The organism is Aquimarina gracilis (assembly GCF_035285365.1).
Taxonomy (GTDB): domain Bacteria; phylum Bacteroidota; class Bacteroidia; order Flavobacteriales; family Flavobacteriaceae; genus Aquimarina; species Aquimarina gracilis.
On the sequence record NZ_JAYKLX010000011.1, the window covers coordinates 1 to 57,671 of the forward strand.

Annotated in this window: 58 protein-coding genes, 1 rRNA gene and 1 other RNA gene (1 of these 60 running past the window's edge); 30 read left to right on the top strand and 30 right to left on the bottom strand. The window is 34.3% G+C overall.

The genetic code is table 11. The annotated features are described in order from the left end of the window. Positions 1 to 86 (top strand): 5S ribosomal RNA (gene rrf / locus U6A24_RS20755); the annotation flags it as partial. 87 nt (positions 87 to 173) lie between these two features. On the opposite strand, the gene U6A24_RS20760 is transcribed toward rrf, so the two are convergent. Beyond that, positions 174 to 338 carry a hypothetical protein gene (locus tag U6A24_RS20760; RefSeq protein WP_324181940.1) on the bottom strand — a complete coding sequence of 55 codons (165 nt, stop codon included), beginning with the start codon at positions 336 to 338 and terminating at the stop codon, positions 174 to 176. Positions 339 to 798: 460 nt separating this feature from the next. Between U6A24_RS20760 and trhA the strand changes: the two genes are divergently transcribed. Beyond that, entirely contained in the window at positions 799 to 1,425 is a 627-nt protein-coding gene (gene trhA, locus U6A24_RS20765) for a PAQR family membrane homeostasis protein TrhA (RefSeq protein WP_324181941.1), read from the top strand. 23 nt (positions 1,426 to 1,448) lie between these two features. Here trhA and U6A24_RS20770 read toward each other — a convergent pair whose 3' ends face one another. The 3 genes from U6A24_RS20770 to U6A24_RS20780 are packed head-to-tail and all read right to left on the bottom strand — an operon-like array spanning position 1,449 to position 3,287. Beyond that, entirely contained in the window at positions 1,449 to 1,877 is a 429-nt protein-coding gene (locus U6A24_RS20770) for a DUF4268 domain-containing protein (protein ID WP_324181942.1), read from the bottom strand. A 1-nt stretch (position 1,878) separates the two neighbouring features. Continuing rightward, a complete protein-coding gene (locus U6A24_RS20775; protein WP_324181943.1) occupies positions 1,879 to 2,556 on the bottom strand; it encodes a ZIP family metal transporter in 678 nt (225 codons plus the stop codon). Further along, positions 2,556 to 3,287: a class I SAM-dependent methyltransferase gene (locus U6A24_RS20780; protein WP_324181944.1), complete on the bottom strand. Its 732-nt coding sequence runs from the start codon at positions 3,285 to 3,287 to the stop codon at positions 2,556 to 2,558. The genes U6A24_RS20775 and U6A24_RS20780 overlap by 1 nt, the downstream gene beginning before the upstream one ends. Positions 3,288 to 3,384: 97 nt before the next feature. Here U6A24_RS20780 and U6A24_RS20785 point away from each other — a divergent pair, with 97 nt between their 5' ends. The 4 genes from U6A24_RS20785 to U6A24_RS20800 all read left to right on the top strand — a co-directional run bounded on the left by U6A24_RS20785 (position 3,385) and on the right by U6A24_RS20800 (position 9,037). Then, entirely contained in the window at positions 3,385 to 4,554 is a 1,170-nt protein-coding gene (locus tag U6A24_RS20785; RefSeq protein ID WP_324181945.1) for a THUMP domain-containing class I SAM-dependent RNA methyltransferase, read from the top strand. A 272-nt stretch (positions 4,555 to 4,826) separates the two neighbouring features. After that, positions 4,827 to 8,099 (top strand): VPS10 domain-containing protein, encoded by a 3,273-nt coding sequence (locus U6A24_RS20790; protein WP_324181946.1) that lies wholly within the window; start codon positions 4,827 to 4,829, stop codon positions 8,097 to 8,099. Positions 8,100 to 8,179: 80 nt separating this feature from the next. After that, entirely contained in the window at positions 8,180 to 8,452 is a 273-nt protein-coding gene (locus U6A24_RS20795) for a hypothetical protein (RefSeq protein ID WP_324181947.1), read from the top strand. Between the two features lie 12 nt (positions 8,453 to 8,464). Then, positions 8,465 to 9,037, top strand: coding sequence for a dienelactone hydrolase family protein (locus tag U6A24_RS20800; protein WP_324181948.1), 573 nt, complete (start codon positions 8,465 to 8,467; stop codon positions 9,035 to 9,037). A 37-nt stretch (positions 9,038 to 9,074) separates the two neighbouring features. Here U6A24_RS20800 and U6A24_RS20805 read toward each other — a convergent pair whose 3' ends face one another. From U6A24_RS20805 to rlmD, 3 genes are read right to left on the bottom strand one after another with little or no spacing between them, the layout of a single operon-like run. Beyond that, entirely contained in the window at positions 9,075 to 9,788 is a 714-nt protein-coding gene (locus U6A24_RS20805; protein ID WP_324181949.1) for a DUF6048 family protein, read from the bottom strand. Then, on the bottom strand, positions 9,754 to 10,278 hold the full coding sequence (locus U6A24_RS20810) for a DUF6452 family protein (RefSeq protein ID WP_324181950.1): 525 nt from the start codon (positions 10,276 to 10,278) through the stop codon (positions 9,754 to 9,756). The genes U6A24_RS20805 and U6A24_RS20810 overlap by 35 nt, the downstream gene beginning before the upstream one ends. Positions 10,279 to 10,282: 4 nt before the next feature. After that, positions 10,283 to 11,692, bottom strand: a complete 1,410-nt coding sequence (rlmD, locus tag U6A24_RS20815; RefSeq protein ID WP_324181951.1) for a 23S rRNA (uracil(1939)-C(5))-methyltransferase RlmD — start codon at positions 11,690 to 11,692, stop codon at positions 10,283 to 10,285. A 108-nt stretch (positions 11,693 to 11,800) separates the two neighbouring features. Between rlmD and U6A24_RS20820 the strand changes: the two genes are divergently transcribed. The 3 genes from U6A24_RS20820 (at position 11,801) to rocD (ending at position 14,228) form a co-directional block, all read left to right on the top strand. Then, a complete protein-coding gene (locus tag U6A24_RS20820; RefSeq protein WP_324181952.1) occupies positions 11,801 to 12,367 on the top strand; it encodes an RNA polymerase sigma factor in 567 nt (188 codons plus the stop codon). Further along, positions 12,357 to 12,740: a DUF6768 family protein gene (locus tag U6A24_RS20825; RefSeq protein ID WP_324181953.1), complete on the top strand. Its 384-nt coding sequence runs from the start codon at positions 12,357 to 12,359 to the stop codon at positions 12,738 to 12,740. The genes U6A24_RS20820 and U6A24_RS20825 overlap by 11 nt, the downstream gene beginning before the upstream one ends. 210 nt (positions 12,741 to 12,950) lie before the next feature. Next, positions 12,951 to 14,228: an ornithine--oxo-acid transaminase gene (gene rocD, locus U6A24_RS20830; RefSeq protein ID WP_324181954.1), complete on the top strand. Its 1,278-nt coding sequence runs from the start codon at positions 12,951 to 12,953 to the stop codon at positions 14,226 to 14,228. Positions 14,229 to 14,306: 78 nt separating this feature from the next. Here rocD and U6A24_RS20835 read toward each other — a convergent pair whose 3' ends face one another. Together U6A24_RS20835 and U6A24_RS20840 are read right to left on the bottom strand one after the other, a co-directional pair. Next, positions 14,307 to 14,627, bottom strand: coding sequence for a CCC motif membrane protein (locus U6A24_RS20835; protein ID WP_324181955.1), 321 nt, complete (start codon positions 14,625 to 14,627; stop codon positions 14,307 to 14,309). Positions 14,628 to 14,644: 17 nt separating this feature from the next. Continuing rightward, the gene (locus U6A24_RS20840) at positions 14,645 to 14,926 is read right to left on the bottom strand and encodes a DUF2752 domain-containing protein (protein WP_324181956.1); all 282 of its coding nucleotides are present in this window, start codon (positions 14,924 to 14,926) and stop codon (positions 14,645 to 14,647) included. A gap of 97 nt (positions 14,927 to 15,023) precedes the next feature. Between U6A24_RS20840 and U6A24_RS20845 the strand changes: the two genes are divergently transcribed. Then, complete coding sequence (locus U6A24_RS20845) at positions 15,024 to 15,233, top strand: hypothetical protein (RefSeq protein WP_324181957.1); 210 nt, start codon at positions 15,024 to 15,026, stop codon at positions 15,231 to 15,233. Between the two features lie 2 nt (positions 15,234 to 15,235). Beyond that, the gene (locus U6A24_RS20850; RefSeq protein WP_324181958.1) at positions 15,236 to 15,784 is read left to right on the top strand and encodes a Smr/MutS family protein; all 549 of its coding nucleotides are present in this window, start codon (positions 15,236 to 15,238) and stop codon (positions 15,782 to 15,784) included. Between the two features lie 2 nt (positions 15,785 to 15,786). Here the strand turns inward: U6A24_RS20850 and U6A24_RS20855 are convergent, their stop codons facing one another. Both U6A24_RS20855 and U6A24_RS20860 read right to left on the bottom strand, forming a co-directional pair. Next, entirely contained in the window at positions 15,787 to 16,296 is a 510-nt protein-coding gene (locus U6A24_RS20855; RefSeq protein WP_324181959.1) for a hypothetical protein, read from the bottom strand. A gap of 4 nt (positions 16,297 to 16,300) precedes the next feature. Continuing rightward, positions 16,301 to 17,224 (bottom strand): hypothetical protein, encoded by a 924-nt coding sequence (locus U6A24_RS20860; protein WP_324181960.1) that lies wholly within the window; start codon positions 17,222 to 17,224, stop codon positions 16,301 to 16,303. 265 nt (positions 17,225 to 17,489) lie between these two features. Here U6A24_RS20860 and U6A24_RS20865 point away from each other — a divergent pair, with 265 nt between their 5' ends. Continuing rightward, entirely contained in the window at positions 17,490 to 18,635 is a 1,146-nt protein-coding gene (locus tag U6A24_RS20865) for a cysteine desulfurase family protein (protein WP_324181961.1), read from the top strand. Between the two features lie 7 nt (positions 18,636 to 18,642). Here the strand turns inward: U6A24_RS20865 and U6A24_RS20870 are convergent, their stop codons facing one another. From U6A24_RS20870 to U6A24_RS20880, 3 genes are all read right to left on the bottom strand, one after another. Beyond that, a complete protein-coding gene (locus tag U6A24_RS20870) occupies positions 18,643 to 21,111 on the bottom strand; it encodes a TonB-dependent receptor (protein ID WP_324181962.1) in 2,469 nt (822 codons plus the stop codon). Between the two features lie 14 nt (positions 21,112 to 21,125). Continuing rightward, positions 21,126 to 22,814: a M23 family metallopeptidase gene (locus U6A24_RS20875; protein WP_324181963.1), complete on the bottom strand. Its 1,689-nt coding sequence runs from the start codon at positions 22,812 to 22,814 to the stop codon at positions 21,126 to 21,128. Between the two features lie 61 nt (positions 22,815 to 22,875). After that, positions 22,876 to 23,955: a beta-1,6-galactofuranosyltransferase gene (locus U6A24_RS20880; protein WP_324181964.1), complete on the bottom strand. Its 1,080-nt coding sequence runs from the start codon at positions 23,953 to 23,955 to the stop codon at positions 22,876 to 22,878. A 142-nt stretch (positions 23,956 to 24,097) separates the two neighbouring features. Here U6A24_RS20880 and glf point away from each other — a divergent pair, with 142 nt between their 5' ends. The 5 genes from glf to rny all read left to right on the top strand — a co-directional run bounded on the left by glf (position 24,098) and on the right by rny (position 27,679). Then, entirely contained in the window at positions 24,098 to 25,216 is a 1,119-nt protein-coding gene (gene glf / locus U6A24_RS20885; RefSeq protein WP_324181965.1) for a UDP-galactopyranose mutase, read from the top strand. Positions 25,217 to 25,309: 93 nt separating this feature from the next. Further along, positions 25,310 to 25,600: a hypothetical protein gene (locus U6A24_RS20890; RefSeq protein WP_407654078.1), complete on the top strand. Its 291-nt coding sequence runs from the start codon at positions 25,310 to 25,312 to the stop codon at positions 25,598 to 25,600. 7 nt (positions 25,601 to 25,607) lie between these two features. Further along, complete coding sequence (locus U6A24_RS20895) at positions 25,608 to 25,898, top strand: cell division protein ZapA (protein WP_324181967.1); 291 nt, start codon at positions 25,608 to 25,610, stop codon at positions 25,896 to 25,898. 53 nt (positions 25,899 to 25,951) lie between these two features. Beyond that, a non-coding RNA gene (gene ssrS, locus U6A24_RS20900) (6S RNA) lies at positions 25,952 to 26,058 on the top strand. A gap of 55 nt (positions 26,059 to 26,113) precedes the next feature. Next, positions 26,114 to 27,679, top strand: a complete 1,566-nt coding sequence (rny, locus tag U6A24_RS20905; RefSeq protein ID WP_324181968.1) for a ribonuclease Y — start codon at positions 26,114 to 26,116, stop codon at positions 27,677 to 27,679. Positions 27,680 to 27,755: 76 nt separating this feature from the next. Here rny and U6A24_RS20910 read toward each other — a convergent pair whose 3' ends face one another. The 6 genes from U6A24_RS20910 to U6A24_RS20935 form a co-directional block, all read right to left on the bottom strand. Then, the gene (locus U6A24_RS20910; RefSeq protein WP_324181969.1) at positions 27,756 to 28,133 is read right to left on the bottom strand and encodes a hypothetical protein; all 378 of its coding nucleotides are present in this window, start codon (positions 28,131 to 28,133) and stop codon (positions 27,756 to 27,758) included. A gap of 67 nt (positions 28,134 to 28,200) precedes the next feature. Further along, positions 28,201 to 28,611, bottom strand: a complete 411-nt coding sequence (locus U6A24_RS20915) for a hypothetical protein (protein ID WP_324181970.1) — start codon at positions 28,609 to 28,611, stop codon at positions 28,201 to 28,203. A gap of 123 nt (positions 28,612 to 28,734) precedes the next feature. Beyond that, complete coding sequence (locus tag U6A24_RS20920) at positions 28,735 to 29,118, bottom strand: hypothetical protein (protein ID WP_324181971.1); 384 nt, start codon at positions 29,116 to 29,118, stop codon at positions 28,735 to 28,737. Positions 29,119 to 29,250: 132 nt separating this feature from the next. Beyond that, the gene (locus tag U6A24_RS20925; protein WP_324181972.1) at positions 29,251 to 29,628 is read right to left on the bottom strand and encodes a hypothetical protein; all 378 of its coding nucleotides are present in this window, start codon (positions 29,626 to 29,628) and stop codon (positions 29,251 to 29,253) included. Between the two features lie 89 nt (positions 29,629 to 29,717). Next, the gene (locus U6A24_RS20930; RefSeq protein ID WP_324181973.1) at positions 29,718 to 30,101 is read right to left on the bottom strand and encodes a hypothetical protein; all 384 of its coding nucleotides are present in this window, start codon (positions 30,099 to 30,101) and stop codon (positions 29,718 to 29,720) included. Positions 30,102 to 30,242: 141 nt separating this feature from the next. Further along, complete coding sequence (locus U6A24_RS20935; RefSeq protein WP_324181974.1) at positions 30,243 to 32,798, bottom strand: ATP-dependent Clp protease ATP-binding subunit; 2,556 nt, start codon at positions 32,796 to 32,798, stop codon at positions 30,243 to 30,245. Between the two features lie 373 nt (positions 32,799 to 33,171). Here U6A24_RS20935 and gyrA point away from each other — a divergent pair, with 373 nt between their 5' ends. Both gyrA and U6A24_RS20945 read left to right on the top strand, forming a co-directional pair. Continuing rightward, positions 33,172 to 35,715: a DNA gyrase subunit A gene (gene gyrA / locus U6A24_RS20940; protein WP_324181975.1), complete on the top strand. Its 2,544-nt coding sequence runs from the start codon at positions 33,172 to 33,174 to the stop codon at positions 35,713 to 35,715. Between the two features lie 27 nt (positions 35,716 to 35,742). Beyond that, positions 35,743 to 37,017 carry a tetratricopeptide repeat protein gene (locus U6A24_RS20945; RefSeq protein ID WP_324181976.1) on the top strand — a complete coding sequence of 425 codons (1,275 nt, stop codon included), beginning with the start codon at positions 35,743 to 35,745 and terminating at the stop codon, positions 37,015 to 37,017. Positions 37,018 to 37,138: 121 nt separating this feature from the next. Here the strand turns inward: U6A24_RS20945 and pheT are convergent, their stop codons facing one another. Next, a complete protein-coding gene (pheT, locus tag U6A24_RS20950; RefSeq protein ID WP_324181977.1) occupies positions 37,139 to 39,565 on the bottom strand; it encodes a phenylalanine--tRNA ligase subunit beta in 2,427 nt (808 codons plus the stop codon). Between the two features lie 127 nt (positions 39,566 to 39,692). Here pheT and U6A24_RS20955 point away from each other — a divergent pair, with 127 nt between their 5' ends. The 7 genes from U6A24_RS20955 (at position 39,693) to U6A24_RS20985 (ending at position 47,129) form a co-directional block, all read left to right on the top strand. Further along, positions 39,693 to 39,896: a hypothetical protein gene (locus U6A24_RS20955; RefSeq protein WP_324181978.1), complete on the top strand. Its 204-nt coding sequence runs from the start codon at positions 39,693 to 39,695 to the stop codon at positions 39,894 to 39,896. A gap of 73 nt (positions 39,897 to 39,969) precedes the next feature. Next, a complete protein-coding gene (locus U6A24_RS20960; protein WP_324181979.1) occupies positions 39,970 to 40,632 on the top strand; it encodes a hypothetical protein in 663 nt (220 codons plus the stop codon). Positions 40,633 to 40,768: 136 nt separating this feature from the next. Further along, complete coding sequence (locus U6A24_RS20965) at positions 40,769 to 41,089, top strand: hypothetical protein (protein ID WP_324181980.1); 321 nt, start codon at positions 40,769 to 40,771, stop codon at positions 41,087 to 41,089. Between the two features lie 89 nt (positions 41,090 to 41,178). Continuing rightward, a complete protein-coding gene (locus tag U6A24_RS20970) occupies positions 41,179 to 42,408 on the top strand; it encodes a peroxiredoxin family protein (RefSeq protein WP_324181981.1) in 1,230 nt (409 codons plus the stop codon). A gap of 145 nt (positions 42,409 to 42,553) precedes the next feature. Continuing rightward, positions 42,554 to 43,654 carry a DUF2911 domain-containing protein gene (locus U6A24_RS20975; protein WP_324181982.1) on the top strand — a complete coding sequence of 367 codons (1,101 nt, stop codon included), beginning with the start codon at positions 42,554 to 42,556 and terminating at the stop codon, positions 43,652 to 43,654. A 177-nt stretch (positions 43,655 to 43,831) separates the two neighbouring features. Continuing rightward, positions 43,832 to 45,925, top strand: coding sequence for a phosphate acetyltransferase (gene pta / locus U6A24_RS20980; RefSeq protein WP_324181983.1), 2,094 nt, complete (start codon positions 43,832 to 43,834; stop codon positions 45,923 to 45,925). 19 nt (positions 45,926 to 45,944) lie between these two features. Beyond that, entirely contained in the window at positions 45,945 to 47,129 is a 1,185-nt protein-coding gene (locus tag U6A24_RS20985; RefSeq protein ID WP_324181984.1) for an acetate/propionate family kinase, read from the top strand. A 45-nt stretch (positions 47,130 to 47,174) separates the two neighbouring features. On the opposite strand, the gene U6A24_RS20990 is transcribed toward U6A24_RS20985, so the two are convergent. The 7 genes from U6A24_RS20990 to U6A24_RS21020 all read right to left on the bottom strand — a co-directional run bounded on the left by U6A24_RS20990 (position 47,175) and on the right by U6A24_RS21020 (position 49,186). Next, positions 47,175 to 47,369, bottom strand: coding sequence for a hypothetical protein (locus U6A24_RS20990; RefSeq protein WP_324181985.1), 195 nt, complete (start codon positions 47,367 to 47,369; stop codon positions 47,175 to 47,177). Between the two features lie 42 nt (positions 47,370 to 47,411). Next, on the bottom strand, positions 47,412 to 47,561 hold the full coding sequence (locus tag U6A24_RS20995; protein ID WP_324181986.1) for a hypothetical protein: 150 nt from the start codon (positions 47,559 to 47,561) through the stop codon (positions 47,412 to 47,414). A gap of 40 nt (positions 47,562 to 47,601) precedes the next feature. Then, entirely contained in the window at positions 47,602 to 47,793 is a 192-nt protein-coding gene (locus U6A24_RS21000) for a hypothetical protein (RefSeq protein WP_324181987.1), read from the bottom strand. Between the two features lie 221 nt (positions 47,794 to 48,014). Next, positions 48,015 to 48,203, bottom strand: a complete 189-nt coding sequence (locus U6A24_RS21005; RefSeq protein WP_324181988.1) for a hypothetical protein — start codon at positions 48,201 to 48,203, stop codon at positions 48,015 to 48,017. Positions 48,204 to 48,260: 57 nt separating this feature from the next. Then, complete coding sequence (locus tag U6A24_RS21010; RefSeq protein ID WP_324181989.1) at positions 48,261 to 48,449, bottom strand: hypothetical protein; 189 nt, start codon at positions 48,447 to 48,449, stop codon at positions 48,261 to 48,263. A 269-nt stretch (positions 48,450 to 48,718) separates the two neighbouring features. Beyond that, complete coding sequence (locus U6A24_RS21015; protein ID WP_324181990.1) at positions 48,719 to 48,895, bottom strand: hypothetical protein; 177 nt, start codon at positions 48,893 to 48,895, stop codon at positions 48,719 to 48,721. A gap of 99 nt (positions 48,896 to 48,994) precedes the next feature. Continuing rightward, positions 48,995 to 49,186, bottom strand: a complete 192-nt coding sequence (locus tag U6A24_RS21020) for a hypothetical protein (protein ID WP_324181991.1) — start codon at positions 49,184 to 49,186, stop codon at positions 48,995 to 48,997. A gap of 341 nt (positions 49,187 to 49,527) precedes the next feature. Here U6A24_RS21020 and U6A24_RS21025 point away from each other — a divergent pair, with 341 nt between their 5' ends. The 4 genes from U6A24_RS21025 (at position 49,528) to U6A24_RS21040 (ending at position 56,949) form a co-directional block, all read left to right on the top strand. After that, positions 49,528 to 52,113 carry an endonuclease gene (locus U6A24_RS21025; protein WP_324181992.1) on the top strand — a complete coding sequence of 862 codons (2,586 nt, stop codon included), beginning with the start codon at positions 49,528 to 49,530 and terminating at the stop codon, positions 52,111 to 52,113. A gap of 741 nt (positions 52,114 to 52,854) precedes the next feature. After that, positions 52,855 to 54,321 (top strand): SMODS domain-containing nucleotidyltransferase, encoded by a 1,467-nt coding sequence (locus U6A24_RS21030; protein ID WP_324181993.1) that lies wholly within the window; start codon positions 52,855 to 52,857, stop codon positions 54,319 to 54,321. Between the two features lie 88 nt (positions 54,322 to 54,409). Next, positions 54,410 to 56,371 (top strand): AIM24 family protein, encoded by a 1,962-nt coding sequence (locus tag U6A24_RS21035; RefSeq protein ID WP_324181994.1) that lies wholly within the window; start codon positions 54,410 to 54,412, stop codon positions 56,369 to 56,371. Between the two features lie 77 nt (positions 56,372 to 56,448). After that, a complete protein-coding gene (locus U6A24_RS21040) occupies positions 56,449 to 56,949 on the top strand; it encodes a GNAT family N-acetyltransferase (protein ID WP_324181995.1) in 501 nt (166 codons plus the stop codon). Positions 56,950 to 56,970: 21 nt separating this feature from the next. Here the strand turns inward: U6A24_RS21040 and U6A24_RS21045 are convergent, their stop codons facing one another. Together U6A24_RS21045 and U6A24_RS21050 are read right to left on the bottom strand one after the other, a co-directional pair. Further along, the gene (locus U6A24_RS21045) at positions 56,971 to 57,495 is read right to left on the bottom strand and encodes a hypothetical protein (RefSeq protein WP_324181996.1); all 525 of its coding nucleotides are present in this window, start codon (positions 57,493 to 57,495) and stop codon (positions 56,971 to 56,973) included. A 36-nt stretch (positions 57,496 to 57,531) separates the two neighbouring features. After that, a protein-coding gene (locus U6A24_RS21050) for a hypothetical protein (protein WP_324181997.1) crosses the window boundary here: on the bottom strand, positions 57,532 to 57,671 show its final stretch. It continues 316 nt past the right edge of the window; the window shows 140 of its 456 coding nt (coding positions 317-456); its start codon lies beyond the right edge, outside the window; its stop codon occupies positions 57,532 to 57,534.

The window sequence follows — 57,671 nt, forward strand, 5'->3', positions numbered from 1 at the left end:
CTCACCTCTTACCATTCCGAACAGAGTAGTTAAGCCCGTTAGCGCCAATGGTACTACAATCGTGGGAGAGTAGGTCACCGCCTTCTTTATAAAACCCTCATCTTAACCGATGAGGGTTTTTTTTATGCGAAATACTATAATTTTATTGAAAAAAATGTTTTTAAAGATACTGGTTAACAGTCTTTTGTAGGTTCACACTCAACAATTTCGTCAGCACCACTAGATGCACATTCTACATAAGAATTAAAATCCCAGTAATAACATACAAAGCCAGCATTAATAGATTGCAATTCTTGCTTACTCAAAATAGTTCCTAAATTTGAAAGATTTTTTAACATAATTTGATTTTTAGATTAATAGAATAAAAATATTAAAAATAAGCTTGGCTAATGTAAAGTTAGTTGTCTTATTAACAGTAGATTAACTGTTCTGAGAAGATGAAACATTGATGATGATATTAAAAATATTAATGTTTATAATTTCAAGTATTTGAATAAATTTGAATTTTTTAGAATATCTTTTTTTACATGGACTATGTATGTAAGTCCCGTAACCCGCTAACGATTAACCTGTTTTTTTAGCTTTGAAGCAATTTTCTTTTTCTTATTTTCATTGTAGTTAAGCTCATTAGCGCCAATGGTACTACAATCGCGGGAGAGCAGGTCACCTCTTTATTTATAAAACCCTCATGAAATCGATAAAGGTTTTTTATGTCGAAACGTAATTAAATAACAAACGTCTTCTTCAATAACAGTATGTTTTGTTTACAATATTTTTTAGCTTTGCCTTTTATATTTCATGAAAATACAATCTCCAGTAGAAGAAAGATGGAATTGGATAACACACGGGCTAGGGTTTGTTTTAGCTCTTGTAGGTTTATTCCTTTTAATTAAGTTTGATTCTCATAAAACCGAATTTAGTACCATATCGGTTATATTGTACGGCTGTGCTATGCTTATCCTATATTTCGCATCAACGGCATATCATTATACTTCTCAAGCAGATTTAAAAAAAAAATTAAGAGTACTCGATCATATAGGTATTTATTTACTAATTGCCGGAACATATTCCCCGGTAACGCTTATTACTTTAATCGATAGCAAAGGGATACTACTTTTTGTTTCGGTTTGGTCTCTCGCAGTTATTGGTTCTATATTGAAATTTTTCTTTACAGGCAGATTCCAAATATTTTCTATTGTTTTGTACTTGTTAATGGGGTGGTTGATAATGTTGGATATTGAGGTATTGGCCAATAAAATTGGAGACGACGGTATCGATTATCTAATGTATGGTGGAATAGCATATACCGTGGGAATTATTTTTTATGCATTAAAAAGAATTCCATTTACTCATGTAATTTGGCACCTATTTGTATTGGCGGGAACCGCGTTTCATTATGTACTTATTCTTAAGTATATAATTTAAAGATCTGCGTATTGGGAAAATGATTAGTTATCTATAAAGTCCTTATATTCCAAAAAGAATTCCTCAAGCTTTATCATTTTGCTCGATAAAAATTTCATCACCTCTTCCCAATGATTCCTATTGTGTATACTTACATTTGATAGTTCTACATAAATACGGGAAATGATTTTACCATTGTCTAATTGGTATTTCTCATCGTAAATAACATTCTCAAGATATTCAGAAATAAGAATATTTTTCAGGCTAATAAACTTATCATAATAATACGATTTAATAAGTTCATCATAAGGTTCTATATCAATAGATACTTGAGCCTTTTTTGTAGTGAATGTAAATTTAAGAGTAACATCTTTAATTTTGGTGTTATATAACAACCATTTATGAGGGTAGTTTTTTCCAAAACTTGTCCAAAATTCTTGTCGCAGTTTTTTTGATTCCTCTTTACTGAACATGCTAAATTATATATGCCGTTGCTGTGGCAACAAGAATAACCAACAGCTTAGTTACATTAAATTTGTGCCCTTCATTACTTTCAAAAAGGATAGTGGTTGAGACATGAAGAAAAATACCAATTACAAGTGCGGTAATCTCTTTGTAATACAATTGAGCATCATCAAAATATTCACTCATAAAGGTCCCTAAAGGCGTCATTAAAGCAAAAACTAATAAAGTAATGAGTATAATTGATTTCTTTATTTTGGTGTTTAAAAGAAATGTAGTCATTATCATCGCAATGGGAATTTTGTGGATTATAATTCCTAACAAAATCCCATCGGTATGATGAATAGGAAACCCTTCAAGAACAGCATGAATTCCCAAACTAATAAACAGTAATGAAGAAATTCTATTCGTATCTTTATCCAAGTGTATATGACCGTGCTCCGCACCTTTAGAGAAATACTCGAGTACTTTTTGTAGTAAAATACCGATCATGATCCAAACTCCTGTTCGTTTGGCAAAAAGGTTGTCTTCAAATACTTCAGGGAGAAGATCAAAAATAGTAATAGCCAGCAGAAAAGCACCACTAAATGCCAAAAGTAATTTTAAGTTTTTTTGATTTGAAGGTTTGAAAATAAAAACAATCAAAGCCCCAACAAAAACTGCCGCTATGGATAAAATGTAATTGTTCACTATTTGAAAATTAATATAAGTCTGGGTGAGTTTTTTTGATGAAATTTTCTTAATTGGTAATCCCCAAAAATATCCAAGAGATCAGCATTTGCCTTTTCAAAATACTTTTTAAAATCTTCAAGAGTTATGGCTTTTACACGTTCGGTAAAGAAAAACTCTTCATTATTATCCTCAAACCTAATTTCTTTGAAAATATACCCATTTTCGACATATCTCTTTATAGCAAATATGATTCCGTTTACTTCTTTAATTTCTTGTGGGACAAGATTAGAAATTACATGGTCGACATTCATAAAATCTATAACACCGAACCCTCTTTCATTAAGATCCGATTTGATCGCTTTTATCGTACTCAGGTTATCTTCTCCTTTATCAAAATAACCAAAACTTGTAAATAGATTAAAAACGGCAGAAAATTTTTCTGAGTAGGGTCTACACATATCATGAACCTTGAATCGAAGGGTTTTATTTTCGAACTGTGAAGCATATTTTATGCTGTTTTCTGAAAGATCTACCCCAGTAACATCATAGCCAAGTTTATTAAGATAAACGCTATGACGCCCTTTTCCGCAAGCGAGATCCAAAATTTTTTCTCCTTTTTCAAGGCTAAGATAATTGGTGAGATTATCCATAAAATCGCTTGCCTCTATATGATTTCTGTCTTTATATAGAATATGATAGTATGGTGTATCAAACCATGATGCATACCACATTAATGAATCTTTTAGCATAGGGCGCAAAATTAATGTATTTTTGCGGTTTAAATTTATAGATGTAACGTAAAGTTTCATTCTTAGTCGAAGAAATCTTTATTTACTAAACAAGACAATGCAAAAAGTGAGTAATTCTTTTAAAATGGTGGCCAAAACTCTTTATGGTTTTGAAGAAATTTTGGCAAAAGAACTCAGAAACCTAGGAGCTCAAAAAGTAGAAATTGGGAATCGTATGGTGAGTTTTTATGGTGATACGGGGTTTATGTATAAGGCTAACCTTTGTCTTAGAACTGCAATTAAAATATTAAAACCTATTACATCCCGAAAAATACGACATGAAAAGGATTTATATGATTTTGTACAAAATGTTCGCTGGGAGAATTATTTGGATGTAGATGATACATTTGCAATATATGCAACGGTTAATTCTGATTTGTTTAATCATTCTAAATTCATTGTATTAAAGACAAAAGACGCTATTGTAGATCGATTTAGAAAACAAAAAGGGAGAAGACCAAACGTTGATTTGGATTATCCAGATCTTTCTATCGATGTTCATATTCAAAGAGATCTTTGTACTATATCTCTAGATAGTTCGGGGGGATCATTACATCATAGAGGTTATCGTACGGCTACCAATATTGCACCTATTAATGAGGTGTTGGCTTCGGGCTTGTTGCTACTTTCAGGATGGGACGGTCAATGCGATTTTCTGGATCCTATGTGCGGAAGTGGTACTATGGCCATTGAGGCGGCAATGATTGCATGTAATATCCCTGCAAACCTAAACAGAAAGGAATTTGCTTTCGAAAAATGGTTGGATTGGGATCTTGATTTGTTTGAAAAAATTGAAGAAGCATGTTTGAACAAAACTAGGGATTTTCATTATTCAATAATAGGTATGGATAAGGCGCCTTCTGTAGTACGTAAAGCTCGTAATAATGTTGAAAATGCAAACCTTACAGATTTTGTTAAGATAAAGGAAGGAGATTTTTTTAAGTCAGAGAAAGCCGTAGACGGACCACTACATATGGTTTTTAACCCACCTTATGATGAACGACTAGAGGTAAATATCGAAGAGTTTTATGCTCAAATAGGTGATACCCTAAAACAAAATTATCCGGGTACCAATGCCTGGTTTATTACCGGAAACCTTGAAGCGCTGAAATACGTAGGCTTAAGACCTTCAAGAAAAATAAAGGTTTTTAATGGTAAGCTTGAGTCAAGATTGGTGAAATACGAAATGTATGCAGGAAGTAAAAAAGCAAAATTTCAAACCAAGTAAAAGGAGTAATCTTTTTTCAATTTGGCTATTACTTATAACTGCTATTAGTATTTTGTGATATTTCCTTTTTAGAATAACTCATCTTTTCTAAATGTGATTATAAGCAATAAAATCTTATGTATTTTATTGCCTATGAATTTTTGTGCTGTCTCTTTATTTGTGTTAAGATTAAAATAAAGAGTTGATAGTTTATACTTTTCTTAAGAGTAATTTTTTTCAAATTACCATACTTTTCTACTGTCAATTACTCTTTATAAACTAATCATCTTCACATGAAAACAAAATTCGCACAGGTTTTTTTCGTAGTTTTTTTATTAATGTTCACTTTTTTGGCAAACGGTCAGAGATCTAAAACAAAACAAACTCCTCCTTCGGTACTTTCTGATTCTGTATTTTCGGGCTTAAAAATTAGAAATATTGGTCCGGCATTTATGTCTGGTAGAATAGCAGATGTTGCAATTCATCCTACAAATGAAAGTGTTTGGTATGTGGCCGTTGGGTCAGGAGGTGTATGGAAAACTGTAAATGCAGGAACAACATGGACCCCTATTTTTGATGATCAAGCATCTTATTCGGTGGGGTGTGTTACCATAGATCCTAATCATACTAATACGATTTGGGTTGGAACCGGAGAAAATGTAGGAGGAAGGCATGTTGGGTATGGTGACGGGATTTACCGTAGTGCTGATGGAGGAAAATCTTGGGAAAATATGGGATTAAAGAAATCTGAGCATATTTCCAAAATTATTATCCATCCGTCAGATAGCAAAATACTTTGGGTGGCGGTACAAGGACCTTTGTGGAAAAAAGGAGGAGAACGAGGGTTGTATAAATCTACTGATGGAGGGAAAACCTGGAAAAAGACCTTGGGTGATAATGAGTGGGTTGGAGTTACAGATGTGATTATAGACCCCAGAGATCCAAATGTACTTTATGCCGCTACCTGGCAACGACACCGAACCGTTGCTGCTTATATGGGCGGTGGTCCTGGGTCTGGTATATATCGAAGCGCAGATGGAGGAGAAACCTGGGAGCAATTAAAAAATGGACTTCCCAAATCATGGATGGGGAAAATTGGATTGGCTATTTCTCCGCAGCAACCTGATATTTTATATGCTGCCATAGAATTAGACCGTAGAACAGGTGGTGTATATCGTTCAAGCGACAGAGGTACTACCTGGAAAAAGCAATCTGATGCTGTTGCAGGAGCAACAGGACCTCATTATTATCAAGAGTTATATGCATCACCACATCATTTTGAAAGATTATACCTGGTAGATAATCGAATGCAAATTTCAGAAGATGGAGGAAAGACGTTCAAGAGAATGAATAATAAGCATAAACATGGAGATAACCATGCAATAGCTTTTAAAAAAGAAGACCCTAATTATTTATTAGTAGGGACCGACGGAGGGTTGTACGAAACCTTCGATCTTACTCAAAATTGGAGATTTATAGATAATCTTCCCGTTACACAATTTTATAAGGTAGCAGTAGATGATACAGAGCCTTTTTATAATATTTATGGGGGAACTCAGGATAATAGCACTCAAGGAGGACCTTCACGTACAGATAATGTTCATGGTATTCAAAATTCTGACTGGAAAATTGTTCTAAACTGGGATGGACATCAACCGGCAACAGAACCAGGAAACCCCAATATTATGTATGCCGAGCGCCAAGAAGGAAATCTCTCGAGAATTGATTTAAGTACCGGAGAGGTAACCGATATACAACCACAACCCGGACCTGAAGAGGATTTTGAAAGATTTAATTGGGATGCTCCAATACTGGTTAGTGCCCATGATCCTAAACGAATTTATTTCGGTTCACAACGATTATGGAGATCTGATAATAGAGGAGATAAATGGAATGCTATTTCTAAAGACGTTACCAAAAATCAAGAACGTATTGAGTTAGGGATAATGGGTAAAAAACAGTCTTGGGATGCACCATGGGATTTTTTGGCCATGTCTAATTATAATACAATAACCTCGATAGCAGAATCACCAAAACAAGATGGTATCTTATATGTCGGAACCGATGATGGTATTATTCAGGTTACAGAAAACGGAGGAGATCAATGGCGAAAAATTGATGTGGGAACTTTACCAGGTGTTCCTGCAACGGCTTTTGTGAATGATATCAAAGCTGACCTTTTTGATGCAAATACGGTTTATGTGGCTTTGGATAATCATAAATATGGAGATTTTAATCCGTATCTCTTAAAAAGTACGGATAAAGGACGTACTTGGAAATCGATAACTAGTAATTTGCCTGAAAGAACATTGGTTTGGAGAATTGTGCAAGATCATGTGCAAGCTAATCTTTTGTTTGCTGCAACAGAGTTTGGGATATACTTTACAGTCGATGGCGGAAGAAAATGGATAAAATTAACTGGGGATATGCCTACGATCTCATTTCGTGATTTGGCGATTCAGCGAAAAGAGAATGACCTTGTAGGGGCTTCCTTTGGAAGAGGCTTTTTCGTATTTGATGATTATTCGGTACTACGTAATGTCTCTGAAACAAAATTAAAAGAAGAAGCAATATTGTTCCCAACTCGTGATGCTTTATGGTACATTCCCCGACCCAATTTGAGTTTTGGAGGAACAAAAGGAAGTCAAGGAGCGTCTCATTATGTGGCTCCTAATCCAGATTTTGGCGCTGTATTCACTTATTATTTAAAAAATGGATTGAAAACAAAAAAAGAAGTAAGACAAGAAAATGAAAAAAAGAATAAGGAACGGGATATTGCATTTCCAGGCTGGGAAGCTGTAGAGGCAGAACAAATAACTTCTGATCCACAAATAATTTTATCTATAAGTGATAGTAATGGTAATACGATAAGAAGGATTAAGGGAGCTGTGAAACCTGGTTTTCATCGTGTAGCGTGGGATTTGCGTTACCCGGCTTCAGATGCAATCACACTTAAGTCACAAGAAAATCCATTTGGACCACCTCAAGGATTTTTGGCGGTTCCGGGACAATATAGAGCAACGTTGTCCAAAATCGTTGAAGGAGAGGTTACACAACTTTCTGAACCAGTTTCTTTTACAGTAAAACAATTGAAAAAAGGCACCTTACCTGGGCAAACCCCTGAGCAGGCTGCTCAATTTTGGAGAAATTATGAAGATGTAATTGGAAAAGTTTCTGCTTTGGATCTTCAATTAAGTAAAACTCAAAAACGAATCAAAGCTTTGAAAAAATCCCTTTTACGAGCAAATGTGCCTCCTGGAGACCTTGATAATCGAATTAATAATTTAGAGAAGCGTATAGCCAGTCTCAATAATGAGTTTTATGGTAATAAAGCAAAGCTACAGGTAGGAGAAAAAAACAAACCAACTATTGGCGACCGAATGTTTGCGATCTATCGAGGGATTCAGTGGTCAACATACGGGCCTACAGATACTCATTTGGAAACTATGAAAATTATTACTTCTACGCTAGAATCTTTAAGTTCAAGTTATGTTGCACTTAAAAATGAAATCGATAGATTGTCAATAGATTTACAGAAAGCAGGAGCGCCTTTTGTAGAGGATTGAAATGTTTTGTATTAAATGCTGGATAAAGTTAGAATTCTTAACTTTAGATGACTAACACACTAATCTTAAAACTAACTTTTATGGAATCTATTTCAAAGTACTTTTTTGTATTTGTTATGCTGTCAATTTTGATAGGCTGCAAGAATAAAACATCAACAGAAAATACAGAAGGCGTTGAAACCAATAACGAAAATCAAACCGAATTACCTTTAAAAATTAAATCGGAAGAAGTAAGTTATAAAGCAGATTCATTGCAAATGAAGGGCTATTTAGCGTTTAATGAAAACGCTACAGAGAAAAGCCCGGGTATTATTGTAGTTCATGAGTGGTGGGGGCATAATAATTATGTGTGAGAAAGGGCAGATATGCTTGCAAAAATGGGCTATGTAGCATTGGCAATAGATATGTATGGTGATGGTAAACTAGCGGCACACCCCGAAGATGCTGGTAAATTTGCCATGAGTGTGATGGGAAATATAGAATCTGCCAAAGCACGGTTTGAAGCTGCTTTAGCTATGTTGAAATCTCAAGAATCGGTTGATGCCGATAAGATTGCGGCAATTGGATATTGTTTTGGTGGAAGTGTAGCACTTACCATGGCTAATGCCGGATTTGACCTCGATGCTGTGGCTGCTTTTCATAGTGGGGTGCAGTTACCAGTAATGCCAACTTCAGATATCAAAGCAAAAATTTTGGTTTGTAATGGGGCAGAAGATCCATTTATTCCTTTGGAAACCGTCGAAAGGTATAAAAGAGCCATGGATAGTGTAAAGGCAGATTATAAGTATATTGCATACGAGAATGCTACGCACTCATTTACAAGTAAGGTAGCCGATTCGATAGGTAAGAAATTTAATTTGCCACTAGCTTATCAAAAAGAAGCCGACGAGAAATCCTGGGCAGAGTTAAAACATTTATTGGAAGAAGCGTTTAAATAATAGAATTGCCTCTCGCCTCAAAACGAGGGGCATTTATTTACCTTTTTCTTTTGTATAGAGGAATTAAATAACTGATATTATACCCATATCCAACACCAATTTGACTAAAGTCATTTGTTCTACCAAATCCTGGGATATAAAGATTGTCAAAACCTTCCGGTTTTTTTTCGCTAACCATGTTTCTTAAAGAAACATTGGCCCCAAGGTATATATTCTTAAAAAGTTCGGCTTTTATGCCTAAGACAAGCTCGATCCAACTTGCATTTAAACCATCTCTGGTTACCGGTTCAATAATTTCATTTTCACCAAAATAATCCGTTCCTGTGAAGATAATATAATCGTTTAGCGTTTGGTCAAATCTTGAATACCCATACCGTAAGCCTACATATATGCTATTTTGCATTCCGTACCAATTGCCATAGGTGTTATAATCAATTCCGGCACGTATGTAACTACCAGAACCCTCTACATTGATATTTTCCTCGTCTCGAATTAAGGATTCATTACCAATTTCGGCAGCGACAAAGAATTTGTTAGAAATTCGATAATCCCCTACAATTTCAAAGCCCGAGTACTTGTCTTCAACAGATGACCTAATAATCCTCGCGATATCCACACCAACTCTTAATCCATATTTTTCGCCTGGCGGGAGTGTATCTTTTGCCGTTAATTGTTTTTCTTCCTCTTGCGAAAAAGAAAGACAAGAGGTTAAGATACTAATGAAAAATAAATATATGTGCAGCTGTTTCATCTGTTACATTAAGTGTTCGTTCAGTAATTCCTTTTATCCAATCGCCATCATCTCCTTCTTCACCTTCATTAGCTGTAATAGCATTGTAAACCACTCTGAATCCGCAAGCACTACTTACATATTCTTCGATGGGTTCATATTCAAAACTAATGATATCGGTATTCGGTGGAGTTGTATCGTTTGTAGTATCAGAATTAATAGTAAATTCAAATGCTGTACTTGTTGTATTGGTCCGTAATGGGATCATAATAGAATCTGTCACTGTACCAATATCTATTATACTGTCAAAACCTACGGCACGAACTTGTAGCTCTGAAGGTCTTTTGATATCGGTTTCTATCTGAGTCTCATTATCGATAAACTTGATAATAAGAAAAGGGGTAGTGGGGGTTCCCTCTGCACAAATATCATCTCGTTCACAACTACTGTTGCTGAAAACAATTGAAACAATAACCACGATAAGAAATAAAATATTTTTAAATATTTTCATTATGCTATCTTTTTTCTAATAAAACTACATTTTCAACATGATATGTTTGTGGAAACATGTCTACTGGCTGTATTCTGGTCACCTTGTAGCTGTCATCTAATAACGCCAAATCCCGGGCTTGTGTTGCACTATTACAACTTACATATACTATTTTTTGTGGAGAAATACGTAATAATTGTGCCACCACATCTTTATGCATTCCATCTCTGGGGGGATCTGTAATAACTACTTCGGGTTGACCGTGTTGATCAATAAAATCTTTGGTAAACACTTTTCGCATATCACCAACATAAAACTCGGCATTATCAATCGAATTGCGTTTGGCATTTTCTTTTGCATCCTCAATAGCTTCTGGTACTGCTTCAACACCAATTACTTTTTTAGCTTTTTTTGCCACAAATTGTGCTATGGTGCCTGTTCCTGTGTATAGATCATATACCAGTTCATTGCCTGTAAGATTTGCAAAGTCTCGAGTAACCTTATATAATTCGTATGCTTGTTCAGAATTGGTCTGATAAAAGGATTTTGCATTGATTCTGAATCGCAGGTCCTCCATTTCCTCTTCGATATAATCTTTTCCTTTGTAGCATATTACTTTTTGATCGTACAAGGTGTCATTGCCTTTAGAATTTATAACATATTGTAAGGAAGTAACTTCAGGAAATTCTGCTGAAATAAAATCAAAAAGTAGTGTTCTTTTTTCTTCATCTTCATAAAAGAATTGAACCAGAACCATGATCTCACCTGTCGAAGAAATACGAATCATTAAAGTACGCAAAAAACCTTCTTGCTTTCTGGCATTATAGAAAGGAAGGTTGTGCTTTGTAGCAAAGCCTTTGATTTTATTTCTAATGTCATTACTAGGATCTTCCTGAAGGTGGCAAGTATCTATGTCAAGGATTTTATCCCACATACCGGGCATATGAAAGCCAAGAGCATTGCGATTTTCTATAGTGGTGTCGCCTTGTATTTCATCTAGAGTTAGCCATCTGCTGTCACTAAATGAAAATTCCATTTTATTGCGATAAAAATATTGTTTTTTCGATCCAAGGATTGGAGTAATTTCAGGCAATTCAATTTTGCCTAACCTTGTTAAATTATTTACAACTTCTTGTTGTTTGTACTTTAACTGGTGATTATACCCCATAAATTGCCATCTACAACCACCACATGTCCCAAAGTGTTTACATGCGGGATCGGTTCGTTGATCTGATAACTTATGAAATGTAGTTGCAGATCCTTCATAATATGCTTTTCGCTTTTTGGTAGTCTGAATATCAACTACATCACCAGGAACTGCATTACTCACTAAAATAATTTTACCATCAGGAGCTTTGGCAATACTTTTCCCTTTTGCACCTGCATCAATTATGTTTATGTTTTCAAAGATTTGTCTTCGATTTTTTCTTGCCATAGCGCAAAAATAAGAATAGAATACATATACTTGATAATTATTCAAAATATCTTATTAAAAGAAACAAAAAATGAACCTCTTTACTGTTTCTACGTCTATACTATAGAAATGAATACAAAAAAAGTACATAAGGTATTTGATTCTCTACTAGTGTCGCAGTACCAATCGGGAAACAAGAAAGCAATTACGCTTTTGGTTAAACGTTGGCATATCAAGCTTTGCAGACACGCATATTGGTATACCCAGGATAAGGAAGTTGCTAAAGATGTTGTACAGGATAGTTGGAATAAAATCCTTCGAAAAATAAACACTTTGAAGGACCCCAATAGTTTTGGAAGTTGGGCTTTAACCATTGTAACCAGAAATGCAATGGATTGGCAGCGAAAGCATAAAAAAGAATTGAAAAGTTTAAATTCTTACTACAATGAAAACAAAACAACAATAGCAGCAAAAGGTAATATAGGTAAAACAGAACTGTTGAGTATTCTAAGCAGATCTATAAAACAACTTTCTATAAATCATCAAATTGTTCTTAACCTTTTCTACCTCGAAGAGTATACCATTAAAGAGATAAGTGAAATATTAAATATATCCACTGGTACAGTTAAATCACGTCTGTTTACCGCTAGAGAAAATTTAAAAATAATCGTTAAAGATAGAAATTATGAAAAATGAAATGATAGATATTGATCAATTAATTAAGGAGACATTAACCCAAGAAGAAGCAAAGTTTTATGACGAATTAGACGAACAGAGTTTACTTGGAATGGTTGGGGGACTTTTTAAAACCAGAAATAGATGGATTATCATAATGATGTTTATTGTTAATATAGCTGTATTTGGAGTTTTTATTTATTGCTTAATTCAGTTTTTGAATACAGATAATACTAATGAGCTCATTAAATGGGGGTTAGGTGGTTTATTCTGCGTTCTGATAACATCAATGTTAAAACTATATTCATGGATGCAAATGGATAAGAATGCCTTACTGAGAGAAATAAAGAGATTAGAATTGCAGATTTCATCTTTGGCAGGAAAGGTATCTTGATTATGATATTCAAGGTATTTGACAATGTTTTTTGTGTTAAAGTAAAAATTTGAAGTATTGTGAAGGCTAAAATTAAAAATTTGCTAAAGTTTTATTAATTTTGCAATTCTCTTAGGGATGATTTCTCTCCCACGCTGAATTTTCGAATCTTATCGAAAGGATAAAGGTACAGAAGGAATGGTTATTTTATCAATTTAAATTATTAAGAAAATGGCTGTTTTAGAAAAAAAGTCGTCACAACATTCAATTGAGTTAGAAGATAAGTATGGAGCCCATAACTACCATCCATTACCAGTTGTATTGAGTAAAGGAGAAGGGGTGTATGTTTGGGATGTAGAAGGAAACAAATATTATGATTTCCTAAGTGCATATTCGGCAGTTAATCAGGGGCATTGCCATCCTAAGATAGTTAGCGCTATGGTAAATCAAGCTCAAACGCTAACGCTTACCTCGAGGGCATTTTACAATGATAAGTTGGGCGAATATGAAAAGTTTGCTACCGAGTATTTTGGTTTTGATAAACTTTTACCAATGAATACGGGTGCCGAAGCAGTAGAAACTGCTTTAAAAATTTGTAGAAAATGGGCCTATGAGAAGAAAGGAATTTCTGAAAATGATGCACAGATCATCGTTTGTGAAAATAATTTCCATGGAAGAACGACCACAATCATATCATTTTCTAATGATCCTGTAGCTAGAAAGAACTTTGGGCCTTACACTCAAGGGTTTATTAAAATTGAATATGATAATTTAAAGGCTTTAGAAGAAGCATTAGAGAGTAATAAGAACGTAGCCGGATTTTTGGTAGAACCTATTCAGGGTGAAGCAGGAGTTTATGTTCCATCAGAGGATTATTTGGCCAAAGCAAAAGCCCTTTGTGAAAAACATAACGTATTGTTTATTGCCGACGAGGTGCAGACTGGTATTGCGAGAACGGGAAGGTTATTGGCCACCTGCGGAAATTGTTCATGTGATGATAAGAATTGCTCGGGAAACCCAGAAATAAAACCAGATATTTTAATCTTAGGGAAAGCCCTTAGCGGTGGTGCGTATCCTGTATCTGCTGTATTGGCCGATGACCCTATTATGGAGGTTATTAAACCAGGGAGTCATGGAAGTACGTTTGGAGGAAATCCTGTTGCAGCAGCAGTGGCCATCGCAGCTTTAGAGGTTGTAAGAGATGAAAAACTTGCAGAAAACGCTTATGAATTAGGTGAGTTGTTTAGATCAGAGTTGAATAAATACATCGAAAACTCGAACATCGTAACTTTGGTGAGAGGTAAAGGTCTTTTAAACGCCATTGTTATTAATGATTCTGAGGAGAGTGAAACCGCCTGGAATATCTGTGTAGCTCTAAAAGAGAATGGTCTTTTGGCAAAGCCCACTCATGGTAATATCATTCGCTTTGCTCCGCCATTGGTAATGAATAAAGAACAGCTTTTGGAATGCGTAGGGATTATTACCAAAACGTTGAAAGAGTTTGAATAAAATTCTCTTATTCATGTTAGAATAAAAAAATCCTGCCAATAGTAAGCAGGATTTTTATTTTATACTAAAATTGTGGTTTTATGCTCCAGCACCACGGGTAATTTCTTCAATCATCTCTTGATATCCTTCAAGTCCAACGGTTGCAAATATGAATATTACATAAGCTAAATAAATTGCTCCAAGAACGATTCCTATTATTGATAAAATTTTACCAGTCTTTACATTATTATACCCTTCATAAAGTTCTGGGTTCTCTGTATATAACGCTGTTGCCTTTTTTGCCATCACAATAGCAATTACAGCAAAAATAATTCCTATCCCATAGCAACAACATCCTACAATTGATAAAATACCAAAGACTAAGATCAAGGTTGAGTTGGGTAATGTTTGTTTTTCCATAATTTTTAATTGATTAGTTAAAAAATGATTCTCATTTTGATTATATAACTTATTACAATAGTGAGTATCGTAACCGTTATAAGGCCAGTTTTAATAATTTGACCATATCTAAATTTATAAAAGAAGTTAAATCCTAAAAAAAGAAGTAATACTAAAAGAGGATAAATTGCAGGATACATGTGAAAGGCTGCTTCAAATTCTCCTTGAAACAAAAGAGCAAGAGATCTTTGCATTCCGCAACCCAGGCAATCAACACCAAAAATCTTTTTGTTAACACAAGGAATCATGTATTCTTCCAAAGGCAATTTTTTATTAATTAGCACTTGCAATATACATAATTAAGTTATTTATCATAATTACAAGATAGAAATTCTATGTATTTAATACTTTTACAGCATGAATTTAAGTAGGATTAAAAAGACACTTAGCCTCCTTTCCATTTTTATGGGTGGAGCCTTATTAATAATCGAAATTTCTTCTGAAGAAAAAAACTATTACCTCCAAACTATAGGATTGGTTATGTTAATGGTTGGTTTATTTATGGTGAATTCTAGGGTAAAATCAAAAACCGAAATCACGAGTCAAGAATATTTTGAAGAGGAATAGTTATGATTAAAGTTGGTGATACAGTATCTGTTTTGGACGAACCTATCTCAGGAAAAGTTGTTTCGATAAGTCATAATGAGATCACTATACAAACTGAAGATGGGTTCGATATGACTTTTTTTAAAAATGAAGTTGTAAAAATTCAATCAGGAGAAATGATTATTCCTTCTTTTGACGAAGTGAATAGAAATTTACAGGAAAAAGAAGTTTATAAGAAAAAACCTAAGCGCAGAACAGTTAAACCTAAAGAGCGTAACCTACCACCAATGGAAGTTGATTTGCACATTCATAAATTGGTGAAATCTACCAAAGGAATGACAAATCATGATATGGTTACCTTACAGTTGGATACAGCCAAAAGACAATTGGATTTTGCCATTGGTAAGCGCATACCAAAAGTTGTGTTTATTCATGGAGTAGGTCAAGGTGTATTAAGAGAAGAACTTAAATATCTTTTTGGGAGATACCATAATGTTAGAATTTCGGACGCAGATTATAAAAAGTATGGTTTGGGAGCTATGGAAGTGTATATCATTCAGAACCCAAAGTAGTACTATGGCGTTGTAATTTCATAGGAACCAAATTCAAATACTTCCTCTCGTATCTCGATACCCGGCCCCTTAAAAGTTACATTGGATACTACTATGGTTCTTGTAAAAGTATTCCCACTTATAGGAGTATAGGATATTGTTGCCGTTCCATTTTCACTAATTAATTCTTCGGTTACTATTATCCCTGATGGCGGAATGCTGGCACAAAAGTATTCTTCGCCGTTTATTGCCGAATCAAATTGTCGATATATTAATACATTAGATGTACCATTAAGTGTTATGGTTTCACTCGCATTCTCAGCAGGAACTTGATTTACTTCAAAAGAAGAACTTGTGAAATTTAAAGATATGGACCGATTGGTATCAGTATCAATTTTATAGATCACAAAATCGTTTCCATTAAAACAATCTTCTGGAGTTGCGGTAAAATTGATATCTGTTTCTATAATATCACCTTCGCTACAACTCATAAATAATATAATTATTGCAAAGAGGCCAAAAGGTCTGTTCATATCCTTAATTTGGAGTTTTATCTAAATTTCTTCTGCTATTAACATCTCTAAACCCAAAAGAGAAATTATCATTTTCAAAATTCTCGTTGTTGCCATCAAAAATGATATTACTAATATCTATTATTGTTCTAAAAGTTGTTAGTACTTCTGTGTTTTCGGGATCAGGCGATACGTTGTCGTTTCTTTCGGTTGTATCAGGGTCGAGATAGTTAAAAGTATCATCATCTTCAGAGGCATCCGTATTATCATTCCTTGGTGATCCGTCTCCATCTATATCTTCATTTATCGTTGGCACACCATCACCGTCATCGTCAGTGTCAAGATAATCGGGAGTGCCATCCCCATCTGTATCTCTTGGATCATCATTACCGGCTATTCCATTTTCTAACTCAACACTGGTTAAAACATTATCATCATCATCATCTTGGTCTTTGTAATTGGGGATGCCGTCTCCATCGGTATCATCATCGTCAAGGTTTCCATTTCCATTGATATCTTCTTCTTCTGCGGGTATATTATCTTCATCATCTTCTGTGGCTATTATGACCCTAATTTCGGCAATCCCAGAAATGGCTTTTAATTCTTCTATTACAACAATTTCACTTGAAGGTATACTAGAACAGTAATAATCGTTTGTGATTGATGTGTTGAATTGTCTATAAATCAGACTACTGGTACCTTCACTTAGATCTATAATTATAGGTTCTTCTAATACTGTTGTCGCATTATATTGAGAACTAATGAAGTCAAAGGATATAGCTTCGTTATTAGAAGGGTTTATTTTAAAAAAAACAGACTCATTTTCTAATGCTCCGTTACAAAGTTGCAAATCAACATCATCAAACTCGAAACTGGTAATGATAATGTCACCGTCGTTGCAAGAAAAAAATGTTACTACCAGGAAAATAAAAACAAATGCCTTTTTCACGTATGATAATTTAGGGTTTTTGAAATTAAACTTAGTATGTTCTATCCTAAAGACGAAAGAAAACCGAAAAAGTTTACAACAACCTACTTTTTTATTAAATATTGACAAAAGTAAAGTAATTGAAAGATTATAACGTATCTGGCTTAAAATAATTTTATTTAAACTAGTTTTGTATTCTTAAAAATTGCGAATATTGTAATAAATAATATTCGTTTTTATAAATACACCTTGTTTTTTGGTTTTAACAACTAATTATTTGTGATTTATGCAAAAAGTTTATTTTGATAATGCAGCTACGACCAGGGTAAGACCAGAAGTGATTGCAAAAATGGTTTCGGTACTTGAAGATTTTGGAAATCCTTCTTCAACGCATGGATTTGGGCGATCTGCAAAGAATCATATAGAGCAAACTCGTAAAAATATTGCTAAACAATTAGGAGTAAAAGCGTCTGAAATTATATTTACTTCGGGGGGAACTGAAGCTGATAATTTAGTAATTAATAGCGCGGTTAGAGATTTGCAAGTGAAACACATTATCACTTCTAAAATTGAACATCATGCCGTATTGCATACCGTACAGGAAATTGAGGTATTTAACAAGATCAAGGTTAGCTATGTGAATATTAATAGTGATGGCTCTATTGACTATGATCATTTAGAATCTTTACTGTCAGGATCTAAACAGAAAACCTTGGTAAGCCTAATGCATGTTAATAATGAGGTAGGAACAATATTGGATATTAACAAGGTTGGCGATTTGTGTAAGAAATACGATGCTCTTTTTCATAGCGATATGGTGCAATCTATCGGCCATCTTGAGGTTAACCTAAGCGAACTTAATGTTGATTTTACAGCTGTAAGTGCACATAAATTTCACGGACCAAAAGGTATCGGATTCGCATATATTCGTAAAAACTCTGGATTAAAACCTCTAATTTTTGGCGGAGAGCAGGAGAGAGGTTATCGGGCAGGAACCGAAAGTGTGCATAATATTGTTGGAATGGATGAAGCTTTAAAATTGGCTTATGAGCACCTGGAAGAGGAGAAGAAGTATGTGGTTGACCTAAAGAAATATTTTGTAGAGACGCTCAAAAATAATATTGAAGGGGTAAAATTTAATGCAAATTGTTGTGATCCCGATCACTGCACGTATACGCTGATCAATGTATGTTTACCTATACCTGATGAGAAAGCGGGAATACTATTGTTTCATCTTGATATCAATGGAATTGCATGTTCTAAGGGAAGTGCCTGCCAAAGCGGTAGTAGTAAAGGGTCTCATGTGCTTACAGAAATACTTTCGGAAGAAGATCTACAAAAACCATCTATTCGGTTCTCTTTTTCAAAGTATAACACCAAAGAAGAGGTAGATTATGTGGTTGATGTTTTGAAGAAGTTTATTGAAGATTAATAGCAACCTAAAATTTCATTCCAACTCGAACATTAAAAACTCTTGGCGTTAAGAAATTGGGAATAGCGAATTGTCGTTGACTTGCTGCATCCCTAACAAAAGTATTTGTAATCGAATTTTGATTGTCGAATAAGTTGTAGATCTCCAATCCGAGACTTAGCTCTTCAAAGTTGTTGAAAAAGTTCCCCTGTTTCAGCCTTTTGTTTGCATCCACTACGACATAAGATACTCCTAGATCTGCCCTGCGATAATCTCGCAATCTGGACTGAAAATCATACGGGTCTGCATAACTTGGTGATCCACCGGGAACTCCGGTCTGGTAGACCAGGTTTAAGTATCCTTTTAAACTTGGTATAGAAGGAACATAATCCTGAAGGAGCACACCAATCTTTAAACGCTGATCGGTGGGTCGTGAAATATAACCTCTATCGTCGATGTTTTCTTCGGTTTTTAAGTATCCGATGCTTACCCAACTTTCTGTACCAGGAACAAATTCTCCATTAAGCCTTACATCGACTCCTTGCGCATAGGCCTCGGCATTATTTCGTGCTCGATATCTTATGCGTACATTTTCAATGGTATAGGGATTAACATCGGTCAATTTCTTGTAATAAATTTCAGAAGTAAGTTTAAAAGGACGGTTCCACATATTAAAACTATAGTCATTACCCACAACCAGATGTATGGATTGTTGAGCTTTTACATTGGGTCTCACTACTCCAAGAGAATCTCTTAATTCTCTATAAAATGGCGGTTGATGATACAATCCTCCGGATACCCTAAAAATCATATCGGTTTTCCAATTTGGTTTTATGGCAAATTGTGCTCTCGGGCTAATAACGACTTGAGAATTAGAAGGATTTACAGTATTTCCAGATATATTCCAATTGTGGGCTCTCACCCCAAGATTGGCCCATATCTCATTTTCTTTGATGTTAGATCGCAAACTATATTGGGCGTATCCTGAAATACGATCAACGGTGACTTCGTTTGTAGCTCTTACACTCACAAAAGGTACGATAGGACTCTCAAAAGGAGTATAAGGTTGGTCATTAATAAGGTCCCTAATTGGGGGGCGAATAGAAAACCCTGCAGAATCTATAATTTCATATTCCTGCAGGCGATCCTTTATGTCTTCAGATGTATATTTGATACCCCAATCAAACTGGTGATTATCATAGGTATAAGTTCCCTTATGTTGTATATTAAAGATTAAGGCGTCAAGATCATTACGGGCATGAGTTAATTGAGAGCCCACTCCTTCAGCAAATTCTATGTCACCCAGATCTTCGCTACCAATATCAGTATTAACTGTTCCTAAAGCATAAGAAGCCAAAATATCATAATACTCTTGTTCCTGAGTTTGATATCCCGAAGCAATTAGTTTTAAGGTAAGATTGTTGTTAGGTCGAAATGTTCCTTTTAAAGCTCCAAAATAAGTATCATATTGGTCTTCTTCTTGTCCTTGATAATTAACTACCAGAGCCTGTACTGTTTGTAAGGTACCAAAATTAACCTGTTCTCTTAAAGGTTCATAATCATATTTGTTTATAGCAAGATTCCCAAGAAAACCAAGCTCAAATTTATCCGAAAAATTATAGGACAAATATGTTTGCACATCTGCAAATAAGGGTTGGAAATTGGTTTCAGTATTTCGGGCATCAACCAAAAGACTGTTGTCTCTATAACGTACCCCAACAATACCAGATAATTTTTTGTTCTTAGAGATTCCTCCGGCAGAAATACTTCCTCCTAAAAGACTCATGTTTACTGAAGCCCCTATACGAGTGGGTCTTTTATAAGTAATATCTAAAACTGATGACAATTTGTCTCCGTATTTTGCTTGAAAACCTCCGGCAGAGAAATCAACATTTCTTACCAAATCCGTATTTACAAAACTTAAACCTTCTTGTTGTCCTGATCGAATTAAAAATGGTCTATATACTTCAATCTCATTTACATAAACCAGGTTTTCATCATAATTACCTCCTCTTACTGAATATTGAGTACTTAATTCATTATTCGAACTTACACCGGGTAAGCTTTTTAATAGCCCTTCTACTCCTGCATTGGCCGAAGGAGTAGTGCGTATAGTTTCCGGATCTAAAGTTGTTATTCCTTCAACTGTTTTTCTTTCTCTACCTGATATTATGACGGTACTAATTTGTTCAACATTGGTCTTAAGTACCGGGTTAAGTTCGTATTCTTGATTTTCTTCTAATTTGATGGTAAACTGAAGACTTTTTAGAGCAATGTGCGTAACATTTATTTGAACTTCTTGATTTGCGGGAATAGTAAGTTCGTATACACCGTTTTCATCTGATTGTGTACCCGAGTTATCAAATGTAATGTTGGCGCCTTGAACAGGAACATTGTTTTCGTTGAGTATAATCCCTTTTAAAGTAGCGTTTTGCGCCGAAGAAGATAAGCTGATAAAAATCAGAGCGATCAGTAGAAAGAAAAATTGTTTTTTCAAGAAATAATTAGGTTTTAAGGTTTTCTAAAAAAAGTGGTTTCAAATGTGGCGCGGTTTCCTACATTGTCTAGTACCACCAGTTTAAAATTATTTTCAGAATCGGTAATTACTTTGTCACTAAAATCATAAACCAACATTCCTGTTTTATAATCGTATTCCATCAAGATGAATTTCCCATTGATGGTCCCTCTGTAACTTTTTATACCAGATTCGGAATCATTAATTTTAATCTTTAAGTGCGTGGCGCTAGAAATCCATTTCTTACTCGAAACATTTATCGGAACGATTGTAGGTTTTGTAGAATCTGTGAATAAAGAATATTTTCCAAAAGTGCGAGTTCTTGTTGAAAATCTATTCTCTTTTTTGGAAGTCCTAGTGTAATATACTTTATCCTTACCATTAATACGACCTATATACAATTTCTTCTTGTCCTCATCTTTGTATCTTGATACATCAAACACCAAGGTCATATTTTTATGAAGAGGAGTTTGATCGTTATGTACCTGGGCAGTTTCACCATTAACTACAAGATCCAAATAAGTGTCTTCATATAAACTCCCTTTTGGAATTAATAGATCGACAATACCAGAACTGTAGGTATAATTTTCATTTGCTTTGGCTAGTTCTTCTGTTTTTGGTATTTCAGATTTTGTGATAGAATCTATAAAGTTCCCTTGTATGGGAATGTCTATAATAGTAGTGTTATTTTTAAAATCTTTAATGTAAATCTTGTAGTTGTAAGACAAGCTATCCAATACTTTTACAAAGCCGTTGTTTGTTTTGTTTTTGTATATAGTTAACGGATTGTTTTTTTCTACATATAATTTACTGATTCTACTTCGGTATTTTTTGAAATAAGGATAATCAATTAATCTGTTGATGTATCTTGTTTCAGAAAAGGAGAAGCGATTCATTCGCAACTTAAAGTTTTCCTGGCCATTTATTTCGGTAGAGATTTCATAAACCCCATTATGATTAGGGGCAAGGTCCTGTTTGTCGATAGTAGAAACACCAAAACCAATATTTCCATTGGCGCTAATGCTTTCGGTTTTGAAAGTACCATCTTCTTTTGGTGTTAATTGCAGTCTATATGGTATTTGACTTCCATTGATATGTGCATTTTTATCGAGACTATACGCCCAAACACCATTTATAATAGGTTTTTTTGAGTCTTTTACTTCAATACCAAAGCTTAATGGGTTCATAGGTCTTGATCTCGAATCTCGGATCTCGAAATGTAAATGTGGTCCAGAACTACCTCCGGTATTTCCGCTATATGCAATTATATCTCCTTTTTTTACTTCTAAAGTCCCAGATTTTGGGAAGAGTTCTATTTCATAAGATTCTTTGGCATATTGTCTTTGCTTTACAAAGGCTTCAATCTCTGGAGCAAACTTTTGTAAGTGTGCGTAGACTGTAGTATAACCATTAGGGTGAACAACATAAAGAGCTTTACCGTAACCACCATGAGAAACTTTAATTCTACTCACTCTGCCTGAAGCCGAAGCATACACATTTAGACCTTCTTCTCCATTGGTTTTCATGTCTAATCCAGAATGAAAGTGATTGGATCGTAACTCTCCAAAAGTACCCGATATAACCATAGGAACATCTAGAGGATTCATGAAGTAACCTGTTGCAAGGTCTTTTTGACCAAAACAAAAGAAAAAACCAAAGAGTGTAAAAAGTATGATTATTCGCATAAACACCTGTAAAAATATATTTTTTAATCTCGCAGTATAAAACTAACTCATTTTTTTGAAGTTATATGTTTTGTAACGCTTCATTTACTGCATTATTTAAATATCCTCCAGAAATTATTTTGGTTCGTACATTGTTAACGTTTGCCTTCATAGTCTTGTAATCCTCTTTGGATAGTTGCTCCAGTTTGTCACTAAGGTCCTTTAAATTAGAAACTACAAGTCCAATATTGTTTTCTAGTATAAAAGTACTAATAGCTGCTTTATCCCATACAACAACAGGAAGACCGCATAAGATATAAAGCGAAGTTTTGTGCGGATTGTTAAACTTCAAATATTGCCCATATTGACCGCTACATTCTTCTGTAGATATGCCATCCCAAACAAGTCCAAAAGATCCTTCAATTTTATAGGCAACCTGGTCTGAAGGAAAAGCACCTTGATACTCCAAAATTGAAGTTTGCTTATCAACTTTTAGTTTTCCATAGTCAAACCCAACACCATACAGTTTCATTGTAAAGTTGTTTTTATCCAAGGTATCCAGATCATAGATGTATGAGTTTTTACCTTCAGCAAAGCCACCTGCATAAACAATCTGGTAAGGTGTAACACCGTCATTTTTATCATTTTGTTTTGGTAACCCGTTGTTAAGAACATAGTCGAAGATACCCAGAACGATGATAGGAATCTTTACGTCTTGTTCAAGAAACCAATTTTTCATGGCTTCATTATGAACAATAATAGCGTCTGAAGTTATTATTTTTTTCAGTTCTTTAGCGGCACTACCGGTACGACCTTTCAAAAACCTCACATCATGAACAATAGTGATTACTTTACATCTTTTTAACTTTGCTACAAATAATACGTATCCTCTGAATTTATTAAGGGGGTATTGTGTACATAAGGTGCTTTTAAATGGAAGGCGTAAAAGGGCTAAACTAATTCCAAAAAAATTTTTAATGGTTCCTAAAGCCGAATTGGGAACTGAAGACTGTTTAAACCCAAGATTTTTAAATCCCATTTCTTTCAGAACAAATTCACAATCGGTTTTGGCTTTACCCGCAGCATTAAAAAGAGATTTGTAATTTCTTGAGATATAATATCCTATCATATTTTGTTTAAATTTCTGGGAGGAAAGATACATACATTTTATTTTTTTATATGATATATTATTAAGATAATTGCAGGGACCACTATTAAATCCAGTAGAAAAAAATGAATTTAAAATAGTAGATTTGGAGACTAGTACTCATTTTAAGAGATCATAAACCAAAAATGTATTGAAATTGAAAGAAAAAGAATATGATTATTTAGTCGTTGGAGCCGGATTATTTGGTAGTGTTTTTGCTCATGAAATGACAAAAAGAAGCAAGAAGTGTTTGGTGATTGATAAACGAAACCATTTGGGTGGTAACGTATATTGTGAAGAAAAAGAAGGGATTAATGTTCATAAATATGGTGCACATATATTTCATACTAATGATAAACGAATTTGGGATTATGTAAATCAATTTGCATCTTTTAACAATTATATTAACTCTCCCTTATCATTATCAAAAGGTAAACTATATAATTTACCCTTTAATATGAATACATTTTATCAGTTATGGGGAACTCAAACACCGCAAGAAGCTAAAGCAATAATTGATGAACAAGTAGCCAAATATGGCACCAAATCTCCTAAAAATCTAGAAGAACAGGCATTATCTTTGGTGGGCAAAGATATTTATGAAACTTTTATTAAGGAATATACAGAAAAGCAATGGGGTAAAAAGGCTACAGAGCTTCCCGCTTTTATAATAAAAAGACTACCTGTAAGATATACCTATAATAATAACTATTTTAATGATAGGTATCAAGGAATACCTATAGGTGGATACAATACCATAATAAATGGTTTGCTTAAAGGTATAGAGACAAAAACAAATGTCGATTTCTTTAAAGAACGTGAACAATTAGAAGGGCTAGCCGATAAAATAGTATATACGGGTAAGATTGACGAATTTTTTGATTATAAACATGGGCAATTAGAGTATCGTTCGCTCCGTTTTGAGAACGAGCTTCATGCAATTGAAAACTATCAAGGTAATGCTGTGGTTAATTATAATGACTCTTCTTTTGCTTTTACTCGAATAATTGAACATAAACATTTTGAGTTTGGTAAGCAAAGTAAGACTATAATTACCAAAGAGTATCCTGAGGCTTGGGATCCAAGTAAAGAAGCATACTATCCCATAAATAATGATAAAAATCAAGGGGTCTACCAAGAGTATAAAAAAGAATCACAAAAACTATCCAATGTAATTTTTGGAGGGCGTCTTGCAGAGTATCGTTACTACGATATGCATCAGATTATCGCATCCTCCTTAACCAAGGTTGAAGAAATATTAGGTATAGAGAAGTAATAGTAAGCACTTCTAAAATTAGTTTAAAAACTATTGGGTTTTTTCAATTGGTATGTTAACTTTGTGTAACGAAGTATTGTGTAAACTATATTAATGAGTGATTTAATTGAAATTGTTGATTCTCTTGAGAATAGGATAAGCAAGTTGTTACATAAGTATGAATTAATGAAAAGACAACAAGCAGATCTAAAGAAGAAAATCGAAGAATTGGAGTCCGTTTCAGCACTTCAGGCAGATCAATTAAAGCAATGGGAGGAAAAATTCAGTGCACTCAAAAATGCTAACGCAATGCTGGGCAGTGATGAATATAAAAGAGAGACCAAGCTCAAAATAAACGCATTAATAAGAGAAATAGATATGTGTATTGCACAACTCTCTGAATAGCGAAAATATGGCAGATAAGCTTAAAATTAAACTATCAATTGCAGATCGAGTATATCCGTTAACCATAAATCCAGAACAGGAAGAAGGTTTAAGAAAAGCAGCAAAAAAGATAGAAGCTATGATTAAGCAGTTTGAGCAAAGTTATGCGGTGAGAGATAAGCAAGATGTACTTGCCATGTGCGCTTTGCAGTTTGCAGCACAGGTCGAACAGAAAACAATAGATAAAGACGGTGATATGACTAACGTAGCAAATAGACTTAATGCTTTAAGTGATTTGTTGCACGATCATTTATCGTAACGTTCATAAAAATAAATTAAGGTTACTGCCTGCACTAGTTGTTATTTTGATAAACTCAACAAGAATTAATTAAAAAGGGTGAGTTTAAGTTGTAAAAGCGCGCCGCCTTGAGCGGATTCTTGATCAGCTTGTTAGCCCTAAACCTGTTTTTACAGAGTTTATACAGAACCTTTGCTAGTGCAGGCTTTTTTTATATATAAATACGTACACAAATTATGGATAACATTATATTTTTGATTATAGCAGCTGTTGCGGGATTAATTCTTGGTTTTATTATTGCCAAGATGATGGAGCGCAGTAAAGCATCAGAAATCGTAAGAAACGCAAAGAAAAGTTCAGAAAGTATCATTAGAGAGGCCAAAAGTGAAGGAGAAACAATAAAAAAAGATAAAATACTTCAGGCAAAGGAGAAGTTTATCGAACTTAAATCTGAACATGAAAAAGTAATTCTTTCTAGAGATAAAAAGATAGCCGAGGCAGAAAAAAGAACGCGAGATAAGGAATCTCAAGTTTCAAATGAATTGTCTAAAGGAAAAAAACTGAATGTAGAGCTCGAAGAAAAGATTAAGAATTATGATAAGCGTAATGAGTATCTGGAGAAGAAACAAAGCGAGTTAAAGAAACTTCATAAGAGCCAGGTACAACAATTAGAGGTGATTTCTGGATTATCTGCAGAAGAGGCAAAAGAACAACTTGTAGAGTCTCTTAAAGAACAAGCGAAAACAGATTCGATGACCTTAATACAGGATACTATTGAAGAGGCAAAGTTAACGGCACAACAAGAAGCAAAAAAGATAGTAATTAATACTATCCAAAGAATAGGTACCGAAGAAGCAATTGAAAATTGCGTTTCTGTTTTTAATATCGAAAGTGATGATGTTAAAGGAAGGATAATAGGAAGAGAAGGAAGAAATATTAGAGCTATTGAAGCAGCGACAGGAGTAGAGATTATTGTTGATGATACACCCGAAGCAATTATTTTATCGTGTTTTGATTCGGTAAGAAGAGAAGTAGCTCGTTTATCATTGCATAAATTGGTTACCGATGGACGAATTCACCCGGCGAGAATTGAAGAAGTGGTGAGAAAGACCAGAAAACAAATAGATGAAGAAATTATTGAAGTAGGGAAACGTACTGTTATAGATTTGGGGATTCATGGATTGCACCCCGAACTTATTAAAACGATAGGAAGAATGAAATATAGATCTTCTTATGGCCAAAACCTGCTACAACACTCTAGAGAAGTTGCTAAACTGTGCGGTGTAATGGCAGCAGAGCTTGGATTGAATCCAAAGCTTGCCAAAAGAGCAGGGTTGCTTCATGATATAGGAAAAGTGCCTGATACAGAGACTGAAGTTCCTCACGCAATATTGGGAATGCAATGGGCAGAGAAGTATGGAGAAAAGCCTGAAGTATGTAATGCGATAGGAGCACACCATGATGAGGTAGAAATGACATCTTTGATATCTCCTATTATTCAAGTCTGTGATGCTATTAGTGGTGCACGACCTGGTGCGCGTCGTCAAGTATTGGATTCTTATATCCAGCGTTTAAAGGATCTAGAAGAAATAGCCTTTGCATTTGATGGGGTTAAGAAAGCGTATGCGATACAAGCAGGTAGAGAGCTTAGGGTAATTGTAGAGAGCGAAAAGGTGAATGATGAAAGGGCGGCTAATCTTTCTTTTGAAATTTCCCAAAAAGTACAAACCGATATGACCTATCCCGGTCAAGTAAAGGTTACTGTTATTAGAGAAACTCGTGCAGTTAATATTGCAAAATAAAATAGGTAAAAAGTTTGAATATTGAAAAGTGGAGTAGTGTAAGCTCCACTTTTTTATTTTTTTAAATGATGGTTTATTAGTCTTTGTGTTTGCTTAAGATTTCTTCCTTCCATACCAATGCTTCTTCTATTGTGTGGAATAGCTCAAAATCTTTTTTGAAGAAAAACCTTTCCATTTTAATTTGCTCTTTCTGCATTACATCTGTAGATACAACAGCAATTCCCAGTAAATTTGGGATTTTAGAAGACTCTGCATGTATTGCCGGGTTTATAGAAAAAGAATGTACTCTATGAGATATGTAAATAAAAGGTTTGTTTTTGTAATGTAAGTCCATAAGTTTTAAGAAAACCTTTAGCATTTCAGGTGTAGTAGTTACGCCTTCATATATTCTTGATACCACATAGTCTTCATAAACGTCAAGATCACAAAAATCCAAAGTATATGATGTAATCATTTTTGTCATGAGAAAATTACGATAAGGAGTACTTTAAGATACAAATAATAACTGGTAAATAGAATAATTATTTTTTGTTTTTCAGGGTATGATTGTGTTGGTTATAAATAAAGTTTTTTATAATTTCATCTTTCCACTCTAAAGCCTCGCCTATTGTTTCAAACTGTTGTAATTTCTTGTTTGTAAATGCTTTTTCTATTCGTGCTTGACTTCTTTGTTTTGGATCTTTAGAAATAATGGCTACACCGAGCAAATTTTGGATTTTATTGCTTTCAAAATATATCATTGGATTGATCGTGTAAGAATGAATGCGTACAGCTAGATATACAAAAGGTTTATTTTTAAAATGTTTTTCTGCTACATAATTTAATTCGGTAATGTTTTCGGGGCCAACAACAGAGCCTTCGTTGATGTAAACGCGAATATGATCCTCGTATATTTCTGCACGACAATACCCAAAATCGTAAGATATAATCATTTAATTTGAAGTTTGTTTGTATAGCAATAAGGGGATTTTTCCCTTTTTTTAACAGTTTAAGATATAAAAAAAACAGCATTCTGTCAATTGCTGTTTTCTAGACGAGTGTTATTTCTCGTTTTTTTATTTGAATTTATTAGCTTTCTTTATTACTTCATCTTTCCATTGTAAAGCTGCTTGTAACGTGTCAAAATATTGTAATTCTTTGTCAAAAAATGTTCTTTCAATTTTAGATAGGCTTTGTTGTTTTGGATCCTCAGATACCACTGCAAACCCAACCATATTTTTAATTTTATTTCCTTCAAAGTAAGAAATTGGATTTACAGAATATGAATTAACCCGGTGGGTGATGTAAACGAAAAATTTATCTTTATAATGCTTATTGGCCATAAATGACATTTGCGTTATAAACTCTGGTGAAACAATTACGCCTTCGTTCATGACCGATAAAATGTAATCATGATGTATTTCTACATGACAAAAATCAAAATTATATGAAGTAATCATTTGTTGCCTTTAAATTCTTTAATCATTTTTTTTAATTTTTTAATTTAAAAAAATATAATATATAAAAATATGCGATTTCTTTTACTGAAATGGTAGGCTTGTCTTTTTTGAGTGGTAAGTAACCTATTAGGATTAATCAATTTCCTTTTTTATAATCTCTTCTTTCCAGTGAATAGCATCTTGCATAGTATTAAACTGACAAAAGTTTTTTCCAAAAAAAGTTTTCTCGAGTTTGGTTTGCATTTTTTGTATGGGGTCATTGGAGACAACAGCAAACCCAACAAGGTTATTAATTTTTGCAGTTTCAAGATATATTGTAGGATCTACAGAGTAGGAATTAATTCTGTGGGTTATATAAACAAAAGCCTTGTTTTTAAAATGCTTGTCAACTATTTTTAAGAATATGTCATTGTATTCGGGTAGGACTATAATACCTTCGTTCATTATAGTAATAACATAGTCGTCGTATATATCCATTTGGCCAAAGCCCAGATCGTAGGAGGTAATCATTTTCTTTGATTATTCTTTCTTGATAAAAGGACATGAAAATACGAATAAATCCTTTATTAAAATGGGGTTACGTTTGTTTTAACTTGTGTTTAATGTTGTTGAAAATATTTTTGAATGATTTCATTTTTCCATTCGATTGCTTCCTTTATAGTATCAAATAAACGAAGCTCTTTTGCAAAAAGAGATTGTTCCAATTGGGTTTGTTTTTTTTGTAACGGATCATTAGAGATTACTGCGAATCCAACAAGATTTTGGATTTTAGACATCTCTATATGAATAGATGGGTCTACAGAGTAGGAGTTGACTCTATTTGAAATATAAACGAAAGGTTTGTTTTTGTAGTATTGATCGGCTGCCATAGCCAAAAGGTTGTTGTATTTGGGAACGACAGTTGTTCCCTCGGCCATGACGGTAAGTATGTAATCTTTATGTATTTCAACTTTACAAAAGCTAAAATCGAAGGAGATTATCATTGAAAGATTATTAGTATTGTAAATTTAAAATTAAATTATGTATAAAAAAACAGGTTTTTTGTTAAAATAATTTGATTTTAAGTTATGAAAAAAGCCTCTACAAGTAAATCATAGAGGCTTCTAGAATAAATCTTTTTTGTGTTAGGATTCTGTAGATTCTTCAGCTTTTTTAATGTTAATAGTAAGCTCTCCAGAATCATCCATATCCATAAAAATACTGTCACCTTCTTGAAGTTGAGCATTTATAATCTCTTCTGCAAGTGCGTCTTCAATATATTTTTGGATGGCTCTTTTTAAAGGTCTTGCACCATATTGCTTGTCAAACCCTTTTTCGGTAATATAATCTTTTGCTTTTTCGCTTAACGAAAGATCATATCCGAGTCCTTTAATTCGCTCATACAGTTTATCAAGTTCGATATCGATAATTTTATGAATATCTTCTCTCTCAAGTGCATTAAACACTACTACATCGTCTACCCGGTTTAAGAATTCGGGAGCAAATGCTTTTTTCAGAGCATTTTCTATCACACCTTTTGCATAGTCATCTGCCTGAGTTTTCTTTGCAGTAGTACCAAAACCAACTCCTTGTCCAAAATCTTTCAATTTTCTGGCTCCGATATTCGAAGTCATTATGATAATGGCATTCCTGAAATCTATTTTGCGTCCAAGACTATCTGTTAAATAACCATCATCCAATACTTGCAACATCATATTAAATACATCGGGGTGTGCTTTTTCAATCTCATCAAGAAGAATCACGGCATAAGGTTTTCTTCGAACTTTCTCAGTAAGCTGTCCACCTTCCTCATATCCTACATACCCTGGAGGTGCTCCTATAAGTCTTGATACTGCAAATTTCTCCATGTACTCACTCATATCAATTCTGATAAGCGCATCTTCACTATCAAAAAGCTCTTTGGCAAGTACTTTTGCCAATTGTGTTTTACCTACACCCGTTTGTCCTAAGAAAATAAAAGAACCGATAGGTTTGTTTGGATCTTTAAGTCCGGCTCGATTACGCTGTATGGCTTTTACAACTTTCGAAACCGCTTCATCTTGACCAATTACTTTACCCATAATTAGATTGGGAAGTTCGGCAAGTTTGTTGCTTTCCGTTTGAGCGATACGATTTACCGGGATACCTGTCATCATAGAAACTACATCGGCCACATTTTCTTCATCAACTGTTTCTTTATGAAGTTTGGATTCTTTTTCCCATTGTTCTTGAGCGACACTTAATTCTTTTTCAAGATTCTTTTCGTCATCCCTTAGTTTGGCTGCTTCTTCATATTTCTGTTTCTTTACCACACTATTTTTTAGTTCTCGTACTTCTTCAAGTTTTTTCTCAAGATCAAGAACCTTTTTAGGAACATCAATGTTGGTAATATGAACTCTAGAACCGGCTTCGTCAAGGGCATCAATAGCCTTATCAGGTAAGAATCTATCGGTCATGTAGCGATTAGTAAGCTTAACACATGCTTCGATAGCACTATCGGTATACATCACATTATGATGCTCTTCATACTTTTCTTTGATATTGTTAAGTATTTCTATAGTTTCCTCGATATTGGTAGGTTCTACAATTACCTTTTGGAAACGTCTTTCCAGAGCACCATCTTTTTCAATGTATTGTCTGTACTCGTCCAACGTAGTAGCACCAATACATTGTATTTCGCCTCTCGCCAAAGCAGGTTTGAACATATTAGAAGCATCCAGACTTCCTGTCGCTCCTCCAGCTCCCACTATGGTATGAATTTCATCAATAAAAAGAATAATATCATCATTCTTTTCAAGCTCATTCATTACGGCTTTCATTCGTTCTTCAAACTGGCCACGGTATTTTGTTCCAGCAACTAGACTGGCCAGATCAAGTGTAACGACGCGTTTGTCAAACAGAATTCTTGAAACTTTACGTTTTACAATTCTTAGAGCGAGTCCTTCGGCGATAGCAGATTTACCTACTCCAGGCTCACCTATTAATAGCGGGTTGTTTTTCTTTCTTCTACTTAAAATTTGTGATACACGTTCTATTTCTTTTGAACGTCCTACCACCGGATCAAGTTTGCCTTCTTCTGCCATGGCAGTAAGGTCGCGCCCAAAATTATCCAAAACAGGAGTTTTAGATTTCTTTCCGGCCTTGCTCCCTCCAGATGGAGAGTTAAAAGGGTTTTCTTTTGAAGAATCTCCAGTTAAATCATCATCATCTTCAGAAAAGGATTCGGCTTTTGGGTTATCTATATATTCTTCGTCGTTGGCTATCATATACTTAAATTGGTCTTTAACGTTATCATAATCTACTTTTAAACGATTCAAAAGCTTTGTAGTTGGGTCATTTTCATTTCTTAAAATACACAAAAGAAGATGTGCAGTATTGATTGAAGAGCTTTGAAATAATTTTGCTTCTAAGAATGTTGTTTTTAAAGCTCTTTCTGCCTGTCTAGTAAGGTGTAAATTCTTTTTTTCATTTGAGGCTACCGCTACATCGGGGTTCGCAGGGCTTAGAATTTCTACTTTTCTCCTTAGATTGGTCAAATCAATATCTAAGGCATCAAGGATACTTATCGCTTTTCCACTTCCGTCGCGCAACAAACCTAACATAAGATGCTCTGTCCCAATAAAGTCATGCCCAAGTCTCAAGGCTTCCTCCTTGCTATAGGCAATTACATCTTTAACTCTAGGTGAAAAATTGTCATCCATAAGATTATTCTCTTTCTTTTTCTTTTTAACTAAAATAGTAATTTTTAAGATTACTATGGCAAAAACTATTCCTTTTAAACGATCATTAACAAATATCTGACAGGAATGTTATATTTTGTCAGTATCTATCAAAAATTTAGGGGGTATTTTGAGATAAATTTACTGACAATTTTGGAATGTTTTCTGCTTATTATGGGTAAATAGACAAAAAAAGCTTTAATAATCAAAACCTAACGAACGAGACTTATTAACTATCAACACCCTTTTTTTTGTTAATAAATTACGTATATTACATAGGTAAATGCATGTTAAAAACGTCTTAATTTACTTAAATTAGCGCGTTTATTAATTCAATTTTTAGAAAAAAGTTTTTATGACAGACGGAGAAAAACTTATACCTATCAATATAGAAGATGAGATGAAATCGGCGTACATCGATTATTCGATGTCCGTGATTGTATCTAGAGCACTTCCAGATGTTAGGGATGGTCTTAAACCTGTACATAGGCGTGTACTATACGGGATGTACGAATTAGGAGTAAGAGCAAGTAGCGCACATAAAAAATCGGCCAGAATCGTAGGAGAAGTTTTAGGTAAATACCATCCTCATGGTGATACTTCTGTATACGACACAATGGTTCGTATGGCACAAGAATGGAGCTTGAGATATATGTTGGTAGATGGTCAAGGTAACTTTGGTTCTGTAGATGGCGATAGCCCTGCAGCAATGCGTTATACTGAAGCTAGAATGCGTAAGATATCTGAAGATATGCTTGCAGATATCGAAAAAGATACCGTTGATCATACCTTTAATTTTGATGATACTTTACAAGAGCCGACCGTTCTTCCGACTAGAGTACCTGGTTTATTGATTAATGGTGCATCGGGAATTGCTGTAGGTATGGCAACCAATATGCCTCCTCATAACTTAAGTGAAGTAGTAGATGGTACCGTTGCTTATATTGATAATAACGACATTGAAATAGACGAGTTAATCACCCACATTAAAGCTCCGGATTTTCCAACTGGAGGTATAATATATGGTTATGATGGCGTTAAAGAAGCTTTTAAAACTGGTCGGGGACGAATAGTAATGCGAGGTAAAGCTTCTTTTGAAGAGGTGAATGGTAGAGAATGTATCATTGTTACCGAAATTCCTTATCAGGTAAATAAGGCTGATATGATTAAGAAAACAGCCGATCTTGTTAATGATAAGAAAATTGATGGTATTTCAACAATTCGAGATGAGTCTGATAGAAAAGGAATGCGAATCGTTTACATTTTAAAACGTGATGCAATACCTAATATCGTTCTTAATCTCTTATATAAGTATACAGCATTACAGTCTTCTTTTAGTGTAAATAACATTGCATTGGTTAATGGAAGACCGAAGTTGCTTAACGTAAAGGAAATGATTCATCATTTCGTAGAGCACAGGCATGATGTTGTTGTACGTCGTACAAAATTTGAACTTAGAAAAGCGGAAGAAAGAGCGCATATTCTTGAAGGGTTAATTATTGCTTCAGATAATATTGACGAAGTAATTGCGTTAATTCGAGCTTCTGCAAATGCTGAAGAAGCAAGAGAAAAGTTGATAAAACGTTTCAAGCTTTCTGAAATTCAAGCCAAGGCAATTGTTGAGATGCGTCTGCGTCAATTAACAGGTCTGGAGCAGGATAAATTACGTGCAGAGTATGAAGAATTGATGAAGACCATCGAAGATCTCAAAGATATTCTTGCAAAGAAGGAGCGTAGAATGGATATCATCAAAGAAGAGCTTATCGAGGTAAAAGACAAGTATGGCGATGATAGAAGATCACAAATTGAATATGCAGGAGGAGATCTTAGTATAGAAGACATGATCCCAGATGAAAAAGTGGTGATCACTATCTCTCATGCTGGATATATCAAAAGAACTTCTCTGAACGAGTATAAAAAACAAAATAGAGGAGGAGTTGGTCAAAAAGGAAGTACGACCCGTAACGAGGATTTCCTTGAGCATTTATTTGTAGGAACGAACCACCAATATATGTTGTTCTTTACTCAAAAAGGAAAATGTTTCTGGATGAGGGTTTATGAAATTCCAGAAGGAAGTAAAACTTCAAAAGGAAGAGCAATTCAAAACCTTATAAATATTAGTACAGATGATAAAGTAAAGGCTTTTATTTGTACGCAAGATTTAAAAGACGAAGATTACATCAATTCGCATTATGTCATAATGGCAACGAAAAAAGGTCAGGTCAAAAAGACATCTTTAGAGCAATACTCTAGACCTAGAACCAATGGTATTAATGCGATAACTATAAAAGAAGATGATGAACTTCTAGAAGCAAAGTTAACGGATGGTAAAAGTCAGGTAATGCTTGCTGTAAAATCAGGAAAAGCAATTCGTTTTGAAGAAGAAAAAACCCGACCTATGGGACGTGGCGCTTCTGGAGTGAGAGGAATACGACTTGCCGATGATAAAGACGAAGTGATAGGAATGGTAGCTGTTAATGATATGGAAAGTAATATTCTTGTGGTATCAGAAAATGGTTACGGAAAACGTTCTAAATTAGAGGATTACAGAATTACAAATAGAGGTGGAAAAGGTGTAAAAACCATCTCTGTTACCGATAAAACTGGTAATCTGGTAGCTATTAAAAATGTTACCGACCTTGATGATCTTATGATTATTAATAAATCAGGAATTGCTATACGATTGGCTGTAGAAGATTTACGTGTAATGGGTCGAGCCACTCAAGGGGTTAGATTGATTAATTTAAAAGGTAAAGATTCTATTGCTGCAGTAGCAAAAGTAATGCATGATGAAGATGATATCAGTGATGAGGAAGATGTAGATGAAACAATTAATTCTACATCAGATTCCGATAACGCTTCAGATGGCACGAATATTGATAATGAAACGAAAGAATAATTAAATCCCATTTTAAAAACTCAAGTAATGAAGACTAAATTTATCGTAGTATTATTTTTAACATTTAGTACTATTGGATTTTCTCAAAAACAAGCATTGAAATCTGCTACAAAAGCGCTTAAGTCAGGCAATATAGAAGTAGCGAATGACGCATTGAAGGCAGCTGAAGGACAATTAGATGCTGCAGATGAAAAAATGAAAGCTCAGTTTTATTTCCTAAAAGGACAGGTTTTGTCTGCCTCTGGAACTGATTCTTTGGATAAAATAGAGAAAGCAGCCGAAGCTTATAATAAGTCTATGGAAATAGAAAAAGCGGCTGGGAGCTCTAAATATACTTCCGAAGCGAGTTTGAAACTACAAACAATTCGTCAAACCTTGATTGAAAATGCAATTAAAGATCAGAATGCAAAGAATTATAAAGGAGCTTCTGAAAAGTTATATACCGGATATAGAACAAATAAAAAAGATACCATATATCTATATTATGCGGCAGGTAATGCTGTAAATGGAAAAGATTATGATGCCGCTTTGAAATATTATGAAGAACTTAAGTCTCTAGGTTTTAATGGAGAGAGTACAGAGTTCTATGCAACCAATAAGGAGACTGGAAAAGAAGAATCTTTTGATTCTGGTAAGACAAGAGATCTTATGATAAAATCTGGAAATTATATTAAGCCAGAAGATCGCAAAACCGCTTCTAAAAAAGGAGAGATAGCAAAAAACATTGCTTTGATATACATAAATCAAGGTAAAGATGAAGAAGCTATGAAAGCGATAGAAGATGCCAAGAAGGATAACCCTAACGATAATGCATTATTGCAAGCCGAAGCTGATGTCTTTTATAAGCTTGGTAATATCGAAAAGTATAGAGAGCTAATGGAGCAAATTGTAGCCAATGATCCAGAAAATCCAGACTTATTTTATAACCTTGGAGTAAGCGCTTCTAAACTAGGAGATGATGAAAATGCAATGACGTACTATAAAAAAGCTCTTGAACTAAAACCAAATTATTCAAATGCTCAGATAAACATTGCAGCTTTAATTTTATCGGGTGAAAAAAACATTGTTGATGAAATGAATAATCTTGGTACTTCTTCAAAAGATTATAAGAGATATGATGAGTTAAAGGCACAAAGAATGGATTTGTATAAAAGTGCCGTTCCTTATTTAGAAGGTGCTTTAGAAAACAAACCTGATAATATCGAGGCTTTACGCACATTAATGAATATCTTCTATCAATTGGATGATCCTAAAGCCGACGAGGTGAAGAATAAATTAAAAGCTTTAGAAGGAGGGAACTAATCTTCTAAAGGGATAAATAAAATAAGAATAAAAAAACCGGAGCTTTGAGACTCCGGTTTTTTTATTTGTATAATGATAGTTTTAAAAAAGTATTTTGATAGTTATGCTAAGAAGATCGATTCTATCTTAGTTCTGCACCTAATTTGCTTTCAAAATTATGCTGCAGTTTATTCATGATTTTATCAATTTGCTTATCAGTAAGGGTTTTATTTTCATCTTGAAGTGTAAAACTGACTGCATACGATTTTTTACCTTTAGGTAAATTTTTGCCTTGGTATACATCGAAAAGCTGTATATCCTTCAAAAGCTGTTTTTCAGTTTGTTTTGCAATGGTATGAATGTCCTCGAACTTAATCACATCATCCAGTAAAAGAGCAAAATCTCTACGTACTTCAGGAAATTTAGGTATTTCCTTAAACTTGATTTTATTGTGTTTGGCGTATTCTAATACGTTATCCCAATTAAAATCAGCAAACAGTACTTCTTGAGAAATTGAAAACTCTTTAAGAACCAACTTTTTTACAACACCAAAATCAACTAGTTTGGTTTTACCTAAACTAAAAGATATTCCTTCAGAAAACAAATCATTTTTTACAGGAGAGGTCTTTAGTTTTTGTAAACCCAATCTACTTAAAACCGTAGATACAACACCTTTTAAGTAAAAGAAGTCACTTGTTTCCGACGTAACTTTCCAACTTTCTCTAGTTTTATTTCCGGTAATAAGAATACTTAGATGTTTATGTTCTACACGTTCTTCGTTATATTGGTGATAGGTTTTTCCGAATTCGAAAAACTTCAAGTCAGACCTTTTTCTATTTATATTATATGATATAGCCTCGAGACCAGAAAAAAGTATTGACTGTCGCATGACAGCCAAGTCATTACTTAGTGGGTTAAGCATTTCTACATTGTGGTCAGGTTTTAACTGCCCACTCAGCTGTATATATTCTGGAGCGGTAAGAGAGTTGGCCATCATTTCATGAAACCCCTGACCCACCAACTGATTTGAGATTGTGTTTTGTACTCTATGGTCTGAAAACTTATCAATATTTGATATTGAAGCATTCAATTTTTGAGTAAAACCAATATTATTATAACCATAAACTCTTAGGATTTCTTCGATAACATCGGCTTCTCTTTGTACATCATTTCTATAAGCAGGAATTATCAATCCCAAACCACTTTCAGTAACGCTATTTACTTTTATGTCTAAAGAAGCGAGAATACTTTTTATAGTTTCTTGAGGTAATTCTTCACCAATTAACTTTGTGGCATTTTCAAAAGATAAGACAACTTGAAAATCTTCGATTTTTTTAGGATATAGATCTACTATTTCACTAGAAATAACACCTCCTGCAAGTTCTTGAATAAGTAAAGCAGCTCTTTTAAGGGCATATTCGGTAATATTTGGATCAATTCCACGTTCAAATCTAAATGAGGCATCGGTGTTTAAACCATGCCTTTTTGCCGTTTTACGAACACTAACGGGATTAAAATATGCACTTTCCAAGAAAATTGATGTGGTAGTTTCCGTAACTCCTGAGTTGATGCCCCCAAAGACACCAGCAATACAAAGCGGCTTTACAGCATCACAAATCATTAAATCTTCAGGATGCAGCTCTCTTTCAACTTCGTCTAGAGTAGTAAATTTGGTACCTGCATCTAAGGTTGTTACTTCAATTTTATCTCCCTCAATATAATGTGCATCAAAGGCATGAAGCGGTTGCCCCAATTCATGAAGTACATAATTGGTAACATCGACCACGTTATTTTTTGGAGTAATTCCAATTGCCAGTAGCCTATGTTTGAGCCATGAAGGAGATTCTGCAACTTTAAGATCTGTAATCGTTACTCCGCAATATCTTGGTGCGAGATCTTGATTTTTGACCTCTACATCAATTTTATTAAGTCTATTTTCGACTCTAAAGTTACTTACCGATGGAGTAATAAGCTCCAAATTGATATCCTTTTGTAATAACCCTGCTTTTAGGTCTCGGGCGGTTCCCCAATGACTCATAGCATCTGCCCGGTTTGGTGTTAATCCTATTTCAAAAATCTGATCATTTTCAATATCAAATATTTTCGCAGCTTTTTTACCAACAGGAACATTCGGATCGAGAACCATAATGCCGTCATGACTTTTTCCTAGCCCCAGTTCGTCTTCGGCGCAAATCATACCATAACTTTCTTCACCACGAATTTTCCCTTTTTTTATGGTCCATTCTTTTCCCTTATCATCATACAACTTAGTTCCTATAGTGGCAACAGGAACTTTTTGACCAGCGGCAACATTTGGTGCTCCACATACAATTTGAACGGGCTCACCGTTTCCTAAATCTACTTTGGTAATTTTTAACTTATCGGCATTTGGGTGCTTCTCACAATTTAACACCTGCCCAACAACTACACCTTCTAGACCTCCTTTAACACTTTGGTATGTGTCTATTCCTTCAACTTCAAGCCCAAGATCTGTAAGCAATTCGCCAGCTTTTGCAGCATCCCAATCAAGATTAATAAACTGTTTTAACCAGTTATATGAAATTTTCATATTTGATCCTTCTAATTTTAGTCGGTAAAGATAATATATTGCCCAGAGCTGGCAAATAGTAAGATCTGCTAATATGAAATAAAATTGTATTATCTTTAAGACAAATTAACCTAACTATCTAATTACTATGAAAACATATATTAAATTGTTTACTTTTCTTTTGGTTGTTGGTGTTATTTCTTGTACCGATAAGAAAAAAGAAGAAGAAGAAACTAAAGTAGCGGTCGAAAAAATTGAAGCCGTGGAGTCTGAATTAGATCAAGTTTCACAAGAGGTTGAAACTAAAGCCAAAGAGTTAGAAAAATCTCTCGAAGATTTGGATGATATTTAGGCTTAAAATTTCCTAATAAACCTTTTTTTAATTACCCTTTTTCGTATTAAACTATTAATTTAAAAATTAAGTTATGAAACTTATCAAATTCATTATTGTATTAACATTGTTTTTTGCCGCAGGAAATTACAATGCTTTTGCACAAGGAAAATCTCAGCAAGCTAAAGAAAAGGTTGCTCAAAAGAAAGGCCAGGCAAAGGAGAAAATAAATAAAGGAAAAGAAAAGGCAGAAGAAGCCAGGCAAAAAGGTAAAGAGAAAGCTGAGGAAGTAAGAGAAAAGGCAAAAGAGGCTAAAGAGGATCTTGAAGAAGAAGGGCAAGAAAGAGCGGAAGAGGCAAGAGAAAAGGTCAAAGAGAAGAAAAAGAAAGTCGAAAAAGAAGTTAAAGGAAATGCATACGGAAAAAACAAAGGAGATCTAAAGGGGAAAGAATTTGGAATGGCTCGTGTTGCAGAAGCAAAAAATAAAGTAAAAGAAGGCAAAGAAGCTCTTGATAAAAACGAAGGTAAAATTCAAAAAGCTCATGAGAGGATTGAGGCTGCCAAAGAGCGTTTGGCTAGGGCTAAAGAAAAAACAGGGGAAGAAGCATTAACTCCAGAAGAAATAGCCGAAAAAGAAGCCAAAATTGCGAAAGCCGAAGAAAAACTTAATGGTCTGAAGGAATCTATAAAGAAAGGAAAGCAAAAGATGAAAGAAGGCAAAGAAAAACTTGATAAAGTATATTCTGAAGATCAATAATTTTTCATTGTTTTTAGGTCATGTTTATAGAAATGGCTTGTACTTTTGATAATAAATTCAATTGCTTTTGAAATATGTTACAAAAATACGGTTCAGAAATTGTATTTTTGATATCTAATAATTAAATGCCCTGAAAATGAAAAAAGTAAAATATGTTTTAATCTTTGTTTTTACTTTCACTTTAGGAGTTAATCAAATGATAGCCCAAGAGGAAGAAGAAAAAAAGAAAAAGGTTGAGCAAAAGTTAAAAGTGGATTCTGAAGACGATGAAGATGATGAAGATGAAAATGGTAAGTATATTATAGAGCCACGCAAAAAAGGTGAAAAAGCTCCTGTTCAGGAAGCTTATCCTGGTAAAACGGAGAAAAAAACGTCAAAAAAAGATGTTTTAAAAACTATTCAACCCGATCGAAAGAAAAGGATTAACAATAAAGAGAAAAAAAGAGTTAAAATGTAAAATGTCTTTGATTAAAAGTTGTAATTAAACCTATATAGTCCGGTAAGTTTTAAGTAAATTTCCGGACTTTTTTATACAAATTATATACAATGAAAAAAATCAATATTCTTATAGTTTCAATAGCTCTTACTTTCTTTTCTTGTAAAAAAGAAACGAAAAAGGAAACGGTAGACTTTATTAGCGGCCCCTGGAGAGCTACTCTTGAGGTGCAGGACAATTACCGCCTTCCTTTTCTTTTCGAAGTAATGGACGATCAATCCCTCACAATATTTAACGCCCAAGAAACTATTGATGTTGATGAAGTTGAAATTTATGGGGATTCTATAAAAATAAAGTTTCCAGTTTTTGAAGGGTATGTAGCAGGAAAGTTTTTAGATTCGGCCACAATAACTGGAAGTTTTATTAAAGAAAGTTTGAATAGAGTAGTACCTTTTTATGCGAGCTATGGCGAGCAAGATAGATTTGAAGTATCTTCAAAACCAATATCGGATATATCAGGAAATTGGGAAACGGTCTTTAGTAAGGATCGTCCAGAAGATAGATATATTGCTAAAGGGATTTTCAAACAAAACGGAAATATCGTAACAGGAACTTTTAGGACTACAACAGGAGATTATCGTTATTTGGAAGGAGTTCTCAATAATGACCAGTTACAACTTTCTGCTTTTGATGGTGCTCATGCCTTTTTGTTCACTGCAAAAGTTACCGATAGTACAATTAACGGTAATTTTTATTCTGGTAATCATTGGAAAGAGCCCTTTACCGCAAAGCGTAATGAAACATACGAACTACCTTCAGCTGAGTCATTGACCTTTCTTAAAGCAGGATATGATACTTTGGATTTTAGTTTCCCTGATGCCGAAGGGAACCAAGTTTCTTTAAAAGACGAACGATTTAAAAATAAGGTAGTTTTGGTACAAGTTATGGGAACCTGGTGTCCAAATTGTATGGACGAAACAAAGTATTATGTTGATTTTTATAACCGCAATAAAGATAAGGATATAGAAATCGTGTCTTTGGCTTTCGAATATGCCAAGACTCCTGAAAAGGCATTTAAATCGATTAAGCGATTACAGAAAAAACTAAATGTAGAATATCCAATTTTATTGGCTCAATATGGGACTTCAGATAAAAAAAAGGCACAAGAAAAACTTCCAATGCTTAATCATGTCTTGTCCTATCCTACGACCATTTTTGTTGACAAGAAGGGACAAGTTCGAAAAATACACACAGGTTTTAATGGTCCGGCTACAGGAGATAAATATGTTCAGTTTAAGACAGAATTTGAAAGTTTTGTTAATCAGTTGTTAAACGAATAACACGGTTTAACAATCAATTATCACTTTTTTCCTGAGTTTAACACTACAGTAACATCAGCCTTGATTATAACCTATTACCTTACTAGGAATTAGAAGTCATATTTGATTTCTAAGATGATAGTCATTAATTCTAAAAAACTCAGTCATGAAACAAATCAGCCTGTTTGCATTATGCATTGTGGGGGCAATGCTAATGTTTACAACTCAAACAAATGCCCAATTACAAACACCAGAAGGAAGTCAACGTGCACAAGTGATGCAACGTGTAGGTATTACAAATATTACCATTGATTATGGTAGACCCAGCGTGAAGGAACGAGAGATTTGGGGTAAATTAGTTCCTTACGGATTCAATAATCTGGGATTTGGAACCTCTACTGCGGCCCCATGGAGAGCAGGAGCCAATATGAATTCTACTATAGAATTCACACATGATGTAAAGGTCGAAGGAAAAGATATCAAAGCTGGCAAATATGGTTTGCATATTGTCTTAAGAGAAGATGAAGGTGCCACAGTTATTTTTTCTAAAAACTCGAATTCATGGGGTAGTTATTTTTATGATGAGAAAGAAGATGCACTTCGTGTAGATGTACAAACAAGAGAAGTTCCTCATACCGAGGTTCTAACGTTTTTGTTTCCGGAAGTCGAAGCAGATAATGCTGTAGCAGCTTTGCGTTGGGAGAAAAAAGAAATTCCATTTAAAGTTGAAGTGAATGTACAGGATATTGTCATAGATGGTATTAAGAGTGATATGCGCAATGCTGCTGGTTTTACGCAGTCCAATTGGGACAAAGCTGCAAACTACGCTTTTAATGCTGGAGAGTTAGACCTCGCTTTAGAATGGGTAAATGCTTCGATTAGTGGTAGTTTTTTTAGTAAAGAAACATTCTCTAATTTATCTCTCAAATCACAAATTTTGGCAAAACAGGGTAAAACGGCAGAAGCTATGACTCATGTTGATAAGGCTGCGAAGTTAGGAAATGCTTCACAAGTGTATCAACTGGGTACCGGTCTTATTGGTTTAGGCCAAAAAGATAAAGCCTTAGAGGTTTTAAAGAATAATGTAAAGAACAATGACGGAGCGTGGCCATCTAATTATGGATTAGCTCGAGCATATTCAGCAAATGGTGATTATAAAAATGCTATTAAAGCTTTAAATACATCAATGGGAAAAGCTCCCGAAAGGTTTAAACCCAGACTTACTGGTGCTATGGAAAAACTTAAAAAAGGAGAAGACATAAATTAGGATTCAAAAATCGTAGTTAATATTTAAAAGGTTTAGGGTTTTTCTAAACCTTTTTTGTTGAATTCAGAATCATACTGTTAATGTTCTGATGGTTTCTTATAAAGAGGTTTTATTGGCTTGTAATTTTATGTTAAATTAGTGCATTGGCGTATCTTTGTGCCAACCAAATTTATTTACATGAGTAAAGCCGTTTATATTGCCACCATTGAACCTAATAGTGGTAAATCCATTGTAGTTTTAGGAATGATGCGTATGCTACTTGGTAAAGTTGCTAAAGTAGGATATTTTAGGCCAATTATAGATGATCCAGAAGAGGGAGAGGTTGATAATCATATTAATACCGTGATATCTCATTTCGAATTGGACATTAATTTTAAGAACGCCTACGCATTTACCAGAAGTGAAGTACTTCAGAAATACAATGAAGGAAAACCTGGTGAAATCATCGATGAAATTATTCGAAAGTTTAAAAGACTAGAGGAAAAATTTGATTTCATACTGGTAGAGGGAACCGATTTTTCTGATGAAGGAAGTATTATAGAATTTGATATCAATATTATCATTGCAAAAAACCTTGGGATACCAGCAGTATTGGTAGCTAGCGGTATCGACAAGAAGAATAAAGAGATCGTTGGTAACTTGAAACTGGCTTTTGATACATTTAGCAGTAAAGACGTAGAAGTTTTGGCCATGGTAGCGAACAAAGTTACCCCAGGTTGTGAAGAAAAATTAGAAGAACACTTCAAGAAAAATTTTAACGATAGTGTCGACCGTGTAATCATACCAAAAATCAATTCGCTTATTAACCCTACAATGAAGGAAATTGTTAACGAATTAGAGGGTACGGTTCTTTTTGGGAAAGAGTATTTGAATAATCAGGCAGGAAATTTTGGAGTAGGAGCTATGCAATTGCGTAACTATTTAACGCATCTCAAGGATAATAGTTTGGTAGTTACCCCAGGGGATCGTGCCGATATCATTTTGGGCGTTTTGCAAGCCAATATTTCAGATAATTATCCTAAAATTGCTGGGATTATACTTACAGGGGGAATTATCCCGGAAAAGCCAATATTGAAATTGATAGAAGGGGTTTCTTTATCCTTTCCTATTGTTTCTGTACCTAGTGGTACATTTTCGATTGCAAATAGGATAGGAGCTATAAGGTCAAGGATCTATCTGGATAACCTTCAAAAAATAAACACGTCTATAAGTACTTTTGAAAAATATGTCAACGAGGACCGTCTGGCAGATAAGTTAATTACTTTTGAGTCTGAAGGGTTAACACCTCGAATGTTTCAGTATAACTTATTAAGAAGAGCTTTGCAGCACAAGAAGCATATTGTACTTCCAGAGGGATCAGATGAACGAATTTTAAGAGCAACATCTAGATTACAGGCTTCAAATGTAGTAGATATCACTTTAATTGGTAATGAAAGAAAGATCAAGAGTAAGGCAATTAAACTCGATATCCCAATTGACTTTGATAAGGTGAATATTGTTTTTCCTACAGAATCACCAAACTATGATGATTATGTAAAAACCTTTTATGAATTAAGAAAACATAAAAATGTAAATCTGGATATGGCCAAAGATATGATGGCCGATGTTTCGTATTTTGGAACTATGATGATTTATAAAGGCCATGCAGATGGTATGGTTTCTGGTGCCGTACATACTACCCAACATACGATACGCCCGGCTTTACAGTTCATCAAAACCAAGTCCGACGTAAATGTAGTTTCCTCTGTGTTTTTTATGTGTTTGGAAGACAGGGTGTCGGTGTTTGGTGACTGTGCGATTAACCCGAATCCTAATGCAGAACAATTGGCAGAAATAGCAATTTCTTCTTCAGAATCTGCTGCAGCCTTTGGGATAGAGCCCAAGGTAGCTATGTTGTCCTATTCATCTGGTACATCGGGCAAAGGAGAAGATGTAGAAATAGTTCGTGCAGCTACGGCTATAGTTAAAGAAAAGCGTCCTGATCTTAAAATAGAAGGTCCGATCCAGTATGATGCTGCCGTAGATATGAAGGTTGGGCAAAGTAAACTTCCAGATTCTGAAGTAGCAGGACAGGCTAGTGTATTGATTTTTCCAGACCTTAATACTGGAAACAATACCTATAAGGCAGTACAAAGAGAAACAGGAGCGCTAGCTATTGGTCCAATGCTTCAAGGGTTAAACAAACCGGTAAATGACTTGAGTCGGGGTTGTACAGTGGATGATGTCTACAATACAGTGATTATAACTGCAATTCAGGCACAGGGGCTTTAAAAATCAGAAAAGAAAAAGTATGCAAATATTAGTTTTAAATTCGGGTAGCTCCTCTATAAAGTTTCAATTATTTTCAATGCCAGAAGCGACAGTAATCTGTTCTGGATTGGTAGAAAGAATAGGGCTGAAAAATTCGAAAATCAATTACAAAACCAATAAAGAAAAAATTGAAAAAACTACTCTTATCAAGGGGCATAAAGGTGGATTGCAATTAATTGCAAAATACTTGCTAGACGATGCTGTTGGAGTTATAAAATCTGCTTCTGAAATACAAGCAGTTGGACATAGAGTAGTACATGGAGGAAGTACTTTTGCTAATACAGTTGAGATCACCGAAGAGGTTAAAGAAAAAATTAAAAGACTTTCTATTTTGGCTCCGTTACATAATCCAGCAAATTTACAAGGTATCTTGGTCGCCGAGGAAATTTTCCCTTCGGCAAGGCAAATTGCAGTATTTGATACAGCTTTTCATCAAACCATACCGGTGGAGGCCTACAAATATGCAATTCCGAATAAATTACTACACGAAAACAATATTCGTTTATATGGATTTCATGGTACTAGTCATAAATATGTATCACAAAAGGCTGCAGAGTATTTAAATAGGGAGGAATCTAAGATTATTACAATTCATTTAGGTAATGGTTGTAGTATGACTGCGGTAAAAGATGGCAAGAGTATAGATCATACCCTGGGATTCGCACCTATGAATGGATTAATTATGGGAACTCGATCTGGTGATATAGATCCGGCGATTATTTTTTATATGGTGAACTCCCTAGGATATTCTTTGAATCAGGTAAACGATTTACTACAAAAAGAAAGTGGAATGCTTGGGCTTACGGGCTATAGTGATTTAAGAGATATAGAATCTGAAGCCGAAAAAGGTGATGCAGATTGTAGATTAGCCTTAAAAATGAATGCATACCGTATTAAAAAATTCATAGGAGCCTATGCGTCGGTTTTAAATGGACTTGATGCAATTGTATTTACTGCTGGAATAGGGGAGAATTCTGATGTAATACGAGAATTGGTGTGTGAAGATCAAGAGTTCCTGGGAATAGAATTGGATAAAGAAAAGAATGCTATTCGATCAAAAGATATAAGGGATATTAGTAAATCATCTTCAAAAGTGAGAATACTCGTGATCCCTACAAATGAGGAGCTTGAGATTGCAAGGCAATCTTTTGACTTCATAGTATAGGATACGTAAAGCTAAGGATGAGCCAAAACTCATCCTTAGAAAAGCTTAAAAAATAATACAATTCCCCCCTCTTTCAGAACAATAGCCAGGAACACAAGAACGCGTTCCAGAGTTATAAATAATCATACATTTTTGATTTCCACAACATCTTACTCGTATAATAGTATCAGCTCCTTTAATATGAGCTTGTTGCTTCCTGTTTAATTTTTCTATTCCAGGAAGTTTTAAGAGTTTTTTCATATCGATAATAGTTGAATTTCTTAATTAAGTTTGAATTACTTTTTAAGGACAACCTCGTACCGTTCTGGCAGTTCCACATCCCAAACGAGAACAACCAGCCGATCCCGCTCCTCCTCCTTTAATAGTATTGGGTTTTAATATTGCTATATTCTTCTTATTGAGTTTAAGCGCTTTAAGATTCTTTTTTTTCATAATTTAAAAGTATTTGGAAATTAGGAACAATTCGGTTGATCTAGCAATCATTACAGGATTCACAAGTATAGGTAAAACGATCACAGATTTCAGGGCGAGATGGAAGACTTCCACAGATAATAATAGTCCCTACTACAAATGATCTTCTATCACCACCTTTTATACTTTTAGTTTCAAGAGACGAAATGGTCTGTTTGTCAAGTTTTAATTTTTTAAGACTCTTTTTTTTCATAATACACGAATTTTAATGTGAATGTTTGCTTAGAAATATTAATTGTATAAAAGGTTGAACTCAATAACCGTTCAACCTTTTATTCGATTTCAATAATTTTAATAAAAGATTATAGTTACGATGATGATGCACGTTAGGTTCATAGAAGTTTCTTTTGAGATCTAAATTCGCTACACTAATCGCTTCTAGGGTTTTTATTGTTTGTTTTGCATAAAACTGGTTTATGCCCAGGTACAACGCCCCCAGCGATCACAATATCCGTAGTCACACCACTCGGTACCGTCAGAAAATCTAACGCAGCAAAATCTATTGTCTCTGCAATATGGCGCTGAAGCAAATGCTCCTTTGATGTTTTGTTGTTGTTCCTTACTCAATTTTTGTACTCCTGATAGTTTTAAGATTTTTTTCATTGTGAAGAATTTAATGTTTAAGTTATTGTTTTTATTATGTGTTGTTGCAAAAGATGCTTAGTATAAATATGAGCAAACTCCATTGATACATGGGGAGTATTCGCAAGTACTGGTTGGAGACCACCAATAACCAACACGGCACTGATAATCACTACAACAACCATAATTTATTAAAGCTCCTTTAATGGTACTTTGTTGTTCCCGGGATAGCTTTTGTACCCCTTTTAGTTTTAGAATTTTTTTCATTGTGTGATAAGGTTTTAAGTTAGATTAATGAGTGTATAGAATAACTATTTACACATATGCTTAAATTCCTCTAAATTTATTGGAACATTAGAGCTATTACAAGCATTAGTTGTTGATATTTATAAATTTAAAGTGGCAATTTTTAACACTAATTGTTTGATTTGTAGTTTTTTATTGAGATTAAAAACGGAAGGTGTAACCTTCCGGTTTTTCAAAAAAAGAAAAGGTCAAACCCGTAGATTTGACCTTTTTTATAGTTTAAAAAGATATTAATAAAAAATACAACCAGACCAAGAACATCTTCCTGGTTCACAGAAGCTTCCTCCTGCCCAGGATACTCTACACTTATTTGCACTACAGCATCCACTAAATGTAGCTCCCTTAATTTTACCTTGTTGTTCTCTGCTCAGTTTCTGTACACCTGTTAATTCTAAAATTTTTTTCATGATTTTGAATGTTGATTTAGTTTATAAATATATTTAATTGAGTTAGTAATATCCATATAGGAAAAAAGGACAAACTTAAGTTTGTCCTTTTTAATTCCTTTAATATAAGATGCAACGTCCTGGTCTATATCGATCACAGTATCCAGGCTCACAAAAGCTTCCGCCGGGAAAACTTATTTGACATCCTCTACCAGAAGGGCAGCAGGAAACATTTCCCCAGGCTCCTTTTATTTTTTGTTGTTGCTCTCGGTTTAATTTTTGTACACCTTTTAATTCAAGGATTTTTTTCATTTTGTGTAATATATTTAAGTTAGCGCTTAAATTTACCTCAAAAAAATGAAAATAAGTTGCTTCAAAACCATAAAATATATAAGGTTTTGTTCAACTTTTGGTCATCTTAATTTCATAGATATTTGAGAAGTTGAAGTATAATTCTTATAGTGTGTAAGAAATAACTTGTTAACAATTGTTAATTTTTGTAAATATTTAATACACAGTACTTTAGTTATGTTTTTGAGGTTAATCATTAGATTATCAACATACTGCGTAACTATTTCATAACACTGGGGTTTGGAAAATCTAAGAAAATAATTTTAGCTTCGGCCTGGTAAAACAAACTAACTCACAACACAATGAAAAGAATACTACTTTGGTTGGTATTGTCTATACCTATTTCTGGTTTTAGTCAAGTACCTGCCTATTACAGCGATGTTAATCTTACATCATCCGGGGAAGCTTTACAAAATGAATTGTCGGCAAAAATAACAAATACGCATACTACATTTCTTACATATACACCTGGAGTATGGGATGCTTTAAAACAAGCTGACCTAGATCCTTCTAATGCTTCAAAAGTTGTTTTAGTATATGGATATAATGATACTGATGGAAATTTAACTACCGATAGAACACGAGGTGTGAATAATAATGGAGGCGGATCTACAGATTGGAACCGAGAGCATGTGTACCCAAGATCTTTGGGAAATCCAAATCTAGGTTCAGAAGGCCCGGGTTCTGATGCTCATCACCTTCGACCTGCCGATGTACAGCGTAATTCTTCACGCGGAAATAGAAAATTTGCAGATGGTTCTGGTAATTCTGGAGCTACTGCTCAGGGGCATTGGTATCCGGGTGATGAATGGAAGGGTGACGTGGCACGAATGATGATGTATATGTATTTACGCTATGGTAACCGATGTTTGCCAAAAAACGTAGGTGTAGGTAGTGCAGCAGCAAGTGACAGTAATATGCTTCAATTATTTTTGGAGTGGAATGCTGAAGATCCAGTTTCTCAATTAGAATTACAACGCAACCCAATTTTGGAAAACATTCAAGGGAATAGAAACCCATTTATCGATAACCCTGCATTTGCAACACAGATTTGGGGAGGTCCTCAAGCCGAAGATAGGTTTGGTAATAATGGCGGCGGCGGTAGTGATACTGTTGCACCAAGTATACCTGTTAATCTTATAGTTTCAAATACTACAGAAACAACAACAATATTATCTTGGAATCCTTCTACCGATAATGTAGGTGTAAGCGGATATGATATTTATAGAGATGGAACAATTCTGGGAAGTTCGGTGACGACTAGTTTTAATGTTTCTGGATTAATGGCGAATACAACATATTCGTTTTATGTGCGTGCCAAGGATGCTGCCGGAAACATATCTTCAGCGAGTACTGCAATAAATGTGACTACCCAGGATAATACTTCGGGAGGAGGATCTAGTACAGAACTATTTTTATCTGAATACATCGAAGGTTCTTCAAATAACAAAGCAATAGAAATAGCAAACTTTACAGGAGGTGCTGTTAATTTATCGGGATACTCATTAAAAAGACAGACAAATGGAGGAGGAGCTTGGTCTTCTCCATTAAACCTTTCTGGTACGGTTGCTAATAATGATGTTTTCGTTGCCGCAAATAGCTCTGCTTCTACGACAATTAAGAATGAGGCAGATCTTGTTTCGGGGTCTTCGGTATTAACTTTTAACGGAAATGACCCAGTTGGTTTATTTAAAAATAATATTTTGATAGATATTATTGGAACATTTAATGGAGGGTCTTCAAACTTTGCCAAAGATGTTACACTTCGCAGAAAAGCAAATATAGGTGCTCCATCTACGACATATCAAACGTCAGAATGGGATTCATATCCGCAAAATACATTTACCGATTTGGGAAACCACACCTTCAACGGAGGAGGAGGTAGTACAGATGTTCAGGCTCCTTCAGTTCCTGCAAACTTATCGACTTCAAACATAGGACAAACTACTGTTACATTAACATGGTCGGCTTCTACAGATAATGTAGCGGTTGCAGGTTATAACATTTATCAAGATGGTACTTTTTTGGTAGCAACATCTGCAACGTCATACGACGTTTCTGGATTAATAGCAGGCACAAGTTATTCTTTTACTGTAAATGCATATGATGCTATGAGCAATGTTTCTTCTTTGAGTGATGTTGCAAATGTAACAACACAAGATGTTACTCCTGCGTATTGTTCTTCTATGGGGAATAATGTTAATTATGAGTTTATCGATTACGTGGAACTTGGAGGAATTGCAAATGCTACCGGAGCGAATGGCGGGTATGCTGATTTTACCTCGCAGGTAGGAAGTATTTCTTATGGCTCAAATACCATTGTTCTTAGTATTGGTTTTAGAAGTTCTTCTTATACAGAACATTGGGGAGTGTGGATTGATTTTAATAAAAATGGGACATTCGAATCTTCTGAAAAAGTTGTAACGGGTTCGACTTCAAATGCTGGAAATCTTTCGTATTCTTTTACGGTACCATCTAATGCAATTGCAGGAAATACTAGGATGCGAGTATCCATGAAATGGAACGGAGCACCATCTCCATGTGAAATCTTTGGATATGGTGAAGTTGAAGATTATACGGTAAATATTGCTGCTTCGACAACAAGAACAAAAGATTTGTCTGCTGTTAAAATTGATGGTGAATTAGGCCAAGAAAGTAAAATTTTTACGGCTGAAGTATTTCCTAATCCGGCAACAACGTATATTCAGTTTACTATAAAAGATAGTCGCAATTCTGATTTTGTCTTAAAGAATACTCAAGGTCGTATTGTTAGATCTGGAAGCACTTCTGTAAATAGAGTAGAGCTTCAAGGTTTGCGTTCGGGAATGTATTTCTTAGAAATCAATGATGGACAAAGAAGTATTTTGCAGAAGGTGATTATTAAATAATTTTTTAGGTGTTTATGTAAAGAAAACCCTGCCCCATGAGGCGGGGTTTTTTAACTTCATTTTAGATTTATTGATTAGCTTTAAAAAGAATAAATTATTCAAAAAATGCATCATTTGTATACTTATCTTGAGGTTTTTTTAGAGAATTAATAGGTGTAAAACAGTATTGAACGTATATTTTTTTATGAGGTTCATTACGGTTTCAGCTTACTTTTAATAAAAAGCGAGCATGAATTACTTTTTTATAGCTTAAGAAATTATCGTTATGTACTAGTTTTTTACGATGAAATACATGTTTTTTGTGCTGAAATTGAGGAAATCCATAAACTATTAGATTTTTTTTGTAGGCTATTTCTTATGTGCTTTGCTAGATTTTTTGCACGTTTCAGCGGTTTTGATTACAAAACCATATAACAAATGAGGTTTAACCGTAATAATTTTGATTTTTAGGTTTGTATATTTATAAAACGTCTAAGTAATACTAATGCGTTACAAATGAAATTGTTATGAATCTAAAAAGTATATATATGGAAAAAAAATACAATGTATAAATTTAATCGAACCCCGATCTCCTAATCTATAGGATGCTCTTAAAACTTCAAATTAATGTTGCAGATATATAATTGCTTATTAAGCAGTAAAAATTAATCTGTGGTACTACGTAAACATCTTCCTCATTTTGTAGTGTGTGATAATCTCTTATCATCACTTTATCGCTGTGTAATTGGAAAAGAGAAAAAAATGAGTGTATCTATAAATTTTAATATGTTTTGCGAAAAATTAAAGGTTTCTCCTAAAAAGAGATCTATAATTTCTTTGCGATTTAATTCCATTTGTAAAAAATTAAATACAGATTTTTGGGACATAAATACCAATTTAGGAGGTATTTATGTGGGTTGCTATGGCAGAGAGACCGCAAATGATGGCATTGATAAAATTGAAATGATTTTTGAAATGCCATCTTATTTGCGGAAAAAGTATTCTAAAAGTTCTAAAAACCATCAGTTTTTATTTCTAGAGGATGTAAGAAGGTCCATTGCTACGTTATATCCGAATACTTCTATTGTAAATGACGAGTTTGGTATCGATGTACGATTCTTTGATGGTATGATTTTTAATATAGCTCCCGTTTTCTACAAAAATAATAATGAACATATTTATGCCGACCCTAGAAAAGGAGGTTCCTGGAAAACTAAAAATTTCAAAAAAGAAAAGGAAGAAGTAAGAATAGGAGATGTAATTACCAATAATAACTTGAAAAGGCTGTGTAGAATGATAAAAGCCTGGAAGCATAATTGCAATGTCCCTATTCAAAATTTACTAATTGACACCTTGGCTCATGAATTTTTGACATCATGGAAATCAAAAGATATTTCGTATTCATATTATGATATAATGTGTAGAGATTTTTTTAAGTTTCTCATGAACCAAGAGCCTTCAAAAAAAGAGTGGAAAACCATTGGAGATTTCCTTGTGATCCCCAACACTTTAAATTTTAGATATAAGGCGGTCATTGCTCATTACAAGGCAGAAAGTGCAATTTCATTTGTCAAAAATAACGAAGATTGGCTGGCAACCCTAAAATGGAAGGAAATTTTTGGCGACAATTTTCCTGGCTCTGTGCCTGTAGAAAATCAACTCAGAAAATTAAAGGATAATGTTGAAAAAGTATACGATGTTCAAAAAAAGTGTGTTAGTATTCTTGTTAAACGTCGATTATTTTTAACAATTCTTCAAATAACTTCTGCAATATCAATTCCTTTAGGTCTTTTACTTATAGAATATTCTCATAGCTTCCTAGCTGGGCTAACTCTATTTGGATTCTCAACAGTTCTTTTTGTAATTACCTTATTGTATCGTAGAGTAAATCAAAACAAGATAATCCTTAAACATAAAGCTTCTGTGAATCTAGCGGCATCTTTAAAAGAGCAAGTAAGGCAGATTTTAATTGATTTGACTTATAATGATGTCGATATAGATAAAATAAGAGCGCGAAAAAATAAAATATTGTCTAATTTTCAATCTATGTATACTGGAGCCAATATTAATATTGGTAAGAGATATAACAATGCAGTTGGTGAATTAAACATTATTCCTCAAGTTCGTAAAAAAGTTATGTCATCCTCAAATATTCAAATACCTATTTGGCATCAAAATAAATTTTCTGTAGATAATCACGTGCAAGAGGCAGTAAATTATAAAAATTAAAATGGCAGGAGCATAGAAATTTTTATTTTTAACATTTTAATCATAAATACTTATCTTGTAGAGAAATAACCAACACATATCTCTGGGGATGAACAATTTTATACGGCTTAAAGAGCGCTTCAAAAAGGAAGGGCTTACCAACCTTTTTCTCTTTATTGTACTTGTAGGTATATTACCAGCGGTCGAAGATTTTTCTCTTTTTGCAATTTTTGGTTTTTCCATTACAAGTTTTCATGTTCATGAAGAGTTTCAATTTTTATATGCTTTACCATTGTACTTAATTCCCATAGGGCTATTGTTGGTAATGGGAGGAAAGAATTATTATCGTATTTTAGGTTTGCTTCCCACTTTTTTTGCAGGATATGTACATTTGCTAGGAAGTGCTGAAGAAGTTTCTCTTAAAGAATATGAAGCCCTAATAGGAATTTTACATTTTTTATGTTACAAAATTGCATTTCTTTATTTTGTGATAAAAGGGAAACTACGATCTATCCCCTTTATATTGATATTACTGCTAGTTTGGATCTTATTAGATATTCAACATTTGATTTTGTTTCTTACGTATACCATTCTTATTCGGTTCTTATATTTGGCAATTCGGCAAAACATTGAAATTTTCAAGGAAACTGGTTTTAGAAAAACAGTTGTTCTTGGTGCAAAATCGTTTTTATATTGGTCTCCTTTGCTTCTTTTTATTATTCCGGGAGCGATACTTAATAGTAAAATGAATAAGGCTTCAATCGATCAGATTTATGATAAAACCTTTATTATATCTACCAATGAAGATAGAAAGTATAAAAGAGATCAGTTTGAAAAGGATCTTGATTTCTCATTAGAGGCCCAAATCATTTGCATGCAAGAAGCTGTGAAAAATGGAACAGGAAATATTAATACCATTGTTAAAAATAAAACTGAGAACTTAGATGATTTGGTGGCTATAGAGTACAAAAAAATATTCAAAGAAACGTTACCCGAAGTGGCTCCTGTTTTTAAAGAGGAAGATTGTGGTTTCTGGGGGAAGTTGAATTTTCTGTGTCAAGCCAAAAACAGCGCAAAAAAAACAGTGAATGACTCATATAAAGTAAAAAGGGATTCGTTGTTAACCGTTTTAACTGGTCAGGTTAGAGACGCTGCCAACGGTACCCAAAAAGAAATCCATACATCTACCGAAAATATAAATCGAACAATAAGGGAACAAATAGGAACATTTACAGACAAACTAAAACTTACGATTCAATCCACTTTTGATACCATTACTTTTATCAATTTGTTGTTAGATATTGCTTTTGGTTTTTTGATATTGAAGAGTTTTTTATACGTATTCTCTAGAGTGGCTTTTTCTTCAGATGATGAAAATTATGTTACCCTTTTAGAATCCGATTCAAACATCTCAAAAGGAACGTTGTCCAAATTCGGAAATCAATACACAATAGATCCCGAGGTTACAAAAGATAATTATTTTATTTCCCGATCATTTGAACCAAGTGGAAGAGCTCCTAAATTTTCTTTACCACAATGGAAATCTGCAATTCTGGCAAGAATCAGAACTCGTAACTATGCTATGAATAAGGTGCAAATGAGTTCGCGTCCCGAAAAAGTTCATTTTAAGGCAATGGGAAGCCATGAGTTTGTAGAGTGGGACATCAAAGAAGGCGAGGAGGTAGTGTTTCATTTCAAGAACTTTGTTGGAATGAGCGAAGGAATCAAAATCTCTGCAGTGGTAAGCCTACGTTTAACATCATTATTATTTGGTCGTGTGATATTTACCACGGCAAAAGGACCTGGAAAATTGATCTTACTTACCAAAGGAGAACCAGTAATTGCTGGAGAATCTGTTGCCGAATCCAGTATTGCAACGAGTCGAATTCTTGCCTGGCAGAAGAATACTCGATTTAACGTAGAGTCAGAATTAAATTTTGTTGACGTTTTTATGAGTGGTATTTATCTTAAAAAGAAAGAAGAGGATTTAATCCTTATAGATGCAGATGTAAAGGGGCCTTCCAAAAATGGAATTGTACGTTTCATAAAGAATTTTATCTTACCAGTTTAAAACACCACTTATTAGTCTGGTTTGATCAATACAGGTATATTTGTAAATATTTCTCGTAAAATCGATTATTTTTTGAAATGGAATTTAGACTAAGATCGTGGACCATAGATGACCTGGATAATTTGGTTAAGTATGCGAATAACTATAAGATAGCCAGAAATCTAACCAACAAGTTTCCGTATCCATACACCAAACAAGACGGTGTGAATTTTATCAATTTTGCATCCAATGTATCTGAAAATCGAATTTTCGCTATAGAAATAGACGGCAAAGCATGTGGAGGCATAGGACTACATCCACAGTCTGATATCCAATGTAAGAATGTTGAAATTGGTTATTGGTTGGCCGAACCTTTTTGGGGTAGAGGTATTATGACTAAAGCTATCAAAGAAGTCGTAGCTCATGGTTTTGCCAATATGGAAATTGATAGGATTTTTGCTCGGCCTTTTGGAAGCAATATTGCTTCACAAAAGCTTTTAGAAAAATCAGGATTTGTTCTTGAAGCAAAATTTGATAAGACCTTCTTTAAGTTTGGTGAATACGAGGATGAATTGATTTATGCTGTGAGAAGAAGGTAACTGCGTCTGGCGAATATCGGGTCAATTCTCTAACAAGGTAAGAATCTTTTTGGCTCGGCCAGCTACAGATTTTCGGGAATCACTTGATAATCTCTCCAGATGTGGAAAAATCCATTCTTTTAGCTCGGCATCTTTCTTAGACCATTTTCCCAAAGTGTCCATAGTGGTATTCAAAACGATCCAATCCTTATGATTTTCTAGATTGGATTTCATTATTTTCTTTGCTGCTTCAATTTGTTGCTCTGTCATTTCTTGGTTAAGCATACCAAAAAGTTGTGTGATTGTCCATTGTGTCGAGGCTTGATCAATTTTGGAAATTTCGGTAATAAATCGATCCAAATATGAGGTAAGGAGTTGCTTTTTTTCTTTACAAACCCGTTTCATTGCATTCGAAGTTCTTAATCTTACAACTTCATCATTACTAAAATAACAGTTGAACAACTCATTAAACAATTCATTTTCTTTAAGCACTTCTTCAACTACTTCAACGGTGTTTCCTAATGAATTAGGATGCCCTCCTTTTAATCGTTCTTCAAAGTTTTTCATTTTATTAATCTCAATTGCATCAAAATATAAATTGTTTTAAGAGTCTATTATTGCAAATAGCAAATGTGTGCCCGAATCTGAGGCTGTATCTAACTTAACTGCTATAGTACCATCAAGTGATTGGAAGATATGGGTTGTCGATTTTGATTGTTTTTCAGACTTCACTAGCGTATAGT

Bases quoted from the DNA above. Each gene is read 5' to 3' on its own strand.
- U6A24_RS20760 (WP_324181940.1), bottom strand. From the start codon at position 338: ATGTTAAAAAATCTTTCAAATTTAGGAACTATTTTGAGTAAGCAAGAA.
- trhA (WP_324181941.1), top strand. From the start codon at position 799: ATGAAAATACAATCTCCAGTAGAAGAAAGATGGAATTGGATAACACAC.
- U6A24_RS20770 (WP_324181942.1), bottom strand. From the start codon at position 1,877: ATGTTCAGTAAAGAGGAATCAAAAAAACTGCGACAAGAATTTTGGACA.
- U6A24_RS20780 (WP_324181944.1), bottom strand. From the start codon at position 3,287: ATGCTAAAAGATTCATTAATGTGGTATGCATCATGGTTTGATACACCA.
- U6A24_RS20785 (WP_324181945.1), top strand. From the start codon at position 3,385: ATGCAAAAAGTGAGTAATTCTTTTAAAATGGTGGCCAAAACTCTTTAT.
- U6A24_RS20790 (WP_324181946.1), top strand. From the start codon at position 4,827: ATGAAAACAAAATTCGCACAGGTTTTTTTCGTAGTTTTTTTATTAATG.
- U6A24_RS20795 (WP_324181947.1), top strand. From the start codon at position 8,180: ATGGAATCTATTTCAAAGTACTTTTTTGTATTTGTTATGCTGTCAATT.
- U6A24_RS20800 (WP_324181948.1), top strand. From the start codon at position 8,465: ATGCTTGCAAAAATGGGCTATGTAGCATTGGCAATAGATATGTATGGT.
- U6A24_RS20805 (WP_324181949.1), bottom strand. From the start codon at position 9,788: ATGAAACAGCTGCACATATATTTATTTTTCATTAGTATCTTAACCTCT.
- U6A24_RS20810 (WP_324181950.1), bottom strand. From the start codon at position 10,278: ATGAAAATATTTAAAAATATTTTATTTCTTATCGTGGTTATTGTTTCA.
- rlmD (WP_324181951.1), bottom strand. From the start codon at position 11,692: ATGGCAAGAAAAAATCGAAGACAAATCTTTGAAAACATAAACATAATT.
- U6A24_RS20820 (WP_324181952.1), top strand. From the start codon at position 11,801: ATGAATACAAAAAAAGTACATAAGGTATTTGATTCTCTACTAGTGTCG.
- U6A24_RS20825 (WP_324181953.1), top strand. From the start codon at position 12,357: ATGAAAAATGAAATGATAGATATTGATCAATTAATTAAGGAGACATTA.
- rocD (WP_324181954.1), top strand. From the start codon at position 12,951: ATGGCTGTTTTAGAAAAAAAGTCGTCACAACATTCAATTGAGTTAGAA.
- U6A24_RS20835 (WP_324181955.1), bottom strand. From the start codon at position 14,627: ATGGAAAAACAAACATTACCCAACTCAACCTTGATCTTAGTCTTTGGT.
- U6A24_RS20845 (WP_324181957.1), top strand. From the start codon at position 15,024: ATGAATTTAAGTAGGATTAAAAAGACACTTAGCCTCCTTTCCATTTTT.
- U6A24_RS20850 (WP_324181958.1), top strand. From the start codon at position 15,236: ATGATTAAAGTTGGTGATACAGTATCTGTTTTGGACGAACCTATCTCA.
- U6A24_RS20855 (WP_324181959.1), bottom strand. From the start codon at position 16,296: ATGAACAGACCTTTTGGCCTCTTTGCAATAATTATATTATTTATGAGT.
- U6A24_RS20865 (WP_324181961.1), top strand. From the start codon at position 17,490: ATGCAAAAAGTTTATTTTGATAATGCAGCTACGACCAGGGTAAGACCA.
- U6A24_RS20875 (WP_324181963.1), bottom strand. From the start codon at position 22,814: ATGCGAATAATCATACTTTTTACACTCTTTGGTTTTTTCTTTTGTTTT.
- U6A24_RS20880 (WP_324181964.1), bottom strand. From the start codon at position 23,955: ATGTATCTTTCCTCCCAGAAATTTAAACAAAATATGATAGGATATTAT.
- U6A24_RS20890 (WP_407654078.1), top strand. From the start codon at position 25,310: ATGAGTGATTTAATTGAAATTGTTGATTCTCTTGAGAATAGGATAAGC.
- U6A24_RS20895 (WP_324181967.1), top strand. From the start codon at position 25,608: ATGGCAGATAAGCTTAAAATTAAACTATCAATTGCAGATCGAGTATAT.
- rny (WP_324181968.1), top strand. From the start codon at position 26,114: ATGGATAACATTATATTTTTGATTATAGCAGCTGTTGCGGGATTAATT.
- U6A24_RS20910 (WP_324181969.1), bottom strand. From the start codon at position 28,133: ATGATTACATCATATACTTTGGATTTTTGTGATCTTGACGTTTATGAA.
- U6A24_RS20915 (WP_324181970.1), bottom strand. From the start codon at position 28,611: ATGATTATATCTTACGATTTTGGGTATTGTCGTGCAGAAATATACGAG.
- U6A24_RS20920 (WP_324181971.1), bottom strand. From the start codon at position 29,118: ATGATTACTTCATATAATTTTGATTTTTGTCATGTAGAAATACATCAT.
- U6A24_RS20925 (WP_324181972.1), bottom strand. From the start codon at position 29,628: ATGATTACCTCCTACGATCTGGGCTTTGGCCAAATGGATATATACGAC.
- U6A24_RS20930 (WP_324181973.1), bottom strand. From the start codon at position 30,101: ATGATAATCTCCTTCGATTTTAGCTTTTGTAAAGTTGAAATACATAAA.
- U6A24_RS20935 (WP_324181974.1), bottom strand. From the start codon at position 32,798: ATGGATGACAATTTTTCACCTAGAGTTAAAGATGTAATTGCCTATAGC.
- gyrA (WP_324181975.1), top strand. From the start codon at position 33,172: ATGACAGACGGAGAAAAACTTATACCTATCAATATAGAAGATGAGATG.
- U6A24_RS20945 (WP_324181976.1), top strand. From the start codon at position 35,743: ATGAAGACTAAATTTATCGTAGTATTATTTTTAACATTTAGTACTATT.
- pheT (WP_324181977.1), bottom strand. From the start codon at position 39,565: ATGAAAATTTCATATAACTGGTTAAAACAGTTTATTAATCTTGATTGG.
- U6A24_RS20955 (WP_324181978.1), top strand. From the start codon at position 39,693: ATGAAAACATATATTAAATTGTTTACTTTTCTTTTGGTTGTTGGTGTT.
- U6A24_RS20960 (WP_324181979.1), top strand. From the start codon at position 39,970: ATGAAACTTATCAAATTCATTATTGTATTAACATTGTTTTTTGCCGCA.
- U6A24_RS20965 (WP_324181980.1), top strand. From the start codon at position 40,769: ATGAAAAAAGTAAAATATGTTTTAATCTTTGTTTTTACTTTCACTTTA.
- U6A24_RS20970 (WP_324181981.1), top strand. From the start codon at position 41,179: ATGAAAAAAATCAATATTCTTATAGTTTCAATAGCTCTTACTTTCTTT.
- U6A24_RS20975 (WP_324181982.1), top strand. From the start codon at position 42,554: ATGAAACAAATCAGCCTGTTTGCATTATGCATTGTGGGGGCAATGCTA.
- pta (WP_324181983.1), top strand. From the start codon at position 43,832: ATGAGTAAAGCCGTTTATATTGCCACCATTGAACCTAATAGTGGTAAA.
- U6A24_RS20985 (WP_324181984.1), top strand. From the start codon at position 45,945: ATGCAAATATTAGTTTTAAATTCGGGTAGCTCCTCTATAAAGTTTCAA.
- U6A24_RS20990 (WP_324181985.1), bottom strand. From the start codon at position 47,369: ATGAAAAAACTCTTAAAACTTCCTGGAATAGAAAAATTAAACAGGAAG.
- U6A24_RS20995 (WP_324181986.1), bottom strand. From the start codon at position 47,561: ATGAAAAAAAAGAATCTTAAAGCGCTTAAACTCAATAAGAAGAATATA.
- U6A24_RS21000 (WP_324181987.1), bottom strand. From the start codon at position 47,793: ATGAAAAAAAAGAGTCTTAAAAAATTAAAACTTGACAAACAGACCATT.
- U6A24_RS21005 (WP_324181988.1), bottom strand. From the start codon at position 48,203: ATGAAAAAAATCTTAAAACTATCAGGAGTACAAAAATTGAGTAAGGAA.
- U6A24_RS21010 (WP_324181989.1), bottom strand. From the start codon at position 48,449: ATGAAAAAAATTCTAAAACTAAAAGGGGTACAAAAGCTATCCCGGGAA.
- U6A24_RS21015 (WP_324181990.1), bottom strand. From the start codon at position 48,895: ATGAAAAAAATTTTAGAATTAACAGGTGTACAGAAACTGAGCAGAGAA.
- U6A24_RS21020 (WP_324181991.1), bottom strand. From the start codon at position 49,186: ATGAAAAAAATCCTTGAATTAAAAGGTGTACAAAAATTAAACCGAGAG.
- U6A24_RS21025 (WP_324181992.1), top strand. From the start codon at position 49,528: ATGAAAAGAATACTACTTTGGTTGGTATTGTCTATACCTATTTCTGGT.
- U6A24_RS21030 (WP_324181993.1), top strand. From the start codon at position 52,855: ATGAGTGTATCTATAAATTTTAATATGTTTTGCGAAAAATTAAAGGTT.
- U6A24_RS21035 (WP_324181994.1), top strand. From the start codon at position 54,410: ATGAACAATTTTATACGGCTTAAAGAGCGCTTCAAAAAGGAAGGGCTT.
- U6A24_RS21040 (WP_324181995.1), top strand. From the start codon at position 56,449: ATGGAATTTAGACTAAGATCGTGGACCATAGATGACCTGGATAATTTG.
- U6A24_RS21045 (WP_324181996.1), bottom strand. From the start codon at position 57,495: ATGAAAAACTTTGAAGAACGATTAAAAGGAGGGCATCCTAATTCATTA.